This is a genomic window from Paenarthrobacter sp. TAF1, assembly GCF_052113825.1.
Lineage (GTDB): Bacteria > Actinomycetota > Actinomycetes > Actinomycetales > Micrococcaceae > Arthrobacter > Arthrobacter nicotinovorans.
In genome coordinates this window covers 1-55,517 of record NZ_JBFRDO010000014.1, presented here as the reverse complement: position 1 = coordinate 55,517, position 55,517 = coordinate 1, and the positions used below count along the sequence as shown (strand labels likewise).

At 63.6% G+C, this 55,517-nt stretch carries 60 protein-coding genes and 1 pseudogene (1 of these 61 running past the window's edge); 30 read left to right on the top strand and 31 right to left on the bottom strand.

All coding sequences use genetic code 11. The features are described from left to right. The 4 genes from AB4Y81_RS16525 to AB4Y81_RS16510 form a co-directional block, all read right to left on the bottom strand. Positions 1-1,083: the 5' portion of a CoA-acylating methylmalonate-semialdehyde dehydrogenase gene (locus AB4Y81_RS16525; protein WP_441996285.1), read on the bottom strand. The gene continues 417 nt to the left of window position 1, outside the view; the window shows 1,083 of its 1,500 coding nt (coding positions 1-1,083); the start codon lies at positions 1,081-1,083; its stop codon lies off the left edge, out of view. Positions 1,084-1,205: 122 nt separating this feature from the next. After that, on the bottom strand, positions 1,206-1,784 hold the full coding sequence (locus tag AB4Y81_RS16520; protein WP_441996284.1) for a hypothetical protein: 579 nt from the start codon (positions 1,782-1,784) through the stop codon (positions 1,206-1,208). Between the two features lie 42 nt (positions 1,785-1,826). Then, entirely contained in the window at positions 1,827-3,218 is a 1,392-nt protein-coding gene (locus AB4Y81_RS16515; protein ID WP_441996283.1) for a cryptochrome/photolyase family protein, read from the bottom strand. Positions 3,219-3,307: 89 nt separating this feature from the next. After that, positions 3,308-3,649, bottom strand: coding sequence for a hypothetical protein (locus tag AB4Y81_RS16510; protein ID WP_055973819.1), 342 nt, complete (start codon positions 3,647-3,649; stop codon positions 3,308-3,310). A gap of 283 nt (positions 3,650-3,932) precedes the next feature. On the opposite strand from AB4Y81_RS16510, the gene AB4Y81_RS16505 reads away from it, so the two are divergent. After that, positions 3,933-6,089 (top strand): amylo-alpha-1,6-glucosidase, encoded by a 2,157-nt coding sequence (locus AB4Y81_RS16505; protein WP_018779488.1) that lies wholly within the window; start codon positions 3,933-3,935, stop codon positions 6,087-6,089. Positions 6,090-6,101: 12 nt separating this feature from the next. Here the strand turns inward: AB4Y81_RS16505 and hxlA are convergent, their stop codons facing one another. Further along, positions 6,102-6,725: a 3-hexulose-6-phosphate synthase gene (gene hxlA, locus AB4Y81_RS16500; protein ID WP_441996282.1), complete on the bottom strand. Its 624-nt coding sequence runs from the start codon at positions 6,723-6,725 to the stop codon at positions 6,102-6,104. Positions 6,726-6,776: 51 nt separating this feature from the next. Continuing rightward, a complete protein-coding gene (gene hxlB, locus AB4Y81_RS16495; protein WP_281444785.1) occupies positions 6,777-7,367 on the bottom strand; it encodes a 6-phospho-3-hexuloisomerase in 591 nt (196 codons plus the stop codon). 150 nt (positions 7,368-7,517) lie between these two features. Between hxlB and AB4Y81_RS16490 the strand changes: the two genes are divergently transcribed. Next, positions 7,518-8,783, top strand: coding sequence for a helix-turn-helix domain-containing protein (locus AB4Y81_RS16490; protein WP_055973826.1), 1,266 nt, complete (start codon positions 7,518-7,520; stop codon positions 8,781-8,783). Between the two features lie 3 nt (positions 8,784-8,786). On the opposite strand, the gene AB4Y81_RS16485 is transcribed toward AB4Y81_RS16490, so the two are convergent. Continuing rightward, complete coding sequence (locus AB4Y81_RS16485) at positions 8,787-10,202, bottom strand: ferredoxin reductase (RefSeq protein WP_441996281.1); 1,416 nt, start codon at positions 10,200-10,202, stop codon at positions 8,787-8,789. Continuing rightward, positions 10,199-11,503, bottom strand: a complete 1,305-nt coding sequence (locus AB4Y81_RS16480) for an aromatic ring-hydroxylating oxygenase subunit alpha (protein ID WP_441996280.1) — start codon at positions 11,501-11,503, stop codon at positions 10,199-10,201. The genes AB4Y81_RS16485 and AB4Y81_RS16480 overlap by 4 nt, the downstream gene beginning before the upstream one ends. Before the next feature lie 169 nt (positions 11,504-11,672). Between AB4Y81_RS16480 and AB4Y81_RS16475 the strand changes: the two genes are divergently transcribed. Next, positions 11,673-12,605 carry a LysR family transcriptional regulator gene (locus AB4Y81_RS16475; RefSeq protein WP_441996279.1) on the top strand — a complete coding sequence of 311 codons (933 nt, stop codon included), beginning with the start codon at positions 11,673-11,675 and terminating at the stop codon, positions 12,603-12,605. 44 nt (positions 12,606-12,649) lie between these two features. Here the strand turns inward: AB4Y81_RS16475 and AB4Y81_RS16470 are convergent, their stop codons facing one another. The 3 genes from AB4Y81_RS16470 to AB4Y81_RS16460 form a co-directional block, all read right to left on the bottom strand. Continuing rightward, positions 12,650-12,865: a hypothetical protein gene (locus AB4Y81_RS16470; protein ID WP_229778699.1), complete on the bottom strand. Its 216-nt coding sequence runs from the start codon at positions 12,863-12,865 to the stop codon at positions 12,650-12,652. 15 nt (positions 12,866-12,880) lie between these two features. Further along, positions 12,881-13,795 carry a pyridoxal 5'-phosphate synthase lyase subunit PdxS gene (gene pdxS / locus AB4Y81_RS16465; RefSeq protein ID WP_441996278.1) on the bottom strand — a complete coding sequence of 305 codons (915 nt, stop codon included), beginning with the start codon at positions 13,793-13,795 and terminating at the stop codon, positions 12,881-12,883. Between the two features lie 158 nt (positions 13,796-13,953). After that, on the bottom strand, positions 13,954-14,634 hold the full coding sequence (locus tag AB4Y81_RS16460) for a GntR family transcriptional regulator (protein ID WP_441996277.1): 681 nt from the start codon (positions 14,632-14,634) through the stop codon (positions 13,954-13,956). 131 nt (positions 14,635-14,765) lie between these two features. On the opposite strand from AB4Y81_RS16460, the gene purU reads away from it, so the two are divergent. From purU to AB4Y81_RS16405, 11 genes are all read left to right on the top strand, one after another. After that, complete coding sequence (purU, locus tag AB4Y81_RS16455) at positions 14,766-15,683, top strand: formyltetrahydrofolate deformylase (protein ID WP_018779498.1); 918 nt, start codon at positions 14,766-14,768, stop codon at positions 15,681-15,683. A gap of 48 nt (positions 15,684-15,731) precedes the next feature. Beyond that, a complete protein-coding gene (locus tag AB4Y81_RS16450) occupies positions 15,732-18,224 on the top strand; it encodes a GcvT family protein (protein ID WP_441996276.1) in 2,493 nt (830 codons plus the stop codon). Between the two features lie 168 nt (positions 18,225-18,392). Beyond that, the gene (locus tag AB4Y81_RS16445) at positions 18,393-19,019 is read left to right on the top strand and encodes a cyclodeaminase/cyclohydrolase family protein (protein ID WP_055973839.1); all 627 of its coding nucleotides are present in this window, start codon (positions 18,393-18,395) and stop codon (positions 19,017-19,019) included. Beyond that, positions 19,016-19,903 carry a bifunctional 5,10-methylenetetrahydrofolate dehydrogenase/5,10-methenyltetrahydrofolate cyclohydrolase gene (locus AB4Y81_RS16440; protein WP_441996275.1) on the top strand — a complete coding sequence of 296 codons (888 nt, stop codon included), beginning with the start codon at positions 19,016-19,018 and terminating at the stop codon, positions 19,901-19,903. The genes AB4Y81_RS16445 and AB4Y81_RS16440 overlap by 4 nt, the downstream gene beginning before the upstream one ends. Before the next feature lie 11 nt (positions 19,904-19,914). Next, on the top strand, positions 19,915-22,233 hold the full coding sequence (locus tag AB4Y81_RS16435) for an FdhF/YdeP family oxidoreductase (protein WP_441996274.1): 2,319 nt from the start codon (positions 19,915-19,917) through the stop codon (positions 22,231-22,233). Between the two features lie 159 nt (positions 22,234-22,392). Beyond that, positions 22,393-23,610, top strand: coding sequence for a formaldehyde dehydrogenase, glutathione-independent (fdhA, locus tag AB4Y81_RS16430; protein WP_018779503.1), 1,218 nt, complete (start codon positions 22,393-22,395; stop codon positions 23,608-23,610). Positions 23,611-23,707: 97 nt separating this feature from the next. Then, a complete protein-coding gene (locus tag AB4Y81_RS16425; RefSeq protein WP_441996273.1) occupies positions 23,708-24,973 on the top strand; it encodes a molybdopterin molybdotransferase MoeA in 1,266 nt (421 codons plus the stop codon). Further along, a complete protein-coding gene (fdhD, locus tag AB4Y81_RS16420) occupies positions 24,961-25,839 on the top strand; it encodes a formate dehydrogenase accessory sulfurtransferase FdhD (protein ID WP_275777619.1) in 879 nt (292 codons plus the stop codon). Before AB4Y81_RS16425 ends, fdhD begins: the two co-directional genes overlap by 13 nt. A 128-nt stretch (positions 25,840-25,967) precedes the next feature. Continuing rightward, on the top strand, positions 25,968-26,774 hold the full coding sequence (locus AB4Y81_RS16415) for an IclR family transcriptional regulator (protein WP_441996272.1): 807 nt from the start codon (positions 25,968-25,970) through the stop codon (positions 26,772-26,774). A gap of 267 nt (positions 26,775-27,041) precedes the next feature. Continuing rightward, positions 27,042-29,060 (top strand): BCCT family transporter, encoded by a 2,019-nt coding sequence (locus AB4Y81_RS16410; RefSeq protein ID WP_441996271.1) that lies wholly within the window; start codon positions 27,042-27,044, stop codon positions 29,058-29,060. A gap of 73 nt (positions 29,061-29,133) precedes the next feature. Continuing rightward, positions 29,134-29,310 (top strand): hypothetical protein, encoded by a 177-nt coding sequence (locus AB4Y81_RS16405; protein ID WP_018779508.1) that lies wholly within the window; start codon positions 29,134-29,136, stop codon positions 29,308-29,310. 97 nt (positions 29,311-29,407) lie between these two features. On the opposite strand, the gene AB4Y81_RS16400 is transcribed toward AB4Y81_RS16405, so the two are convergent. Together AB4Y81_RS16400 and AB4Y81_RS16395 are read right to left on the bottom strand one after the other, a co-directional pair. After that, positions 29,408-30,100 carry a fasciclin domain-containing protein gene (locus AB4Y81_RS16400; protein ID WP_026267414.1) on the bottom strand — a complete coding sequence of 231 codons (693 nt, stop codon included), beginning with the start codon at positions 30,098-30,100 and terminating at the stop codon, positions 29,408-29,410. 224 nt (positions 30,101-30,324) lie between these two features. Beyond that, positions 30,325-30,699, bottom strand: coding sequence for a VOC family protein (locus tag AB4Y81_RS16395; protein ID WP_039239413.1), 375 nt, complete (start codon positions 30,697-30,699; stop codon positions 30,325-30,327). Positions 30,700-30,951: 252 nt separating this feature from the next. On the opposite strand from AB4Y81_RS16395, the gene AB4Y81_RS16390 reads away from it, so the two are divergent. Then, positions 30,952-31,524: a GNAT family N-acetyltransferase gene (locus AB4Y81_RS16390; protein WP_018779512.1), complete on the top strand. Its 573-nt coding sequence runs from the start codon at positions 30,952-30,954 to the stop codon at positions 31,522-31,524. Positions 31,525-31,535: 11 nt separating this feature from the next. Here AB4Y81_RS16390 and AB4Y81_RS16385 read toward each other — a convergent pair whose 3' ends face one another. Beyond that, positions 31,536-32,300 (bottom strand): IclR family transcriptional regulator, encoded by a 765-nt coding sequence (locus AB4Y81_RS16385; RefSeq protein ID WP_441996270.1) that lies wholly within the window; start codon positions 32,298-32,300, stop codon positions 31,536-31,538. A 187-nt stretch (positions 32,301-32,487) separates the two neighbouring features. Here AB4Y81_RS16385 and AB4Y81_RS16380 point away from each other — a divergent pair, with 187 nt between their 5' ends. Genes AB4Y81_RS16380 through AB4Y81_RS16370 form a run of 3 tightly spaced genes read left to right on the top strand, consistent with a single transcriptional unit; the run spans position 32,488 to position 35,131 of the window. Further along, positions 32,488-33,219: a CoA transferase subunit A gene (locus AB4Y81_RS16380; protein ID WP_306879205.1), complete on the top strand. Its 732-nt coding sequence runs from the start codon at positions 32,488-32,490 to the stop codon at positions 33,217-33,219. A 17-nt stretch (positions 33,220-33,236) separates the two neighbouring features. Continuing rightward, a complete protein-coding gene (locus AB4Y81_RS16375; RefSeq protein WP_441996269.1) occupies positions 33,237-33,923 on the top strand; it encodes a CoA transferase subunit B in 687 nt (228 codons plus the stop codon). Next, positions 33,920-35,131 carry an acetyl-CoA acetyltransferase gene (locus tag AB4Y81_RS16370; protein WP_441996268.1) on the top strand — a complete coding sequence of 404 codons (1,212 nt, stop codon included), beginning with the start codon at positions 33,920-33,922 and terminating at the stop codon, positions 35,129-35,131. Before AB4Y81_RS16375 ends, AB4Y81_RS16370 begins: the two co-directional genes overlap by 4 nt. Before the next feature lie 10 nt (positions 35,132-35,141). Here the strand turns inward: AB4Y81_RS16370 and AB4Y81_RS16365 are convergent, their stop codons facing one another. Together AB4Y81_RS16365 and AB4Y81_RS16360 are read right to left on the bottom strand one after the other, a co-directional pair. Further along, entirely contained in the window at positions 35,142-35,921 is a 780-nt protein-coding gene (locus tag AB4Y81_RS16365) for an ankyrin repeat domain-containing protein (RefSeq protein WP_441996294.1), read from the bottom strand. Between the two features lie 42 nt (positions 35,922-35,963). After that, positions 35,964-36,539: a GlcG/HbpS family heme-binding protein gene (locus tag AB4Y81_RS16360; protein ID WP_179128474.1), complete on the bottom strand. Its 576-nt coding sequence runs from the start codon at positions 36,537-36,539 to the stop codon at positions 35,964-35,966. A gap of 223 nt (positions 36,540-36,762) precedes the next feature. On the opposite strand from AB4Y81_RS16360, the gene AB4Y81_RS16355 reads away from it, so the two are divergent. The 5 genes from AB4Y81_RS16355 (at position 36,763) to AB4Y81_RS16335 (ending at position 40,937) form a co-directional block, all read left to right on the top strand. Next, a complete protein-coding gene (locus AB4Y81_RS16355) occupies positions 36,763-37,923 on the top strand; it encodes a sensor histidine kinase (protein ID WP_434327933.1) in 1,161 nt (386 codons plus the stop codon). Next, positions 37,920-38,546, top strand: coding sequence for a response regulator (locus tag AB4Y81_RS16350; RefSeq protein WP_018779520.1), 627 nt, complete (start codon positions 37,920-37,922; stop codon positions 38,544-38,546). Before AB4Y81_RS16355 ends, AB4Y81_RS16350 begins: the two co-directional genes overlap by 4 nt. A 27-nt stretch (positions 38,547-38,573) precedes the next feature. After that, the gene (locus tag AB4Y81_RS16345) at positions 38,574-39,140 is read left to right on the top strand and encodes an HdeD family acid-resistance protein (protein ID WP_026267417.1); all 567 of its coding nucleotides are present in this window, start codon (positions 38,574-38,576) and stop codon (positions 39,138-39,140) included. Between the two features lie 63 nt (positions 39,141-39,203). Beyond that, positions 39,204-40,010, top strand: a complete 807-nt coding sequence (locus AB4Y81_RS16340; RefSeq protein ID WP_026267418.1) for an exodeoxyribonuclease III — start codon at positions 39,204-39,206, stop codon at positions 40,008-40,010. A 42-nt stretch (positions 40,011-40,052) separates the two neighbouring features. Next, the gene (locus tag AB4Y81_RS16335; RefSeq protein ID WP_018779523.1) at positions 40,053-40,937 is read left to right on the top strand and encodes a hypothetical protein; all 885 of its coding nucleotides are present in this window, start codon (positions 40,053-40,055) and stop codon (positions 40,935-40,937) included. A gap of 43 nt (positions 40,938-40,980) precedes the next feature. Here AB4Y81_RS16335 and AB4Y81_RS16330 read toward each other — a convergent pair whose 3' ends face one another. From AB4Y81_RS16330 to AB4Y81_RS16310, 5 genes are all read right to left on the bottom strand, one after another. After that, positions 40,981-42,054, bottom strand: a complete 1,074-nt coding sequence (locus AB4Y81_RS16330; protein WP_441996267.1) for a LacI family DNA-binding transcriptional regulator — start codon at positions 42,052-42,054, stop codon at positions 40,981-40,983. 146 nt (positions 42,055-42,200) lie between these two features. After that, the gene (locus AB4Y81_RS16325; protein ID WP_018779525.1) at positions 42,201-42,473 is read right to left on the bottom strand and encodes a hypothetical protein; all 273 of its coding nucleotides are present in this window, start codon (positions 42,471-42,473) and stop codon (positions 42,201-42,203) included. Beyond that, positions 42,470-43,354: a carbohydrate ABC transporter permease gene (locus tag AB4Y81_RS16320; protein ID WP_018779526.1), complete on the bottom strand. Its 885-nt coding sequence runs from the start codon at positions 43,352-43,354 to the stop codon at positions 42,470-42,472. The genes AB4Y81_RS16325 and AB4Y81_RS16320 overlap by 4 nt, the downstream gene beginning before the upstream one ends. Position 43,355: 1 nt before the next feature. Then, the gene (locus tag AB4Y81_RS16315) at positions 43,356-44,375 is read right to left on the bottom strand and encodes a carbohydrate ABC transporter permease (protein ID WP_431230029.1); all 1,020 of its coding nucleotides are present in this window, start codon (positions 44,373-44,375) and stop codon (positions 43,356-43,358) included. 88 nt (positions 44,376-44,463) lie between these two features. Next, positions 44,464-45,756 (bottom strand): ABC transporter substrate-binding protein, encoded by a 1,293-nt coding sequence (locus AB4Y81_RS16310; protein ID WP_018779528.1) that lies wholly within the window; start codon positions 45,754-45,756, stop codon positions 44,464-44,466. A 254-nt stretch (positions 45,757-46,010) separates the two neighbouring features. On the opposite strand from AB4Y81_RS16310, the gene AB4Y81_RS16305 reads away from it, so the two are divergent. Then, entirely contained in the window at positions 46,011-46,412 is a 402-nt protein-coding gene (locus AB4Y81_RS16305) for a helix-turn-helix domain-containing protein (protein ID WP_026267420.1), read from the top strand. A gap of 26 nt (positions 46,413-46,438) precedes the next feature. On the opposite strand, the gene AB4Y81_RS16300 is transcribed toward AB4Y81_RS16305, so the two are convergent. Both AB4Y81_RS16300 and AB4Y81_RS16295 read right to left on the bottom strand, forming a co-directional pair. Continuing rightward, entirely contained in the window at positions 46,439-47,407 is a 969-nt protein-coding gene (locus AB4Y81_RS16300; RefSeq protein WP_441996266.1) for a cytochrome c oxidase assembly protein, read from the bottom strand. A 45-nt stretch (positions 47,408-47,452) separates the two neighbouring features. After that, positions 47,453-47,878 (bottom strand): ArsR/SmtB family transcription factor, encoded by a 426-nt coding sequence (locus AB4Y81_RS16295; protein ID WP_035734213.1) that lies wholly within the window; start codon positions 47,876-47,878, stop codon positions 47,453-47,455. A 217-nt stretch (positions 47,879-48,095) separates the two neighbouring features. Here AB4Y81_RS16295 and AB4Y81_RS16290 point away from each other — a divergent pair, with 217 nt between their 5' ends. From AB4Y81_RS16290 to AB4Y81_RS16275, 4 genes are all read left to right on the top strand, one after another. Beyond that, complete coding sequence (locus AB4Y81_RS16290; RefSeq protein WP_441996265.1) at positions 48,096-48,233, top strand: hypothetical protein; 138 nt, start codon at positions 48,096-48,098, stop codon at positions 48,231-48,233. Further along, positions 48,230-49,147: a cation diffusion facilitator family transporter gene (locus AB4Y81_RS16285; protein WP_441996264.1), complete on the top strand. Its 918-nt coding sequence runs from the start codon at positions 48,230-48,232 to the stop codon at positions 49,145-49,147. Before AB4Y81_RS16290 ends, AB4Y81_RS16285 begins: the two co-directional genes overlap by 4 nt. After that, entirely contained in the window at positions 49,147-49,836 is a 690-nt protein-coding gene (locus AB4Y81_RS16280) for a DsbA family protein (protein WP_441996263.1), read from the top strand. The genes AB4Y81_RS16285 and AB4Y81_RS16280 overlap by 1 nt, the downstream gene beginning before the upstream one ends. A gap of 117 nt (positions 49,837-49,953) precedes the next feature. Further along, entirely contained in the window at positions 49,954-50,316 is a 363-nt protein-coding gene (locus AB4Y81_RS16275) for a hypothetical protein (RefSeq protein ID WP_441996262.1), read from the top strand. Positions 50,317-50,337: 21 nt separating this feature from the next. Here AB4Y81_RS16275 and AB4Y81_RS16270 read toward each other — a convergent pair whose 3' ends face one another. The 8 genes from AB4Y81_RS16270 to AB4Y81_RS16235 form a co-directional block, all read right to left on the bottom strand. Further along, on the bottom strand, positions 50,338-51,012 hold the full coding sequence (locus AB4Y81_RS16270; protein ID WP_441996293.1) for a DNA alkylation repair protein: 675 nt from the start codon (positions 51,010-51,012) through the stop codon (positions 50,338-50,340). A gap of 41 nt (positions 51,013-51,053) precedes the next feature. After that, a complete protein-coding gene (locus tag AB4Y81_RS16265) occupies positions 51,054-51,362 on the bottom strand; it encodes a hypothetical protein (protein ID WP_441996261.1) in 309 nt (102 codons plus the stop codon). Positions 51,363-51,453: 91 nt separating this feature from the next. Then, the gene (locus AB4Y81_RS16260; RefSeq protein ID WP_018779538.1) at positions 51,454-52,065 is read right to left on the bottom strand and encodes a hypothetical protein; all 612 of its coding nucleotides are present in this window, start codon (positions 52,063-52,065) and stop codon (positions 51,454-51,456) included. After that, positions 52,062-52,709 (bottom strand): DUF6286 domain-containing protein, encoded by a 648-nt coding sequence (locus AB4Y81_RS16255; protein WP_018779539.1) that lies wholly within the window; start codon positions 52,707-52,709, stop codon positions 52,062-52,064. The genes AB4Y81_RS16260 and AB4Y81_RS16255 overlap by 4 nt, the downstream gene beginning before the upstream one ends. Next, positions 52,706-53,089 (bottom strand): hypothetical protein, encoded by a 384-nt coding sequence (locus tag AB4Y81_RS16250; RefSeq protein WP_018779540.1) that lies wholly within the window; start codon positions 53,087-53,089, stop codon positions 52,706-52,708. Before AB4Y81_RS16250 ends, AB4Y81_RS16255 begins: the two co-directional genes overlap by 4 nt. Next, positions 53,086-53,277, bottom strand: coding sequence for a DUF2273 domain-containing protein (locus AB4Y81_RS16245; protein WP_018779541.1), 192 nt, complete (start codon positions 53,275-53,277; stop codon positions 53,086-53,088). The genes AB4Y81_RS16250 and AB4Y81_RS16245 overlap by 4 nt, the downstream gene beginning before the upstream one ends. Beyond that, positions 53,274-53,720: an Asp23/Gls24 family envelope stress response protein gene (locus AB4Y81_RS16240; protein WP_018779542.1), complete on the bottom strand. Its 447-nt coding sequence runs from the start codon at positions 53,718-53,720 to the stop codon at positions 53,274-53,276. The genes AB4Y81_RS16245 and AB4Y81_RS16240 overlap by 4 nt, the downstream gene beginning before the upstream one ends. Before the next feature lie 80 nt (positions 53,721-53,800). After that, positions 53,801-54,370, bottom strand: a complete 570-nt coding sequence (locus AB4Y81_RS16235; RefSeq protein ID WP_039239388.1) for a hypothetical protein — start codon at positions 54,368-54,370, stop codon at positions 53,801-53,803. A gap of 116 nt (positions 54,371-54,486) precedes the next feature. Between AB4Y81_RS16235 and AB4Y81_RS16230 the strand changes: the two genes are divergently transcribed. Together AB4Y81_RS16230 and AB4Y81_RS16225 are read left to right on the top strand one after the other, a co-directional pair. Further along, a complete protein-coding gene (locus tag AB4Y81_RS16230; protein WP_039239387.1) occupies positions 54,487-55,155 on the top strand; it encodes a DUF6318 family protein in 669 nt (222 codons plus the stop codon). Beyond that, positions 55,155-55,517, top strand: a pseudogene (locus AB4Y81_RS16225) (hypothetical protein); the annotation flags it as partial. The gene AB4Y81_RS16230 and the pseudogene AB4Y81_RS16225, both read left to right, overlap by 1 nt.

The following is a 55,517-nucleotide window of genomic DNA, read 5'->3' as shown; positions in this document are numbered from 1 at the left end:
GTCGTAGCCTTCCACGGTGAGGCCGCGACCATCCGTGACCAACGTTGCGCCTTCATCCACGCCGGACTGGATGTAGCCCTCGATCCGTTCCTTCGCGGAGGCTGCCACCACGGGCCCGAAGTCGGAGTCCTTGTCCAGGCTGTGGCCCACCTTCAGGTCCTTCACGCGCTCGGTCAGCTTGGCCACCAACGCGTCGGCGGTTTCCTGGCCAACGGGCACCGCCACGGAGATGGCCATGCAGCGTTCGCCCGCGGAACCGTACCCGGCACCAATCAGGGCGTCGGCAGCCATGTCGAGGTCGGCGTCGGGCATGATCACCATGTGGTTCTTCGCCCCGCCGAAGCACTGCGCACGCTTGCCGTGGGCGGCGGCCGTGGCATAGATGTACTGGGCAATCGGCGTGGAGCCAACAAAGCCGATCGCCTTCACCCGAGGGTCCTCCAGCAGTGCGTCCACGGCTTCCTTGTCACCGTTGATGACGTTGAAGACGCCGTTCGGCACGCCGGCTTCGCTGTACAGCTCGGCGAGACGCAGCGGAACCGAAGGGTCCCGCTCGGAAGGCTTCAGGATGAACGCGTTGCCTGCTGCGAGCGCCGGGCCGGACTTCCACAACGGGATCATGGCCGGGAAGTTGAACGGCGTGATCCCTGCAACGACGCCCAGCGGCTGGCGCAGCGAATGGACGTCGATGCCCTGTCCGGCGTTGTCCGAGAACTCGCCCTTGAGCAGATGCGGGGCACCCGCGGAGAATTCAACGACTTCGATGCCGCGCTGGATGTCTCCTTTGGCATCGGCAAAGGTTTTGCCGTGTTCGGAGGACAGGAGTTTGGCGAGTTCGTCCATGTTCTCGTTGACGAGGTCCACGAACTTGAGCAGGATGCGTCCCCGGCGCTGCGGGTTCATGGCTGCCCATTCGAGCTGGCCCTTTTCGGCATTTGCGACGGCGTTGCGAACCTCGTCGGCGCTGGCCAGCGGCAGCCTGGCCTGGACTTCGCCCGTGCAGGGATCGTAGACGTCGCTGAACCGGCCCGATGTGCCGTCAACCCTCTGGCCGTCTACGTAGTGTGAAAGCTCGCGCACCATTGTGGAATGCTCCTTTGCATCGTGAATGACTACCGTGCCGCTCAGTGTTGGGAACACGGCGGGAACACGTGACCAACTGTGATCCAGGTCATCTCTGAATCCGAATATACTCGGACTTCCTACTAATTTCCAGAGGGCTGTTTTTCGGGCCCGGCAGCGCCACCCACCGCCTCCGTCCGGGCGGGCCAGTGCCCGGTGACCTGATGAAAGTCGATGGCGCGCAAGAGCGGTGTCATGTCGTAGGCCCTGATATTCAGGCTGAGCTTGACGCCGTTTACCGACTTGACCGTCAGGTACGGCTGCCCCTTCAAGGTCTGGAAGCTGTAGTGCGTAATGTCGCTGTAGTGAAGAATGTGCTCTTTGCCGAGAACACTGCGGAAAGCCACCTCAAAGTCGCGGGGTGCCACATAGAAGTTGCGGTACATGAGTACGAATACCACTCCACCCACCACGATCGCCACCGAAGCGATACGGAAGGCCAGAGGGTCCCGTGCATGGTCGGAAGTGAAGGCGACGAGCCCCATCAGGAGGCCCACAACAAGGAAAAGCCAACCAACTCCCGGCACAACCTTTGGCATGCGAACCCGCTCCGGGTACTCCTTGGACCGGTTGGGATGCTTACGGGCCCACCAGGCAACCGCAGCGATGAACATGGCCGCGAACGCCATGATGAGGACCTTCAGGATGGACTCCGTCGACATGGACCCAGCCTATCGCCGGGCCTGCGGGACCTGCGGGACCCCTTAGTGGACTTCCCTCATCTCCTTGTAAGCCTCCAGCGCTTCGGCGCGGGTGGTCTTCAGATCAACGATCTCCTCCGGATATTCGGGAGTGCCGAACTCGGGAATCCAATGGGCAATGTACTTCCCCTGGGGATCGAACTTCACGCGTTGGGCCTCCGGGTTGAAAATCCTGAAGAACGGCGAGGCGTCAGCCCCGGACCCTGCCACCCACTGCCAGTTGGCGGGGTTCGACGCCGGATCGGCGTCCACCAGGGTGTCCCAGAACCACTGCTCACCGAGCTGCCAATGGATGCCAAGGTTCTTCACCAGGAAGCTGGCAGCGACCATGCGGACACGGTTGTGCATCCAGCCTGAGTGCCACAGCTGGCGCTGGCCCGCGTCCACCATGGGGAAGCCGGTGCGGCCCTGCTGCCAGGCGCGGAACTCCTCGGGTGCCGACTCATGGCCGGGATGTTTGCCATTGCCGTTATTGCTGCCCGGCCACGCCCAGGGGAAACGGTCAAACTCGGGACGAAGGTTGGCTGTGGCCAAGTTCGGATTGTGAAAGTACTGGTGCCAGCAAAACTCCCGCCACCCCAGCTCCGAGGCGAAAATGCCCGCACTTTCGGAGCGCTTGGACCCCAGCGCGTGCCACACCTCGAACGGGCTGAGCTCACCCCAGCGCAGGTAGGGCGAGAGGCAGCTGCTGCCATCGGTGTCCGGACGGTTTCGGCCCTCGCTGTAGTTGGAGAGACCGTCAGCCACGAAAGCGGCCAACCGCTTGTGCCCCGCGGCAGCACCAGGAATCCACATCTCCGCCAGCCCGCCCGACCAGTCAGGCTTAACGGGCATGAGTTTCCAGGAATCCAGCTCGTCATAGGCCGGGAGCTTGCCGGTGAATCCGTGGCCTTTTTCCGGTACGGCCAACGGCTCCCGGAAGTCCTGCGCGGACACCGTCCGCCAGAAAGGAGTGAAGACCTTGTACTGGCCACCGGTCTTGGTGGTGACCTCCCAGGGTTCATGAAGGAGGGAGGCCTGGAAGCTGGCAACATGCAGGCCGGCCTCACCCGCCCAGGCCTTGATCCCGGCGTCGACGGTGCGCTCGGCCGCACCATAGCGCCGGTTCCAGTACAAACCGCCGGCACCGAGCGCCGTCGTGGTTTTTTGGACAACGGAGGCAGCGTCGCCGCGCCGCAGAAGCAGGGGGATGCCAAGTGCCGCGAGGTCCTCGCGAAGGGACACCAGCGAATGATGCAGCCACCAGCGGGAAGCGCCACCGTGAGGTCTGAGGCCTTCCGATTCCTCGTCAAGGACGTACAGGGCCACCGCAGCACCGTCGTCGACGGCGGCCCGCAAGGCCGGGTTGTCGGCAACCCTGAGGTCATCCCGGAACCACACGATGGAAGGCTTCACGTATTTCCCTTCAGAAGACAGCCCGGACATGGAAACAGCCCATGCCCCTATCAAATCCTAGGTGCATGGGCTGTAGAAGCGACGTGATATCAGGCGATGGACGGAACCGCATCCTCCACAGCCTCGGAAAGTGCATAGGCGCTGGCTGCGGAGTCGTTCCACATGGGAACGCTGTTGACTACGTAGTCCCTTGCCGCCGGGCCGACCATGCTCATGCCAGGGTAGATCCGCTGGCCATTCAGCTTGATGGTTTTGAGGCCCTCCCGCTCAAGGGCGGTCTTGAAGGCGGAGTCGGGGATGGGGATTTTTCGTCCGAGAACGCACCAGCTGATGTACAGGCCGTAGAAAGTGTCAAATTCCAAGCCGTTCTCAGTGTCGTCCTCAAACACCACACAGTCGCGGATAAAGCTACCAATTTGGGTGTCGGTCATTACGGGGCCTCCGGCGTCGGAAGAAAAAGCGGGCCGCCGGGCTGCATCAGCGAATGTCCTGTTCTCTCACTATAGACCCCTTCTGGTTTCCCGGACGATGAAATGAGATTAACTCTGGATGACGGGCCGGCACTTCCTTGCGCCGGGAAGTCATATAGAGGTTGTGGAGAGCGGCCGGGATCTGGCGCCGATCCTTCCGTCGGCGTAGCGTCGACTTCATCTCCACAAGCGGCCGGACAGGCGGCAGCGGCTGCAGCTCAAGCGGATCGATAAGGAGCGTCTCGTGGCTGGATGGAACGCTGATACAGCAGCCGGACCCCTTGGTGCCGGGACAGTGACCCTGGTGGAAGGCTCATCCTTCTGCATCTCCTCCGCCAACGGAGACATCCACCCCGAATTGCCCCAGGGCGTCTTCCATCTGGACACCCGGATCCTCTCCAAATGGGAGCTCACTGTCAACGGACAAGTCATCGAACCCTTGGCAGCAGAAACCAGGGAACCGTACCGGGCGTCGTTCGTCGGCAGGGTTCCCCGCCCGGATGGGTACGCCGACAGCCCCTTGTTGGTGGAGCGGCTTCGGGAGGTAGGAAACGGAATCCGCGAAGAAATCACCGTTCGGAATTATTCAAACCAGGCAACACAATGCCGCATCCTGCTTTCTGCCGAATCGGATTTCGCTGATCTTTTCGAAGTCAAGGAAGCACGGATCACGCGGCAATGGACCGAAACCCACCTGCCGGATGGTGATTCCCTGGAAATCCGCGGAAAATGGGAGGACATTCGGAAAAGCGTCCTGATACGGGCCGACGGCGCCGGTGCAGGTGCCAGGGCATTGGGTTTCACGGCCAAAATTCCCGCGTTTGGGAGCTGGAGTACGCGGGCCAGCGTGGTGCCAAAGCAACCAAGTGCCGGGGCCGCTTTCACCCACCAGGATCCGGTCGGGCTCTCACCCAGCGATCAGCGCAGGCAGGATTGGGTAGCCCGGATCCCCGTTGTGCAGCTCAGCAACCGGTCAATCGAAGACACCCTCCGCCGCAGCTACGAGGACCTTGGCGCGCTCCGCATCCAGGATCCGGACCACCCCGAAAGGGTGGTGGTGGCCGCCGGCGCCCCGTGGTTCATGACGCTGTTCGGCCGGGATTCCCTGTGGGCGTCCGAAATGGCCCTTCCCGTGGACCCCTCCCTGGCCTTGGGCACCCTGCGAACGCTGGCCGACCGCCAGGGCACGGTGGTTGATCCCGCCACCGAAGAAGAACCCGGGAAGATCCTGCACGAGGTCCGGCTGGGGGTCTCCGGGGGCCTGGCGTTGGGCGGCAAATCCGCTTATTACGGAAGCGTGGACGCCACCCCGCTGTTTGTGGTGGTCCTTGGCTCGGTGAGCCGCTGGGGTTTCGGCAAAGACGCGATCTCGGGCCTGCTCCCCCACGCGGACCGCGCCTTGGAATGGATCCGGACCTACGGCGACCGTGACGGCGACGGTTTCGTGGAGTACGGGCGGCCCAACGAGCACGGACTCATCAACCAGGGCTGGAAAGACTCCTGGGACGGCATCAATTTTGCGGACGGCACCCTCGCTGAACCGCCCCTGGCGCTGTGTGAGGTCCAGGCGTACGTGCACGGCGCCTATGTGGCGCGCGCCTGGATGGCCTACGACGACGGCGACCTCACCTTGGCGGAAAGCCTGCGGGAACGTGCCGAGGACCTGAAGAAGCGGTTCAACGAACAGTTCTGGATGCCGGACAAGGGCTACTACGCTGTGGCGCTGGACCGCAACAAGCGGCCCGTGGACGCTTGTGCTTCCAACATGGGCCATTGCCTGTGGTTTGGTCTGATTGACGAAGACAAGGCCCCTGCGGTGGTGGAGCGGCTGATGTCCCCCGAAATGTTCAGTGGATGGGGTGTCCGGACGCTGGCCAGGAACATGGGCGCCTACAACCCGGCCAGCTATCACAACGGCTCCGTGTGGCCCCATGACAATGCGCTGATCGTGTCCGGACTCCTCCGCTATGGCTTCGTGGAGGAAGCCCAACGGATAGCAACCGCAATGCTTGAAGCCGCCGAGATCTCTGGCGACCGATTGCCCGAACTCTTCTGCGGATTCGACCGCACGCAATTCCGGGAACCCGTCCCTTATCCCACGGCTTGCTCACCCCAGGCGTGGGCCGCCACGACGCCCATCCACCTGGTCATGAGCCTGTTGCGCTACGACACGCACATCTCCTTGGGCGGCATCTGGCTGGATCCGGTGCTGCCGCCGTCGTTCGGGGACCTGCACATCCGCAATGCGCCCATGGGCGGCGGGCGGATCACCATTGACGCTTCCGGCACGGAAGCGACGGTTCAGGGCATCCCCGACGGCCTCACGGTCCATCACGGGCAACGGCCGTGGATGTCGGAACTTGTTGAGCGGGCGCACCACCGGACTCCCGACAAAACCTAGGCACGGAGCCTGTTACTGGATGGCTGCTTTGAGTTCCTTCGCAGCCAGTTCAGGATCAGCGGCACTGTAGATGGCGCTTCCGGCCACTGCTACGTCGGCACCTGCCAACTGCACGGCCGCAATGGTGGATGCGTTGACGCCGCCGGCCACGGAGAACGGCACGCGGGCTTCTTCTCCGGCATTGAGGAGTCCGCGCAGGTCATAGCCCGGCTGTGCCTGCTCGTCGAGGCCCGCGTGGAATTCGATGAACCTGGCTCCGAGGGAACGGGCTTGCTTGGCGCGGGAGACCTTGTCGGCCACGCCAATGAGGTCCACCACGATGCCCTTGTTGTGGGACTGAGCGGCCTTGACGGCACCGGCGATGGTGGAGTCATCCGCAGTTCCCAGGACGGACACAAGATCGGCACCCGCCTTGAAAGCGATGTCCGCTTCGAGTTCACCGGCGTCCATGGTCTTCATGTCGGCAAACACGATCTTGTTGGGGTGGGCTTCCTTGATGGCCGTCACGGCGGCGAGACCCTCAGCCTTGATCAGCGGAGTACCGAGCTCGATGATGTCCACGTGCTCGGCAACTTTGCCGGCGAGTTCCAGGGCATCTTCGATGGTGAGGAGGTCAATGGCGACTTGCAGTTTCATGGTGTATCGCTTTCTTTTGTTTGGGGTGGCTTTGGAGGACGGTTTTGCGGTCTATTCGAGGTTTGCGTGACGCAGCCAGAGCTTCTCGGCGGGCTCTGCAGTGGCTTCCCACAGAGTTTGGAAAACCGACTCCGTCACCAGGAAAAGGGATTGTTCAAAGAGGCTGCCCGAGTATTGCCGGGACAGGTCGGAGCCGTGGTCAGTCTTCCGCGCGGCGGGAATGACCACCAGCGCGTCGGCGAAGCCCGCAACAGCGGACGAGGGGTTGGTGGTTACTGCTGCCACTCGCGCCCCCGCGGCCAGTGCTGTCTGGGCTGCTTTGACCACGCCGGAGGTGGTCCCGGAACCGGATGCCACCAGCAACAAATCGCCGGCAGTGATGGCCGGTGTTGTGGTGTCGCCGGCTACGTGGACCGTCAGGCCCAGATGCATCAAGCGCATCGCGGCCATGCGGAGCACCAGCCCGCTCCGGCCGGCTCCGGCCAGGAAGACGCGCTCCGCTGCGCCAACTTCCTCTGCAAGGCGGGCAACCTGGCCGTAGTCCAGTTCGGAAGCAATGCCCCCAAGCTCTGCGAGGATCAGGGAGGCGTTGCCGGCTACGTCTTCAGCTGTGGCTGTCGCGGTGTCCGCAAAGACGTTCACGGTTCACTCCGTTCGTGGGTGGTTGATAGCGGCCTTCCGACCTTGTAACTATTCTTCCGGCTGGCAGGGGTGGCTGAAACGCCGTAAAAGGACAGTCTTGGCCACCCTTTCGGGTAGGCAAGAAGGTAGCTGCTCGTCTACGCTTGGGATATGCCCCAGCAACCGTCCGTGCCCTGGCAGCTCCTCAAAACCATTGAAGACATCGCCCAAGCGCCCCTCGCGCGTATCGCGGAGAGCCTGCGGACGGCCCTCTCGCCGTTGGTCCCCTCCAGCGCCTTGGTGATTTTCACGGAAGACTGCACGGGCCGGCCCCAGAAAAAGGCGGGTGCCGAGGGCATTGTCAGCCGCGTGTCCATCCCCGAGCTTGATGGGATCCGGGCATCAATGGAGGGGAAAGGGCCGTGGCGGACGCGAGCGTGGATTGCGGGGCAGGAACGCGACATTCTGGCCTTCACCTATCCGCCCAGCAACGCCCTCCTGGTCCTCACCGACCCGGAGTTGCCGGAAGACGATGAACCACTGCGCCTCGCCTCCTACCTTTGGGGACTCACAGCGGCCCGTATCCAGGAGAAGGTCAGTGACGCGCCGCCGTCGTATCTTTTGGAGTCCCGGGCAGCATCAGCTGAACGGATCCGCGTAACCGCGGAGCTGGTGGACCAGCACTCCACTACCCTCGAAACCCTGCTGGCCGCACTGCGGTCCAACTCCTTGGACGATCACGCGGCCCGGGTCTCCGTGACCGACCTCGCCGTCAAGGCACTGATCGGCCTCAGGACCCTGAACGACCGCACCAGCGATCTCGTGGAAGAACCTGTGAGCACCGCCTTCCAAAGGCTCCGGGAGGACCTCCGTCCATTGATGCACTTCAGCAACATCGACATCCAGTTCATCGAGCCACCCGCCAACGGACGTGCCCTGCCCGGAGAGGTAGCCCACGCTGCCAGGGCCGTCGTCCGGGGCCTGGTCCTGGCGATCGCCGAGCAACCGGATGTGCACCGCGTACGCGCCCAATGGGACTGCGACGGGGAAAACCTGCTGATCAATGTCAGGGATGACGGACGCGGGGAACTGTCCCCGGATGCCCCGAACATGGAACGGCTTCGACAGAAGGTGCAGGCCCTTGACGGCAAAATGAGCGTCGACGTCATGCACGGGTGGGGAGCAGACATCTCAGTGGCGCTTCCCTTGGACCCGCCGGCAGCGCCCGTGGGGGATGTCGCGGCGTGGGGCCTGGCCACCAGGGAATTGGAAGTTCTTCAGGCATTGGCCGCCGGGCAACGCAACCGGGCCATCGCCGCAGAGCTGAACATCAGTGAAAACACGGTCAAATTCCATCTGCGGAACCTGTTCCGGAAGCTGGACGTCCGGTCCCGCACTGAGGCCATTGCGCTGGCCCACAGTGCGGGACTCCGGTAACAGCTAGGCGTCGATCACCATATCGGTGCGCGCCGTGGAGCAGCAGGGCAGGAACTTGCCGGCGTCGATTTCCCGCGAGCGGATTCCGCCCTGGTGGTTCATTTCCACCTCGCCGGAAAGCTTGACCACCTTGCAGGAACCGCACATGCCCTCTTTGCAGTTGGCACCGATCCTGACACCGGCCCGCTGGGCCACGCCCAGGATGTGCTCATCGGGGTCAATGCGGACATTGACGCCGGTGCGCAGGAAGGACAGGGTGAGGCTTCCCGTTCCGACGGTCTCGAAGCTCGAGGCATCAGGCGTTGCAGCCTCGGGCGCTTGGCTTGGACCGCCGTCGGAAGCTTGCTGACCTGAGGCGTCCGGGTCGGAGGTTTCCAGCGGGAGTCCCGTGGCTTCCAACGTCCCGTCGGCGTCGTAACCCGGCTCGTAGAGCCCGAACGCTGCCGGTTGGCTTTCGTAGTAGTCCTCGGCGGAATCGGCGATTTCCTCGGCGATTTCCTCCGCAATATCTGCCGCGAGCGCGAGCTCTGCCTGGTATTCGAGGAGGGTCTGGCGGTCACCGGTGAAGAACTCCATGTAGATGGAGGTGTCGTCAACGCCTACCTTTTTCAGCAGCTCAGTGGCCGTGTTCAGGTAGCCTTCCGGGCCGCAGGCATAGACCTGCCTGCCGTTGGCGTCAGGGGCCACCTCTTCGAGCATGGCCGCTGTGAGCCGTCCTCTGAACCCTTCCCATCCTTCCGGTTTGCTGCGGTCGCCCAGGGAGTAGAAGACCTTGACGCGTGAGTCCACGGAGGCGATGTATGCCAGCTCCCGGTGGAACGCGAAGCCGCCGGCCTCCGCTCCGTGGTACAGCACCACGACGTCGGCATGGCCGGGCAGGGAGTGGATGGTCCGCACCATCGACATGATGGGGGTGATGCCGGCACCGGCGGCCAACAGGAGGTACCTGGCGCGCCGGTCGGCGTCGGGCAGGTGGAAAGCCCCCACCGGTCCGAGCATGTCCAGCACAGTGCCGGGCTTGACGTTCTCATGAACCCATGGCGACACAAGGCCCGTGGGATCGCTCTTGACAGTGATGTTGAAGGTCCAGGGCTCCGTGGGCGAACTGGACAGCGAGTAGCTGCGGTCCACCGGGTCCTGGTCCTCGCCGTTTACCGGAAAAGCGATGTTGACATACTGGCCGGCACGGAACGCCAGGGGCGCCCCGTCGCAACGGCGGAAGACGAAGGTCATCATTCCGCCGGCCTCGGGAACAGTCTCGACACATTCGGCCATGAACTCCTGCGGATGCCAGGGACCCAGGGCACGTGCGGCACGCGCGGGTGCTTCGCTGCTGCCCATCACCCGGTTCCACGGCATCTCAAGACCCCGGATGCGCTGCGGCTCCCGGATTGCCGTTTCAGTGAGGAGTTCAATCATGCCAAGTGCTCCTGCACGCGCTGGACGTACCAGTTGATGAATGCCTCCACCTGGTATTCGCTCTTCATGTAGGGGCCGGGCTCGTAGGCGGGGCTGCCGGCACCCGTCTGGCACAGCTCAACGAACGCCTTGTCCTGCAGGTTCGTCTGCTTCCAGGTGTAGGTGAGTTTTTCCAGGTCGTAGTCGACGCCTTCCACGGCGTCGTCAGCCACCAGCCAGGTGGTGCGGACCAGCGACTGGTGTTCGTTGATGGGGAAGACGCCGAACGTGATGACGTGGTCGCTCTGGAAGTGGAACCAGCTGTTGGGCTGCAGGTGCATGGAGCAGCGGCCGAGGCGGAAGTCGCGCAGATCGCCCAGGAGCTTCTTGGAAAGCCTGCGCCCGTCGGGCGAGAACGATTCGCCTTCACCGTCCAGGGATTCGCGGGAGATGCGGATGCCGGCGATGCGCGTGTCGAGTTCCTCCACTACCTCGTAGGGGAGGCCATAGCGGCGGCAGCGCTCCTCGAGGGAGGACTGGGCTTCCTTGTTGCGGTCCCAGACTTCCTCAAGGTGGGCCGGAATCAGGCCCTCGGTGAGTCCCCACGTGGGGAAGAGGGAGCAGGCGAGTTCCGGGTGCCCATCGCAGTGGTAGCACTCACGGTTGTTGTCCATGACGAGCTTCCAGTTGCCCTCTTCGATGATGTTCTGCTGGTAGGCGATTTTTGTCTTCGCCAGATCGTGGGGCGCGAGGTAGGGCTCGAAGATCTTGGAGGTTTCATCGAAGTCGGCCGGCGGCTCGCTCGCGATGCAGACGAAAATGAGCCCCGCGACGACACGGCTGTGGGCGCGCTTGAGGGCGAAGCAGTTCTTGTCGAACTTCGTCTCCCCCGGTGCCGAGGCGTGGATCAGGTTGCCCTCGGGCGAGTAGGTCCAGGAGTGGTAGCCGCACACCAGGTTTCCGGTGGAGCCTGCGGCTTCGGTCAGCACCCGGGCACCGCGGTGGCGGCAGACGTTGTGCAGGACGTTGACGTCGCCGTCGTCGTTGCGCAGGACGATCAGGGAGTACGGGCCGTAGTCCACCGTGATGTAGTCACCCGGTTCCGGCAGTTCGGCGACGCTTCCGGCAAAGATCCAGTGCGCACCGAAGATGGCTTCCATGTCGATCTTGAAGATCGTGGGATCGGTGTAGAAGGGGGCGTCCAAGGAGTAGCCGGTGCGCCGGAACTCGAACAGGGCACTGATCTCGGCCAGCTGCTCGGCAGGCAATGTTGAGGCGAGTTTTCCGCGTGAATTCAGGGGCACGTTCACTTGAGCAGTCATGGGTTTCCTCCCGGGAGGCTGGGTAAGTTGGGGGATCTTGGGGGCCGCGGGTGCATCGTCGCAAGCGGCGTTATCGAAGTCTTCGTAGTACGAGATTAGGGACGAATGCACTGCAACAAAAGCGCAATATTTAGGAGATAACCATGCGCAATGGGTGCATGATTGGTCCATGATCGATCAGAGGCTGATAACACTTCGGGTGTTTGCCCGATGTGGCACCGTGGGGGCGACGGCCGAGCTCACGGGATATTCCCCTTCCGCCGTCTCGGCGCAGCTGCGCGAGCTCCAGCGTGTCCTCGGCATGCAACTTCTGACCAAGGACGGCCGGGGCGTGCGGCTGACCGCCACAGGACGCTTCCTCGTGGCGGGTTCGGACAGCCTTATCGCCGAATGGGAGAGCCTGAGAGCCGCGGCAATGGAGGCCGGCGACCAGGTGCAGTCACATTTCGGCCTGGGCGGATTCTCGACGGCGGCCGCGCAGCTTCTCGCGCCACTGGCCGCAACGCTGCGCTCCACGCGGCCCCTGCTGGAGGTGCAGGTGCTGGAGGCAAATCCATCACGTTGCTTCGACCTGCTTGTGGCTGAACGCATCGACCTCGCCGTCATTGTGGCGATGCAGTCCGACACCTACGGCGAGGACGATCCCCGCTTCGAGCAGACGGTCCTGCTGGACGATCCACTGGACGTCATCATTCCCGCGGACCATCCCCTGGCTTCACGGCAGACGGTGACGCTCGAGGAACTGGCGTCGGAGCCGTGGATCACGGAGGCAGCGGGGTCCACCTACCATTCCTTGTTCACCGCAGCATTTACGGCAGTGGGAGTGACGCCGCGGATCGCGCATGAGGCAGTTGAATGGGAGACCCAGATCGCGTTCGTAGGGGCCGGGCTTGGCGTAGGCCTGCTGCCCCGGCTGGCGCCACTGCACAGCGCGGAGAACGTGGTGCGGCTGCGCATTACGGGCAAGGGGAAACCTGCGCGCCGCATTGTCGCAGCGGTCCGCAGGGGCAGCATCGCCTCGCCCCTGGTCCAGGAGTCACTGGGCATCCTGCAGGCCAGCGCCAAACGGATTCTGGCGGCGCGGCCCGAAGACGATCTCTGAGCCCCACGGCAACAAAACCGGCCCGGCCGGCAACAGCGCTCCGGCTAAGCCCAGACCTGGTAGCCGGTGGACTTGTCAAAGAGCCGCCGGGTGTCGGCTCCCGCGGCGGCGATCCACAAGACGGAGTCGTCATCCGCCGCCTGCTCCACCACGCCCGTCATGACGTGGTCGTCGAAAAGCCAAACCTCCACGGTGTGGCCGGTCAGCTTGGCCCAATCCATCCGCAGTCCCCGGCCGTCCGCCGTCCTCACCGGCCTCACGTCCAGCACCCCGGCCTACCAGCCGCGTTCTGCGAGGCGGTGGGGCTGCGGGATTTCGTCGACGTTGATGCCGACCATCGCTTCGCCCAGGCCGCGGGAGACTTTGGCAATAACGTCAGGATCGTCGTAGTAGGCAGTAGCGTTCACGACGGCGGCGGCACGCTCTGCGGGGTTGCCGGACTTGAAGATACCGGAACCGACGAACACGCCATCGGCGCCGAGCTGCATCATCATCGCAGCATCAGCCGGGGTCGCTATGCCACCGGCAGTGAACAACACCACCGGAAGCTTGCCCGTAGCAGCGATCTCCTTGACCAGCTCATACGGGGCCTGCAGCTCCTTGGCCGCAACATACAGCTCGTCCTCGGGCAGGGCAGCGAGCTTGGCGATCTCGGCACGGATCTTGCGCATGTGACCGGTGGCGTTGGAAACATCGCCGGTACCGGCTTCACCCTTGGACCGGATCATCGCCGCGCCCTCGTTGATGCGGCGCAAAGCCTCACCGAGGTTGGTGGCACCACAGACGAACGGAACAGTGAAGTTCCACTTGTCGATGTGGTTGATGTAGTCCGCGGGGGTCAGGACCTCGGACTCATCGATGTAGTCAACACCGAGGGACTGCAGGACCTGCGCTTCGACGAAGTGGCCGATACGGGCCTTGGCCATCACCGGGATGGACACGGCAGCGATAATCGCATCGATCATGTCCGGATCGGACATGCGGGACACGCCACCCTGGGCGCGGATATCAGCCGGGACACGCTCAAGCGCCATGACAGCCACGGCACCGGCATCCTCGGCGATGCGGGCCTGCTCGACGTTAACGACGTCCATGATGACGCCGCCCTTGAGCATCTCAGCCATGCCCCGCTTAACGCGGCTGCTGCCCGTGAGCGGAATGTGTTCGAAAAGAGGGTGTCGTGTAGTCACGTGGTACTCCAGGGACGTGGGGGCCGTGATTGCATCACGAGCACAGGACCAGGATGGGCCAGGTGTAGGCCGCGCCTAATATCCAAGTGATATATTAGTAAGAAGTCCAGTATGCAAGTGACCCGTCGCCGAGTCAACCACTTTGGCGGCGGACGCCCTTAGGCGGCGAACAGCGCCTGACGAACAGCTTGCTCAAATCCGCTGACATGGACGCGGGCGAGTTCGGCGGCCTCTTCTTCGTTGCCGTCAATTACAGCCCGCAGAAGATCCAGGTGCTCGCGGACGTGGTGCTCGAGGTCCGGAAGCCTGTCAAGCACCATGCACCAGATCCGCGTGGCCAGATTGTCATAGCGGATCAGCACGTCCTCCAGGTGCGGATTCGCTGCAGCCGAATAGATGCCCTGATGAACGCTCGCGTCAAGACGCAAAGTTTCCACCACGGACGCCGCGCTGACATCGAAGTCCTCCACGGCCCGCATCACGTTCCGCAGATGCTCCCTGGTTGCAGCTGAAGCCACCCGCGCTGCGCGGGCCGCGGCAAGCGGTTCAAGCTGGGCGCGGATTTCGGAGATGAAGGCGAGGTCGGTTACCTCCACACGGGTGGCGAACGTTCCGCGCCGGGGGTAGGTAATCACCAGCCGATCCAGCTCCAGCCGTTTCATAGCTTCACGGACGGGAGTCCGCCCCACTTCCAGCTCCCTGGCGAGCTGTTCGTCATTAAGGATGTCCCCTGGCTTGATTTCAAGCATCAACAAGCGGTCGCGCAGCCGTTCGTAGGCCACGTCGGCCAGTGATTTCCTGGTGGCGTCGCCAATGCTTGCGAGAGTTCCAGTAGCCACAGCGTGAGCTCCTTCTTCAAAACCGGGAAATCTATTGACCTGCCCCGGACACCAGTATACGCTGATTTCCAATCCTAATATATCAGTTCGTATTTCAGGAATATATCTAGGCAAACACCTAAGGAGGACACATGACCCTCGTGGCTTCAGACTCACACCTCAGCACCCTTCCGGCAGAACGCGGCCAGCTCAAGGACGAGCAGGCGCAGAAGTTCGTACTCACACTGTCGTGCGTCGAACAGCCGGGCATCGTGCAGGCAGTCACCACTTTCCTCTTCGAACGCGGCTTCAACATCGAAGAGCACCAGCAGTTTGACGACAGCCTGCGCCAGACATTGCACTTGCGCACTGCCTTCTCCGGCGGCCAGAGCTACTCCCCGGATCAGCTGGAGGATGAGTTCCGTTCCATCGCGGACCGCTTCGATATGAAATTCAGCTTCCACGACCAGACCAAGCAACGCGTCCTGGTGATGGTCTCCAAGTTTGGCCACTGCCTCAACGACCTCATCTTCCGCTGGCGCGGAGGCAGCCTCGGCGGCGAGCTCGTCGCCGTCGTCTCCAATCATGAGACCCACCGCGCCATGGCCGAGGCAGCCGGGCTGCCCTTCATCCACATCCCCGTAACTCCGGACACCAAGGCCGAGGCGGAGCAAAAGCTCCTGGAACTTGTGGACGAATACAAGGCCGACCTCGTGGTCCTGGCCCGCTACATGCAGGTCCTTTCGAACGACCTGTGCCGCAAGCTGGAAGGACGCGCGATCAACATCCACCATTCCTTCCTCCCCGGCTTCAAGGGTGCCCGCCCCTACCACCAGGCCTACGACCGCGGCGTGAAGCAGGTGGGTGCTACCGCCCACTACGTCACCGCCGACCTGGACGAGGGCCCGATCATCGAGCAGGAAGTCATCCGCGTGGACCACAGCTACGGCCCCAACGCGCTTTCCACTGTGGGCCAGGACGCAGAAGCACTGGCACTTTCCCGCGCCGTCCGCTGGCACTGCGAACACCGTGTCCTCCTGGACCGGACCAGCACGGTCGTCTTCCGCTAACCAGCCCGTCCAAGCCCGCCCCACACGAACTTCCGCAGGAGAATTTTCATGGCATCCACGCCCCGCATTGTCATCATCGGAGCCGGGATCGTCGGCACCAATCTCGCCGACGAACTGGTCACCCGTGGCTGGAACAACATCACCGTCCTGGACCAGGGCCCCCTGAACATGCCCGGCGGTTCCACCTCGCATGCACCGGGACTGGTGTTCCAGACCAACCCTTCAAAGTCCATGGCGTTGTTCGCCAAGTACACGGTGGAAAAGCTCCTCTCGCTGACCGAGGACGGCCAAAGCTGCTTCAACCAGGTGGGCGGCCTTGAAGTAGCCACCACGGAAACCCGCTTGGCGGACCTCAAGCGCAAGCTGGGTTACGCGCAGTCGTGGGGCATCGACGGCAAGATCCTCTCCCGCGAAGAGTGCAAGGCACTGTACCCCCTCATCAACGAGGAAGACATCCTCGGAGGCCTGCATGTTCCCACGGATGGTCTGGCCCTGGCCGCCCGCGCGGTCCAGCTGCTCATCAAGCGCACCGAGGCCGCCGGCGTCAAGTACATCGGCAACACCGAGGTGACCGGGATCGAGCAGTCCAACCGCGGCGTCACCGGCGTCGAGACCGCCGACGGCGTGATCCCCGCGGACATCGTGGTTTCCTGCGCCGGCTTCTGGGGCGCCAAGGTAGGCGAGCTGATCGGGATGTCCGTCCCGCTCCTGCCCCTGGCCCACCAGTACGTCAAGACCACACCGGTCCCTGCACAGAAGGGCAAGAACGAACTGCCCAACGGCGCACAGCTGCCCATCCTGCGCCACCAGGACCAGGACCTTTACTACCGCGAGCACGGCGAACGCTACGGCATCGGCTCCTACGCGCACCGCCCCATGCCCGTGGACCTGGACGAACTGGGCAGCTACGAGCCCAGCAGCATCAGCGAACACAACATGCCTTCCCGCCTGGACTTCACTCTGGAAGACTTCCTTCCCGCGTGGGAAGCTACCAAGCAGATCCTCCCGGCACTGCGTGAAAGCGAGATCGAGGACGGCTTCAACGGCATCTTCTCCTTCACCCCGGACGGCGGCTCCCTGGTGGGCGAGTCCAAGGAAGTGGATGGCTTCTTCGTAGCCGAGGCCGTGTGGGTTACCCACTCCGCCGGCATCGCCCGCGCCGTGGCAGAGCTGCTGGTGGACGGAAAGTCGAAGATCGACCTTGGCGACTGCGACATCCACCGCTTCGAAGAGGTCCAGCTGACCCCGGAATACGTCAGCGAAACGTCCCAGCAGAACTTCGTGGAGATCTACGACGTCCTGCACCCGCTCCAGCCCAAGCTGTCCCCGCGCAACCTTCGCGTCAGCCCCTTCCACGCCCGCCACAAGCAGCTGGGCGGCTACTTCCTGGAAGGTGCCGGTTGGGAACGCCCCTACTGGTTCGAAGCGAACGCCGAGTTGCTCAAGGAAATGCCGGACGAATGGCAGCCGCCGGCCCGCGACGCCTGGTCCGGGATGTTCAGCTCCCCCATCGCTGCGGCGGAGGCGTGGAAGACCCGCACGGCAGTTGCCATGTACGACATGACGCCGCTGAAGCGCCTGGAAGTTTCCGGCCCCGGCGCCTTGAAGCTCCTGCAGGAACTGACCACCGGCGATCTCGCCAAGAAGCCCGGCGCCGTTACCTACACCCTGCTCCTGGACGAAGCCGGCGGAATCCGAAGCGACATCACGGTGGCACGCCTGAGCGAAGACACCTTCCAGCTGGGCGCCAACGGCAACATCGACACCGCCTACTTTGAGCGCGCGGCCCGCCACCAGACCGAAAACGGCAGCGCAGGCGACTGGGTCCAAGTCCGCGACACCACCGGCGGCACCTGCTGCATCGGCTTGTGGGGCCCTCTTGCCCGCGACCTCATCAGCACCGTCAGCAACGACGACTTCAGCAACGATGGCCTGAAGTACTTCCGCGCCAAGAAGGTCACCATCGGCGGGGTCACGGTGACCGCGATGCGCTTGTCCTACGTCGGCGAACTCGGTTGGGAGCTCTACACCAGCGCAGACAACGGCCAGCGCCTTTGGGATGCCCTGTGGAAGGCCGGCCAGCCGTTCGGCGTCATCGCAGCCGGTCGCGCTGCCTTCAGCTCGCTGCGCCTCGAAAAGGGCTACCGCTCCTGGGGCACGGACATGACCACCGAACACGACCCCTACGAAGCCGGCCTCGGTTTCGCCGTGAAGATGGCCAAGGAGAACTTCATTGGCAAGGCCGCCCTGGAAGGACGCACCGAGGAAGGTTCCGCCCGCCGCCTGCGCTGCTTGACCGTCGACGACGGCAGGAGCCTCGTGCTGGGCAAGGAACCGGTGTTCTACAAGGACCAGGCGGTGGGTTACGTCACCAGCGCAGCCTACGGCTACACCGTCCGCAAGCCGATCGCTTACGCCTACCTGCCGGCAGCCGTCTCGCTGGGAGACTCCGTAGAGATCGAGTACTTCGGCCGCCGCATCCAGGCAACGGTCACCGAGGATCCGCTGTACGACCCCACCATGAGCCGGCTCCGCGGCTGACCCCGCGCACTGCGGGTCCGTCAACGACCCGCAGCCAGGACATGCGGCCCGGGCCCTTCCCCTCTCCCGACAGACCAGGGTCCGGGCCGCTGTTTCCGGCCTTCACATCCAGTTCAGCCTTTTCTTACCCAGTTCAGCCTTTCTTACCCAGTTCAGCCAGGACGGCACATGATCAGCTCTGAAACCATCAATGACTACCTCTCCAGGCTGGCCTCCCGCCAGCCCACACCGGGCGGCGGTGCTGCCGCTGCGCTCCACGCGGCACAAGGAGCCGCGTTGGTTGCCATGGTGGCCCGGTACACCACAGGCGCGAAGTTTGAGCAGCATGCCGCGCTCGTAGCCCGGATCACCAGCGCCGCCGACCACCTTGTAGTGGAAGCCTTGCGCCTGGCCGACGCCGATGAGCACGCCTTCCAGACCGTCATTGACTCCTACAAACTCCCGTCGGACACGGACGAACTCAAGAGTGCCCGCAGCGCAGCCATCCAGGATGCCCTGGTCCAGGCAGCCCAAACTCCCGCGCAACTCATCCGGGTCGCCGGCGAGGTCGTCAGCCTCGCCACCGATCTCCTGGATGCGGCAAACCCCAACGTCATCAGCGATGTCGCCGCGGCTGCAGATGCCGCCCGCGCTGCCGCCACGACAGCGCGCGTGAACATCGACATCAATGTCGTGGCCATCAAGGACAGCGCCGCCCGCAGCCGCCTGGCGGGGCAGACGGACGGACTTGAGGACAAAGTGGTCCTCGCAGCCGATTCCCTGGTCAAGCGCGTCCGCGAAAGGATCCTCTCGTGAACACCCAAGTGCTTTCCGGCAAGCAACTGGCAACCCTCATTCAACAGCGCGCCGGGGAAGAAGTCCGCGCCCTGGAGAACAGCGGGCGCCATCCCGTCCTGGCCGTGGTGGTTGCCACCGATGACGAGTCGACGCTTTGGTACGTCCGCTCCATCGAACGTGCAGCCGAACGGCTGGGCATCGGTTGCAGGATCGTGGACCTGGGACCCGAGGCCACCGAGCAGGTACTGGCAAGCGTCCTCGGGGATCTCAGCACTGAACCTTCGGTCAACGGAATCATCCTGCAGACGCCGTTGCCGGTGGGCGTAAAGGCTGATTCGCTGGTGGGCCTCATCGCCCCGGAAAAGGACATCGACGGCGCCAATCCCCTCAGCCTCGGCCGCTTGGCTGTAGGCCAACCCGCCTTCGCCCCCGCAACAGCGCAAGCCGTGGTGGAACTGCTGGACCACTTCGACGTGCCCGTCGCGGGACGCAACGTGGCCGTCGTCGGACGTTCCGCAGTAGTGGGCAAGCCGCTGGCCTTGCTCCTCCTGGAGCGGGACGCGACTGTCACCATCTGCCATTCCAGGTCGGGGCCGCTGGAGCGCTATACCCGGCCGGCCAACGTCGTGGTTGTTGCCGCCGGAAGGACGGGCCTGCTTAAAGGCAGCCACATCTCACCGGAGACGGTAGTGGTCGACGTCGGAACCAACGTCCTGCCCGACGGCTCACTGGTGGGGGACGTTGACGAGGCGAGCGTCACCGGTATCGCGGCCGGGTTGACCCCGGTGCCCGGCGGCGTAGGCTCAGTCACCACAGCCCTGTTGCTCCTGCACACGGTTGAAGCCGCACGGCAGCAGGAGCCGGCCCAATTGGCCACCGCCACCTCCTCCGCCCGGATCTGAAGGGAAACCTCATGGCTACCAAAGCCCCCGACGGAAACATTGATGAGTCAAAGCTGACCGTCACCAAACCCAAAACCAAGGCGGTGGGCATCCCGGCCGTCGCCAACGCGTTGAAAATCTCGCTGGAACAGATGGGTCCGGTGCGCAGCGTCCAGACCCTGCTCGCCGTAAACCAGCTGGACGGTTTCGACTGCATGGGCTGTGCCTGGCCCGAACATGAAAAGCGGAACGCGGCGGAGTTCTGCGAGAACGGCGCCAAAGCCGTTGCTGAGGAAGCCACCCGCCGGCGCGTCACTCCCGAATTCTTCGCCAAGTACTCAGTGGAAGAACTGAAGACCCGCGACGACTACTGGCTGGGCCAACAGGGGCGCCTGACGCATCCCATGGTCCTTGAAGAAGGAGCCACCCACTACACCCCGATCGAGTGGGACGACGCTTACGAGCTGATGGCGCGGGAACTCAGGGAGCTGGAAAACCCGGACCAAGCGGTGTTCTACACCTCGGGCCGGACGTCCAACGAAGCAGCTTTCGTGTATCAGCTCCTGGTCCGCGGAATCGGCACGAACAACCTGCCCGACTGTTCCAACATGTGCCACGAATCCTCCGGTTCCGCCTTGGTGGAAACGATCGGTATCGGTAAAGGCTCCGTCAGCCTCACCGACCTGGAAACGGCGTCCCTGATCTTCGTCGCCGGGCAAAATCCCGGAACCAACCACCCTCGCATGCTCAGTGCGCTGGAGAAGGCCAAGAAGAACGGTGCGGTCATCGTGTCCGTCAATCCACTTCCCGAAGCCGGACTCCTGCACTTCGAAAACCCGCAGCATGTGGCAGGAATGATCCAAGGAACGCAGCTGACGGACGATTTCCTGCAGATCCGTGCCGGTGGCGACCAGGCTCTCTTCCAGGGCCTGGGTAAATACCTCCTGGAAGCCGAAGCCGAGGGCCGCAAGACCCCGGGCCTGGAAACCGTTCTTGACCACGCGTTCATCAATGACCACACCGTGGGCATCGACGACTATCTCCGTTTCCTGGAGAAGGTGGAATGGGATGACATCGTGGAGGCAACGGGGCTCACCCTGGAACAGATCCACGCCACCGGTGAACGGCTTCTGGCTTCCAGCGCCACCATTGTCTGCTGGGCCATGGGCCTGACGCAGCACAAGCACTCCGTGCCCACGCTCCGCGACGTGGTGAACGTCCTGCTGCTCCAAGGAAACATCGGCAAGCCCGGCGCCGGCGTCTGCCCTGTGCGTGGCCACTCGAATGTCCAGGGCGACCGCACCATGGGCATCTTTGAGAAGATGCCGGAAGCATTCCACGACCGGCTGGACCAGGAATTCGAATTCCGTTCGCCCCGGGACCACGGCTATGACACTGTTGCGGCCATCCGTGCCATGCGGGACGGGAAAGTCCGTTTCTTCATGGGAATGGGCGGCAATTTCGTGCGGGCCGCCCCCGACTCGGAGGTCACCGAGCACGCCTTGGCCAACACCCGGTTGACCGTCCAGATCTCCACCAAGCTGAACCACTCGCACCTGTCCACCGGCCAGCGGGCACTGATCCTGCCGACCCTCGGCCGCACCGAAAAGGACACCCAGCGAACCGGTGACCAGCGGGTCACCGTGGAAGATTCCATGAGTGCCGTCCACGCCTCACGTGGCCGCCTGAAGCCTGCAAGCGAGCACCTCCACTCCGAAGTCGCGATCGTCTGCAACCTCGCGGACAAGCTTTTCACCGACGGGTACCAACGATTGCCCAACACCCCCAGGGCTTCCTGGCTCGCCATGAGGGACGACTACACTCTGATCAGGAAACACATCGAGGCGGTCTTCGACGGATTCGAAGACTTCGAAGCCCGGATCCAGCATCCCGGCGGCTTCGTGCTGCCCCACCCGCCCCGCGACGCCAGGAAGTTCGACACGGCCTCCGGGAAAGCGCACTTCACGGGCAATGAACTGGAGTTCATCAAAGTCCCGCCGGGCAAGCTGGTCCTCCAAACCCTGCGCTCCCACGACCAGTACAACACCACCATTTACGGCAAGGACGACCGGTACCGCGGCATCCACGGCGGCCGTCGGGTGGTGCTGATCAATGCAGGGGACATCAGCGAGCTCGGCTTTGCCGATGGGGACATGGTCCACCTGGTCTCGGAGTTCCACGGGACAGAGCGACGGGCCGAAAACTTCCGCATCGTTTCCTATTCGACGCCGAAAGGCTGCGCCGCCGCGTACTACCCCGAAACCAACGTCCTGGTGCCGCTGGATTCCGTCGCCGACACCAGCGGCACCCCGACCTCGAAGTCCGTGATCATCCGGCTGGAAAAGGCCTAGCCGCACCACAACTGTCCATTTGTCCGTTTATCGATATGTCCAACTGTCCGTGAATGGTGCTTCGGTGGCCTGAAACCTGGGGAGGTATTCCTCATCGAAGCACCGCTTTCGGACCGTTGGACAGCTCAGTTCAACAACAGCAAGGAACAGGGAGTAACCATGTCAGGAAACAGAGCAGTCGCCTACAAGGAACCCGGTGTCGTCGAAATCATCGACACCGACTACCCAACGTTTGAACTCAAGGACGGACCGGGCGTCAACCCGGCCAACGTCGGCAGGAAGGTCCCGCACGGGGCCATCCTGCGGACAGTGACTACCAACATCTGCGGTTCGGACCAGCACATGGTCCGCGGACGCACCACCGCACCGCAGAACCTTGTCCTTGGCCACGAAATCACCGGTGAAGTGGTGGAGGTGGGACCCGACGTCGAATTCATCAAGGTAGGTGACATCGTCTCGGTACCGTTCAACATCTCCTGTGGCCGCTGCCGGAACTGCAAGGAACAGAAGACCGGCATCTGCCTCAACGTCAACCCCGACCGCCCCGGCAGCGCCTACGGCTACGTGGACATGGGAGGCTGGGTCGGCGGACAGGCGGAGTATGTCCTGGTCCCGTACGCGGACTGGAACCTCCTGCGCTTCCCGGACCGGGACCAGGCTCTGGAGAAGATCATGGACCTGACCATGCTCTCGGACATTTTCCCCACCGGCTTCCACGGCGCAGTCACAGCCGGTGTCGGCGTCGGTTCCACCGTGTACGTTGCCGGTGCCGGTCCCGTGGGCATCGCTGCCGCGGTCGGCGCCCAACTGCTGGGGGCCGCCGTCGTGATTGTGGGCGACATGAACGAGGACCGCCTGGCCCAGGCCCGATCCTTCGGCTGCGAAACCGTCAACGTCTCCCAAGGCGATCCCAAGGACCAGATCGAGCAGATCCTGGGCGTTCCGGAAGTGGACTGCGGCGTTGACGCTGTGGGCTTCGAAGCCCGGGGACACGGAAAGGACGCCTCGCACGAAGCCCCGGCCACCGTGCTGAACTCACTCATGGACATCACCGCGGCCGGCGGCGCCCTGGGCATCCCGGGCCTCTACGTGACCGGCGATCCGGGCGGAATCGACGACGCCGCCAAGCACGGTTCGCTCTCCCTGTCGTTGGGGACGGGCTGGGCCAAGTCCTTGTCCTTCACCACCGGTCAATGCCCCGTGATGAAGTACAACCGCCAGTTGATGATGGCCATCCTCCACGACAAGGTCCAGATCGCCAAGGCGGTCAACGCCCAGGCCATCCCGCTCGAAGACGCGCCCCGCGGCTACGCCGAATTCGACGCCGGAGCCGCAACCAAGTTCGTACTGAACCCCAACGGCTACGTGAAGGCCTGACAAAAGCTACCGGGGACTGCGCGGCAGTAATTACGGGAAGGCCGTGCAGTCCCCGGTGCCTTCCACACCGGAAGCACCACCCAGGAAACGGACATCCATGCTTGCACAAGAGGAGTTAACAGCCGGCCTCCAGCGGAACCATGCCATGACGTGGGCCGAAGCCCGGCAACTGGCGTACCACTGCGCAGCTCCCCTCCCCTCCGCACCAACAGGCCTCGACGCGGCGATCGGCTGCACTTTGGCCCGCGATGTTGTTGCCCGGCAGGACCTTCCCCATTACGCGTCATCAGCCATGGACGGCTGGGCCATCAGCGGTGAAGGACCCTGGGCACTCACCGGGCCCGGGCGGCGCCTTTCTGCCGGAGAAGCCGGTGTCATTGCCACCGGAGGCCTCATTCCTGCCGGAGCCACCACCGTGCTCCGCAAGGAAAGCGGACAGCTGTCCGACGACGGGCACCTCACCTTGGGGCCGGAGGTGAAACCGGGCGAAACACTTCCCGGCCGCCACATCCGCCCGGCCGGCGAAGAAGCCACCGCAGGCGACGTCCTCATACCCGCCGGCACCCTCCTCAATCCGGCACACCTTGCCCTGGCCGCGGTGGCCGGCCACGATCAGCTGCAGGTACAGCGCAAGCCGAGGGTCGCCGTCGTCATGACCGGTTCTGAAGTGGTCACCTCAGGTGACCCCGCGCCCGGACAGGTGCGCGATGCTTTTGGTCCGCAGCTCAATGCCGTCATCCCGCAATTGGGCGGAGTGCCGGATGGGCAGCTACGGATCGGCGACTCGTACGGAGAGTGGCTGGCGGCACTGGACGGCGCCGGTGACGGGCGGCGTCCCGAGGTGACGATCACCACCGGAGGCACCGGAAAATCCGGTACAGACCACTTCCGTGCCGCCGTTGCGGCGCTCGGCGGGCGGCTCCTGCTGGACGGGGTAGCCATGCGCCCCGGACATCCCGCCGTCATGGCCGAACTGCCGGACGGTCACTTCATCATCGGGCTGCCGGGCAATCCGCTGGCAGCCATGCTGGCCCTCATGACCCTGGGCGAACCCCTGCTCGCCGCCCTGGGAAACCGCCCCTTCCAGGAGGCCACTCCGCTGCTTTCCGGCGCCGACATCGAACCCGTCCAGGGAAAGACGCGCCTCATACCCTGCCGGCTCATCCACGGGCTGGTGTTCCCGGCCGCCCACGCTGGTCCCGGGATGATGCGCGGGCTCGCGTGGGCCGACGCGTATATGGCGGTGCCTCCGGAAGGAGCAGTGGCCGGCGAGCCGGTTCCCGTGCTGCCCCTGCCGTGGACAGCGCCCATCGGTAACCCGGGCCAGAACCAGCCAGGAAGGCCCACCGTATGGCCCGCATGACGCAGCGCAGGAAAATCCACCGCTTCCAACTCGATGGGACGGGCGGCGAGCACCCTGTTCGTCACAAAGAGGACGTCCTGGCTGCCGAGGAGCCACTGGAAATCAGGATCGGTGGGACCTCCTTCGCAGTGACAATGCGGACACCCGGGGACGACTTCGATCTTGTGGCCGGGTTCCTGGTGTCCGAGGGCATCATCCGGAACCCATCGGAACTGCTCTCCCTGCGGTTCTGTGCCGGCGAAAAGGACGGGACACAGACCTTCAATGTCGTCGACGCCCAGCTGCGCCCGGACGTGCCCCTGCCGGACACCAAACGCCACGTCTACACGTCCAGCTCGTGCGGCATCTGCGGAACCGACTCGATCGACGCCGTGCGCAAGACCATCCACTACGACGCGTCCCTGGATGGGCTGCGGGTTCCCGTCGATCTCCTGGCCGGGCTGCCGGACCGCCTCCGTGAGGCCCAGGCCGTTTTCGACAGGACCGGCGGTGTCCACGCTGCGGGACTCTTCAGGGTGGATGGTTCCGAGCCGGAGCTCCTGTGCCTTCGCGAGGACGTGGGGCGCCACAACGCCGTCGACAAGGTGGTGGGGTGGGCACTCCGCCAGGACCTGTTGCCGCTGACGGGCCTGGTCCTGCAGGTCTCTGGCAGGGCATCGTTCGAACTCGTCCAGAAGGCCGCGCTGGCCGGAATACCGGTCTTGTCAGCGGTCAGCGCACCCTCGAGCCTGGCGGCCGATCTTGCAGTGGGGACCGGCCTGACCCTGGTGGGCTTCAGCCGTGGCCACAGCCTGAACGTCTATGCAGGAAGGGAACGACTCATCGATTCACGGGCCAACGTCCCGGAGGTGGCCGTCAGCGCATAAGTTACGAGTGCCCCATGATGTGAAAGAGTCCGTGTAAAACTCCGTCTAGGATGAGGAAAGACGAGGGTGCAGGCCGTGCAGGGCTACCAGGCCCAGGGCCGCCTGCCTGGACAACGACACGAGGCAGCATGGCCGCACGCAACAACCCGGACTTCGACAAGGACGCGGACGCCCAGGGCGGAGGCGTCCAGTCAGTGGACCGCGCCCTCCAGATCCTGGAAATCCTGGCCCGGGAAGGCGACGCCGGAGTGAGCGAAATCGCCGAGGAGATGGGCGTCCACAAATCCACCGTGTCCCGGCTTGTGGGCTCCCTGGTTGGCCGCGACCTCGTCCGGCAAAACAGCGAACGTGGCAAGTACCAGCTGGGCTTCGGCATCCTCCGCCTGGCGTCATCCATTCCCGGCAGGCTGAGTGTTGTCCACGAGGCACGGGAAGTGCTGGAGGCCCTGGCTCACGAGTACAAGGAGACGGTCAATCTGGCTGTCCTGAGGTCCAACTATGCGGTCAACGTGGACCAGGCGATGGGACCGTCGACGTTGGCCACCTATGACTGGGTGGGGAGCCTGACGCCGTTGCATGCCACGTCGAGCGGCAAGGTTCTCCTGGCAGCACTGACGGCAGACGAAAGAACCCAGGTTTTCAAGGTGGTTGGGCTGCCTGCACGAACGCCCCGCACGGTGACGAACCGCGGAGAGCTGGAGAAGCAACTGCTGGACGTGGCCCGCAACGGATACGCCACGGTCCACGAAGAGTTTGAGATCGGCCTCACCGCCGTCGCTGTGCCCATTTTCAACCACACCGGCAGTGTCATTGCCGCCGTGAGCATCTCCGGTCCGGCGTTCCGTTTTTCGCCAGAAGAGCAGCCGGGCCTCATCGATGGACTGCGCGAGGCCGGGCTGAGTATCAGCGCCAGGATGGGCTACAGGCCCCGTTAGCCCGGACCCGTAACCAGCTCTTCCCCCGCGGCGCTCTTGGCGCAACGGTCATCATGATAGGCAACACCCCACGTCAAGGCCAATTGATATATCAAGTGGCCGTCAAAGACGGGAAAAGCCTTGACTTTGATGTGTGACGGGGCGCACTCTGTTGCTTAGCGCGAATGTTGTTGATTCATGCGGAACGTTCTTAACCTTCTCCGAACGCACAGCCCAAGGCCGTGCATCAACGCAAAACCCATGACTCGCCGAGCAAAGGACCCGCTCATGGCTACAAACAGTGACATAAAACCGTTAACACCTGAGGAGTTGCCTGCCGACGATCGTCCGGCAGGCAGTCCAGCAACCCGACCCGCCCACGTGGAGCTCCCTGAAGAAGTCATCAGCAGCTCCCCCGATGCAACAAATCCGGCAGCCCTCAACGACGAGGATGGAGGCGCAGAGACTCTCCCCGATTCTGAAGAATACGATCAGATCCTGGTGGAACTGCGCAACGCCAAGACCGAGCAGGCCGTCTCCGCCCGCCGGAACCAGAAACTTACCCTCGACAAAGTCACCTTCGGGATCACGGGCGCCATCGCCGTCGCCTTCGTGGTCTGGGGCTTTGTCGGACGCGACAGCCTTTCGGAAACATCCAAAGGGGCCCTGAACTGGGTCATGGAATACACAGGCTGGCTCTTCATGGTCCTCGCCTCCTTGTTCGTCGTCTTTGTCCTGTGGCTGGCCCTGGGCAAATTCGGCAACATCCCGCTGGGCAAGGACGGCGAGAAGCCCGAATTCCGCACCGTCTCCTGGGTGGCCATGATGTTCGCCGCGGGCATGGGCATCGGCCTCATGTTCTACGGCGTGGCTGAGCCTCTCTACCACTACATCTCGCCCCCGCCAGGAACCGTGGACGGCCGCACGCCCGCCGCCATCCAGACCGCCATGGCCACCTCGATCTTCCACTGGACTCTCCACCCGTGGGCCATGTACGCAGTGGTTGGCATCGCAATGGCCTACGGGACCTACCGCCTCGGCCGCAAACAGCTGGTCTCCGCAGCGTTCACTTCGCTGTTCGGCATCCGGATGGTCGAAGGGCCGATCGGAAAGTTCATCAACATCCTTGCCATCTTTGCCACCCTCTTCGGAACCGCTGCTTCCCTGGGCCTCGGCGCCCTGCAAATCGGCAGCGGCATGACGTCCAACGGCTGGGTGGGTGAGATCGGCACTCCCGTGCTGGTGGTCATCGTGGCCGTCCTGACGTTCTGCTTCGTAGCATCAGCGGTTTCCGGCATCAGCCGCGGAATCCAGTGGCTGTCCAACATCAACATGGTCCTGGCCGTGGTGCTTGCACTCATCGTCTTCGTTGCCGGCCCCACCCTGTTCATCCTCAACCTGATCCCCTCGGCCATCGGCGACTACGCCCGCGACCTCGCGGAGATGTCGTCCAGGACAGAAGCCGTGGGCGATGACGCGTTGCGCAGCTGGATGACCAGCTGGACCATCTTCTACTGGGCCTGGTGGATCTCCTGGACGCCCTTCGTTGGCCTCTTTATCGCGCGCATCAGCCGCGGCCGCACCATCCGCCAATTCGTTACCGGCGTGCTTCTGGTCCCCAGCGTTGTCAGCGTGATCTGGTTCGGCATCTTCGGCGGAGCCRCATTCCACGTCCAGCAGGAAGCGGACAAGGCCGGTACGCCCGGCCTGGTGACCACGACCAACGGGGTCCCTTCAGTCAACTTCGACGGCGCACTCTTCGACCTCGTCAAGAACCTTGGAATGCCCGGCTGGGCCACGGCCGCTGTCATTGTCCTGGCCATGGTGCTCGTGGCGATCTTCTTCATCACCGGTGCCGACGCGGCCTCCATCGTCATGGGCTCACTCAGCTCCAACGGTGCTGAGCACCCCCGCCGTGCCGTGGTCATCTTCTGGGGAAGCCTCACCGGTGCTGTTGCAGCGGTCATGCTGCTGGCTGGTGGTGATGAACCATCCGAAGCCCTGGCCGGATTGCAAAGAGTCACCATCGTGGCGGCGCTGCCGTTCGTGATCGTCATGCTGCTGCTCTGTTTCGCCCTGACCAAGGACCTGCGGCGCGATCCCCTGTCTCTGCATAAGCGACTTGCCACCTCGGTGGTTGAACGAGCCATCCGGACCGGTGTCGAGCAACACGGCGGCGTCCAGTTCGACCTCGTCACCAAGCATGAGTGCGCCGGGAAATGTAACGAGTCCGATTGCCCCGGAGGAACGGCCACAGGGACCATACCGCTCGTCGGCAAACCCCAGCTGAACTCCGAAGACAAGTGACCGGCTCCGCCCCAAGCACTTCACCTGCACAGCTCTTTACCTGCACAGTTCATCCCACATAGTTAGGGCCCGCATGTCTTACATCTCAACCACCGACGGAACCCTCCGGCTCAGCCACCAGGCAAACGACGTGACCCTCACCCTGGACGCCTCCAAGCCCATGACGCTGCGCATCGAGGTTGACCGTTGTCCCTGCGGCTCGGAACACAGCCGCCCCGGTTCCTACGTCGACAGCGACTTGAACAACTAGCACCGCAACTTAACAGCAAAGCAGGCGCCGGATTCTTCCGGCGCCTGCTTTTGTTTGTACTGCTGTGGAGCTGTTTGTACCGCTGTGGGGCCTGGGCCTACTTGGGCATCAGCACCGAGTCAACCAGGTACACCGTCGCGTTGGCGGTCTGGACGCCACCGCAGATGACGTTGGCGCCATTCACGGTGAGGGCGTCCTTGGTGCCTGCAACAGTCACTTCGCCACCCTCTACAGTCTTGTGGGTGCCTACGATCTTGTCCGGGGACAGCTGGCCGGGGACTACGTGGTAGGTGAGGATCTTGCTCAGCAGGGCGTCATCGGTCTTGAGCGTTTCGATGGTGGCCGGGTCGATCTTGGCGAAAGCGTCATCAACCGGTGCGAAGACCGTGAATTCGCTGCCGTTCAGGGTGGAGACCAGGTCAACCTTGGGGTTGAGCTTGCCCGAGACGGCGGCGGTGAGGGTCTTGAGCAGCGGGTTGTTGGAAGCAGCGGTTGCTACCGGGTCCTTGGCCATTCCTGAGACCGAACCGGCACCGTCCGGAACCTGTGCGGCGTAGCCGGCGCAGCCGGGGCCTACAAGGTTGGCGGCGGGATCCATGGCGGCGCTGCTCATGGGGGACGACGACGGCGACGGTGCCATCGACGACGGAGCCGCGGAGGAACTCATCGGGGCGGGTGACGAAGAAGAGGGCGAGCTGGAGGTGCTGGATCCACCACAGGCAGTGAGCCCGAGAAGGGTGGCTGCAGTGAGGCCAACGAAGGCGAGGGCGGGGCGCTTTGTGGACAACATGTCATTCTCCTTGTTTTTGGAACCAGGGCGTTGGGTCCATTGGGTGGTGGGACACGGGCTGCAGGTACCGCTTTTGCTGTACCTCCGGTTTGTGTCTCACCAACTATTCGGAGGATGGGGCAGGGTGGATGGGTGCGGATTGAAAAAGTTTTTCGAACCCTTTGAAACGGGGTTCACTTATGGCCCGCGGTGAGGCCATGCCGGGCCATAAGTGAACCCCGTTTTTACAAGTACGGCCGCGTGATGAGTTCGAGCGCGTGGCCCGAAGGGTCTTTGAAGTAGACGCCCCGGCCGCCGTGCTCGGTGTTCGTCTCACCCGGGCGGGTCATCTGCGGATCGGCCCAATGTTCGACGCCGGCACTCAGCAACCGCTGATAGGCGCGGTCGAAGTGTGCGTCGTCCACGAGGAACGCATAGTGCTGCATCTGGATCTCCACCGGCGGCTCAGCGAACTGGAGCATCACTCCTCCAGCCAAAGTGAGGTTGCTGAATGGCCCCCAGCCGGGAGCTTCGTCGGCTTCGAGGATGGACCGGTAGAACCTGGCAGAAATTTCGCGGTCAAGGGACGCGATGATGGTGTGGTTGAAAAGCGCTGGCATTCATGACTCCTTTTATGTGGGTTCGTTTCGATGGGTTGCTGGGTCATCGATCCACAAGGCGGAGCACGCTGGCGCGTCAGAGGTCGGCCGGGTAGCCGATCCGTGCAGGGCAGAAGCCCGATCCGGTCATCACGACCGCAAGCCTACCTGAGCCTCGCGGCAGCCCTGGCATATTTCCCGCCGTCGCCCCAAAACCCGTCCACCCGCCGTCGTCCGTTGCCCACCACCGGCCCGGGTGACAGGATGGGCGGCATGGCTATCGAGGTGAGACCGGCGACGGTGTTCGATGACGTGAAGACCATGGTCGGTCCCAAGCGCCCCGATTCCAACGTGTGCTGGTGCCTGAGTTACAGGATCCCGTCCAGGCTGAACCAAAGCCTCCAAAGACAGGAGCGCGGAAAGTACGTCGAGAAGCTGGTCGCCGAAGACCCGCCTCCCGGGGTGTTGGCGTACGACGGCGACGAAGTAGTTGGGTGGGCAGCGGTGCACCCGCGCGCGGACACCAGTTTCGCGACGAACCGAAAGATCCCGCAGGTGGACGATGCCAAGGTGTGGTCCGTGTGGTGCATCCGTGTGCGGCCCGGGCATCGCGGCAAGGGCATCTCCCACGAGTTGCTGCGCGGAGCCATCGAATTCGCCAAGAGCCATGGCGCCCCGTTCATTGAGGGCTATCCCGTGGACAACCAGGGCGGCAAAGTGGACCTGACCATGGCTTATGTGGGTACGCGAAAGCTCTTCGAGAAGGCCGGCTTCAAGAAGGTGGCCGAGACGACGTCCGTGCTCAACGGTTTCCCCCGGGTGCTCATGCGCCTGGACCTGCGCTGAAAACCATCCAACTAGGCGCCCTGTAACCGCGCCGTCATCCGGTGCGCTTCCTCGAGCAGCAGCTTGCCCAGGAACTCCTGCCGGTCAGGGCGGAACCGTGGCTCGATCCCCGTCAGGGACAAAGCCCACGCCGGCCGGCCCTGCGGGTCAAACACCGCAGCCCCCATGCCCCAGCTGCCTTCAAGAATCAGTCCGGGATTCACGGAGTAGCCGGTCAAACGGGTCTGCTCCAGGTTGTCCCGCACCATGTCCGCGGGGTGTCCGGAAGCGAAGTCGCCCGCATGTGCCGGCCAATCCGCCAGGAGGGACTCTTGCTCCTCAAGAGGCAGGAAAGCCATGATCGCCGTTCCTGCCGAAGCGATGCCCAGCGGAAAGCGGACGCCCTCGTGCAGCACGAACGACCTCACAGGGAACGAACCTTCTTCACGCAGCACGCACACTGTTTCATTGCCCCGGCGGATGGAGAAGAACGCGCTCTCCCCGGTTTCGGCTGCCAAGCGGCGCAATGACGGGCGGGCAATGTCTTCCATGGGAAAACGGGCCGCCGCCACCGACCCCAACAGGAAGACTTCCGGCCCCAACACCCACTTACCGGAGCTTGAATCGTGTTCCAGCAGGCCCTCCGCAGCCAGCGAGGTCAGTAGCCGGTGCACAGTTGGCCGGGTCAGCCCGGATTCACGAACCAAACCCGCCAACGAGGTGCCCTCGGGCTTCCGTCCCACCAGCCGAAGCAGCAGCGCTACGCGCCCCACCACTTGCGCTCCCTGTACCGCCATAGTGGCCTCCCGAAGATTTCATCCACAATATGGACACCATCCACCATAGCGTCCATAGGGTGAGTAGCCAATGGGAGGGAGCGTTGACCCGCCCCCCCAAGAAACCTAGGCTCCAAGGAAAGACCACAATGTCCACAAAGTGGATGCCACTCAACAACACTCAATATCACTCAACGAGGAGTCCACCATGTCCAAGATCCACGCGAGCGCAGCCCAAGCGCTCCATGACCTGATGGCAGACGGCTTGACCATCGCCGTCGGAGGTTTTGGCCTCAGCGGCATCCCCGCCGACCTGATCGACGCCGTTCGCGCGTCGGGCGCCAAGGATCTGACCATTGTTTCCAACAACATGGGCGTGGACGGCAAGGGACTGGGCGTGCTGATCGAGGCGGGCCAGGTCCGGAAGGTCATCGCATCCTACGTGGGCGAGAACAAGCTCTTCGCCGAGCAGTATTTGGCCGGCCAGCTGGAGGTCGAGTTCACCCCGCAAGGCACCCTGGCCGAACGCCTTCGTGCCGGCGGCGCCGGCATTCCCGCTTTCTACACGCGGACGGGCGTGGGCACCCTGGTTGCCGAAGGCAAGCCGCTGGAAGAGTTCGACGGCGTCACGTACGTCCGCGAGCGCGCCATCACCGCCGACGTCGCACTGGTCCACGCCCACACCGCTGACACGGACGGCAACCTGATTTACCGCTACACCGCACGGAACTTCAACCCGGTGGTGGCCACGGCAGGCACCGTAACTATTGCCGAGGCCGAGGTCATCGTGGAACCGGGCGAGCTGGACCCCAACCACATTGTCACCCCGGGCGTCTACGTCCAACGGCTTGTCCAGGCAAGCAACAGGGTCAAGGACATCGAACAGCGCACAGTCCGCCAGCGTGCTGAAGCGCACCACACCGAACCCCTCACGGTCTGAAGCAGAAGGAGCAAACCATGGCTTGGACACGAGACCAGATGGCCGCGATTGCGGCAGAAGAACTGAACGACGGCGACTACGTCAACCTCGGCATCGGCATTCCCACGCTGGTGGCCAACAACCTGCCCGATGGCGTGCGGGTAGTCCTCCAGAGCGAGAACGGGCTGCTCGGCATGGGTCCGTTCCCTTATGAGGGCGAGGAAGACGCCGACCTTATCAACGCAGGCAAGCAAACAGTCACCATCACCCCCGGCGGGAGCATCTTCGACTCTGCAACGTCATTCGGCATGATCCGTGGCGGGCACGTGAAGGTAGCCATCCTTGGCGCCATGCAGGTGTCCGGCAGCGGCGACCTCGCCAACTGGACCATCCCCGGCAAGATGGTGAAGGGCATGGGCGGTGCCATGGACCTGGTGGCCGGGACCCCACGCGTCGTGGTCCTGACCGAGCACAACGCCAAGGACGGTTCGGCCAAGATCGTCACCGAATGCACCCTCCCCCTCACGGGACTGCGCTGCGTGGACCGGATCATCACGGACCTCGCCGTTTTCGACATCGAAGAGACGCACGACGGCGGCACCCGCCTGCTGCTGACCCGACTCGCCCCGGGCGCCACCGTGGAAGAGCTCCGCGAAAAGACCGGGGCCGGGTTCGCGGTAGCGCTCGCCTCTGTTGAACACACCCTCGAAGGAGCCAACGCATGAGCCTCAAAGACCAGTTCGGCAAAGACATCCTGCTCACGGGATGGGGCCACAGCAAGTTCGGGAAGCTGACCGATGAGACTCTGGAATCCCTGATCGTCCAGGTGGCCGGGGAGGCCATCAGCAACTCCGGGCTGGACCCCAAGGACATCGACGAGATCTACCTCGGCCAGTTCAACTCCGGCATGCAGCCGCTGGGTTTCACGTCATCCCTGGCGCTCCAGCTCTCCGCGGACCTGGCCAACGTCCCCGCGACCCGGACGGAGAACGCCTGCGCTTCCGGTTCCGCCGCCTTCCAGCAAGGCGTCAAAGCCGTGCTGGCCGGAACTGCCCGGAACGTGCTGGTGATCGGTGCGGAGAAAATGACCGACGCCGGAGCCGACGTCGTGGGAGCAGCGCTGCTCGGCGCTTCCTACGAAATGGCTGGTAAAGCCTCCAGCACCGGATTCACGGGCCTCTTCGCGGAGGTCGCCAAGCATTATGACAAGCGCTACGGCGCGGGCATCACCGGTCCCGGTGTCCAAGGCCTCGGCGATGTCCTGGGTTCCATCGCCGCCAAGAACCACCGCAACGGCATGGACAACCCTTACGCCCAGATGCACCGCGACTTCGGCGAGGAATTCTGCCGGACCATTTCGGACAAGAACCCCATGGTGGCCGAACCCTTGCGCCGCACCGACTGTTCGCCGGTCTCGGACGGAGCTGCCGCCGTCGTGCTTTCAACGTCGTCGACCGGGGGCGTAACTGTTCCCGTGCGCCTGGCCGGTTTCGGCCACGCCAACGATTTCTTCCCCGCAGAACGCCGCGATCCCACCGAATTCGCTGCCACCCGGGCGTCGTGGGAGCGCGCCTTCGCCATGGCCGGGGTCGGCATTGAGGGGCTGGACTTCGCCGAGGTTCACGACTGCTTCACCATCGCCGAGCTCATCATGTACGAGGCCATGGGCCTGGCTCCCCGCGGTGAAGGATCCCGGGCCGTCACGGAGGGTTGGGTCTACAAGGACGGCAAGCTCCCCATCAACGTCTCCGGCGGCCTGAAAGCGAAGGGCCATCCGGTTGGCGCCACCGGTGTGTCGCAGCATGTCATCGCCGCTATGCAGCTCAGCGGAACCGCCGGCGACATGCAGTTGCCCAACGCCCGTCGCGGAGCCGTCCAGAACATGGGCGGCGTGGGCATCGCCAACTATGTGAGCGTGCTGGAAGCCGTCTAGCCCATCTACGTCAGCGGGACCTGATCATTGCCGCGATCTCCGTAAACCCGAGCCGCTCTGCATTTTGCAGGGCGGTTCGGCCTTGTGGATCGCGGATGTCCGGGTTGGCTCCGGCCGCGAGGAGTTGCCGGACCACGTCCTGCTGCTTGGGGCCGCCGTTGTTGAGCAGGATGGCTTCCTGGATAGCGGTCCAGCCCAGGTTGTTGACGTGGTCCACGGGCACACCGGCGGCGATGAGGATCCTCACTGTCTCCGTGTGTCCGTGTTCGCTCGCGGGGATCAGGGCGGTGCCGCCGTAGCGGTTGGTGCTGCGCACGTCCGCCCCTGCAGCCAAGGTCAGCTCCAGGACTTCGTTGAAGCCCTCCGCGCCGGCATACAGGAACGCGGAGTCTTGGATGTCGTCCTTGGCGTTCACGTTTCCGCCGGCCGCGATCAGCTCCCTCACCTTCGCAACGTCGTTGGCCTTCGCGGCGAGGATCAGGAGTCGGTCGGTTTCCATTTGGGCCTCCGGTGTCAGTGTGGGCGGCACGGCAGCCGACGACGCCGGGCCGGGAACGGCGCCTGATGGTTCGGCTGAGGTGGGGGTTGCCTGGGTCGGCGCTTGGTCGGAAGGTGAGGCGCCGGAAGGTGAGGCGCCGGAAGGTGAGGCGGCCGCCGTCGAGCTCTGTGTGGTTGACGGCCCGGGCGACGACGGCGCGCACCCGGCCACGAGCCCGACCAGCACCAACCCCGCCCCCACCACCCGAGTTTTTGTCCAGATATCGCCCTTAAGACGCTCCCATAAGGGCATCACGTGTACAAAAAAGCGGGCGCGGGTGGTCATGGGTCGAGGCTACTTCGCCGCTGCGGCCAGGGCTTCTGCACCGGCGGTGGCGCAGGCCTCGTCGAGGGCACCGTCGGGAGCGCCGCCAACACCGATGCCGGCAACAGAAACGCCGTTGACCTTCAGCGGAACTCCACCGGCCAGGAACAGTGTGCCGGGGAGGTCGGCGATCGAGGGACCGTTGCCGTTGATGCGCTTGGCCAGCTCGCTCGTGGGAGCACCGAACGCGGCAGCCGTGTAGGCCTTCTGCTTGGCAGCTTCGATGGTGTGCTCGGCGGCGTTGTCACCGCGGAGGACCGCCTGGACGGTGCCGAAGCGGTCCACCAAGGCGACGGTAACGAATGGCAGCTTGTCCGCCTGGCACTTGGCCAGTGCGGCATTCACGGCTTTGCTGGAAGCGCCCACGGTGATGCGGTTCTGCGCCACGACGTTCTCGGGGGCAGGCTGCACATCCGCGGCAACCTTTGCAGGCGCGGCCTCAGGTGCCGCGACAGGTGCCACGGCGTTGGCCACAGCCGTGATTCCGCCGGTGAGCAACAGCGCTCCGGCAGCAGCGGCGGCAATCATCTTGTTGGACTTCTTCACGGGGGTTCTCCTTCGGGACTGCATGGACATTCCGGGTACACATCCATGCTTCCCGGACGGCCCCGTTGCCACATCGGCCCGAAGCAGGCCCCGGGCTCATCCTTTCCGCACGCTGTATCAGCCAAAAGGTGGAGAGACCAATAACCGCCCGGGACCTAGCATGGAAAGATCGCCCACCACAGCAAGAAGCCGCCACAGCCAGGAACGGAACCGGGAACAATCCATGCCAACTGCTCCTCCACAGCCAGGGCCCAGCAGCCGCTTCGACGGCCGCATCGATGCCGTGGTGCACGTGGGCTTCGCCGTGCTGATGGTGGCCTCCGGGGTCCGGTACGTCATGCGGCACTCCCCCGCGGACAACCTGTGGACGGTGGCTTTGGCGGCGGCAGTGTGCGGGCTCTACACCGTCACCGCCCTCCTGGCACATCGACGCCCGGCCCGGGGCAGCCACTGGATCCCGTGGATGATCGCCCTTGTGGCAGCATGGGCCGCCCTGGTGATCGTGGCTCCGAGCTTTGCGTGGTGCTCGTTCGCCATCTTCTTCCTGGCTCGCAGGGCTTTTCGCGGCTGGGCCGGATACGCAGCCAGCAGCGTGACCGCAGCGGCCACCGCCGTCGGGCTCTTCCGGATGAGCGGCTGGACGGACGTTGCCATGCTGCTTGGCCCGCTCGCCGCAGGGGCCCTCCTGACCTTGATCTACGACAAGATCGAACGCGACCAGGAGCAGTTGGCCGCCACCGAACGGCAGGCCGGGATCGCCACCGAACGCGAGCGCGTCTCCCGGGAAATCCACGACACCGTGACCCAGGGCCTGGCAAGCAGCCTGCTTCTGCTGGAGGCGGCGCAGCGCTCCTGGCCGGATGGTTCGGCCCAGCGGGACGTTGCCAAGGCGTCCGGCCTGTTGAGGCGGAACCTCGCCGACACCCGCAGCCTGGTGCACGAACTTTCCGCGCCGGGCCTCGAATCAGGCCCGCTTCCGGAAGCCCTGCAACACGCCGCGAGCCAATATGTGGATACCATCCAGGTCCACGTCACCGGCGATGAACGGCCGCTCCCCGCAGAGGTCCGCCATGCCCTGATCCGGGTGACCCAAAGCGCAGCGGCCAACATCAAGCTCCACGCGCACGCGGACCACTCCAGCGTGACGCTCGGGTACCTCCCGGAGTCGGTCACCTTGGACGTGTACGACGACGGACGCGGCTTTGATCCCGCAGCGGTACCTGCGCCGTCGGAAACCGGAGGGTACGGCCTGCGGGCCATGCGGCAACGGGTTGAGCAGCTGGGTGGAGAATTGTCAGTGGAGAGCTCGCCGGGTGAAGGCACCATCATCGCGGCGCAGCTGCCGCTCAGCCAGCCTGCCCGGTCGTCCAAGGAGGGCCTGTGACCGCCATTTCCGTTCTGCTCGTTGACGACCACACCGTGGTCCGGAGCGGACTCAAGGCGCTGTTGGGCACCCAGGCGGATATCGCCGTCGTCGGTGAAGCCTCCTCCGGCGAAGACGCTCTGGAAGCGGCCCGGGTGCACTCGCCGGCGGTTGTGCTGATGGATCTGGCCATGGGAGCCGGGATGGACGGCATCGAAGCCATCAAGCAGCTCCGGCAACGCAACCCGCAGCAAGCGGTGATCGTGTTCACCACCTACGACTCCGACGCCGACATCGTCCGCGCCGTGGACGCCGGAGCCATGGGGTACCTGCTCAAGGATGCCGCGCCGGAGGAAATCTTCGCAGCCGTCCGTGGTGCTGTGCAGGGCAAGAGCGTGATGAGTGCACCGGTCGCCTCACGGCTGTTCCAGCAAATGCGGAATCCGGATGACATCCTTACTCCGAGGGAAGCTGAGCTGCTCAGCCTGCTGACCGAGGGACTCAGCAACCGGGACCTCGGAAAACGCCTCTTCATCTCCGAGGCCACGGTCAAAACACACCTGGCACACATCTACGCCAAACTAGGTGTCGAGACGCGTGCAGCAGCCATCGCAACAGCCATCCGGCGCGAGGGGATGCGGTAAAGGCACACGGTTGGTTACGCTGACCATATGTCGGACACAACGGGTCGCAGAATGTTCACAACTCCAGGGACAGCTTTGTTGGTCCGGGGAGCCCTCGCCATCGTTTTCGGACTGCTGGTCCTGGTCTTGCCCAGCGCCACGGCGTTTGCAGTGGTGGTGGTGTTCGGCTTCTTCGCCATCATCGACGGCATCACCAGCGTGGCCCACTACTTCTACGACCCCGCCGGCCGCTCACGCTGGAGCGTTGTGGGTGGATTCATCTCCATCGCCGCCGGCATCCTGGCCATCGCCTGGCCCGGCATTACCGCTGCCGTCATTGGCGTGATCATCGGCTTGTGGGCCCTGGTACTGGGGATCTCGCAGATCATCCTGGCCCTTGCCGCCCGCAGTTTCATCCGCAGCTGGGGACTATGGCTGCTCACCGGCCTCATCACCACGGTGTTCGGAATTGTGGTCCTGGTCAATCCGGGCATCGGGCTCCTCGGCCTGATGGGAATGCTCGCAGCTTTCGCCATTGTGACCGGCCTGCTCCTGATCGCTTCGGGCATCGGTCTCCGCAAGCTGGCCAACACCCAGCCGCTGTATGGCCACTAGCTTCGGCGCGGTAAAAAGCCGTAGGGGGATGCGCTCAGCCCCAAGTTCGGTAAGTTAGTGGCTGTGAAGATAGCTACCTGGAATGTGAACTCCCTCCGTGCCCGAGCCGACCGTGTTGAAGCGTGGCTTGAGCGCAGCGACTGCGATGTCCTGGCCATCCAGGAGACCAAGTGCAAGGACGAGAACTTCCCTTGGGAACTCTTTGAACGCATGGGATACGAGGTAGCGCACTTCGGCGTGAACCAGTGGAACGGCGTGGCCATTGCCTCCCGTGTGGGCCTGGAAGACGTTGAGCGCACCTTCGTGGACCAGCCTGCCTTCGGCAAAGCCGGCAAGGACCCCGCCCAGGAAGCCCGCGCGATCGCTGCCACCTGCGGCGGAATCCGCGTCTGGAGCCTCTACGTTCCGAACGGCCGCTCCCTGGACGACGAACACATGCCCTACAAGATCAAGTGGCTCGAAGTCCTGCGGGACCAGGCCGCCGAATGGGTCAAGGCCGACCCCAACGCGCAGATCGCCCTCATGGGTGACTGGAACATCGCCCCGTTCGACGACGACGTCTGGGACATCCAGCTTTTCCGCGACAACAACTACACGCACGTCAGCGAACCCGAGCGCGCAGCGTTCCACGCGTTCGAAACCGCCGGATTTACCGACGTCGCACGTCCCTATACGCCGGGGCCGGGGGTCTACACGTACTGGGACTACACGCAGCTGCGGTTCCCCAAGAAGGAGGGCATGCGGATCGACTTCTGCCTGGCCTCCCCGGCACTGGCTTCCCGCGTCACGGGTGCGTCCATTGACCGCGAGGAACGCAAGGGGAAGGGCGCCTCGGATCACGCTCCCGTGATCGTGGAGCTCGCCGACTGAGCACTGCACCTGATGACTCATTGACGAAAGGGGTGGCTGGACATGGCGGGTAGTCTGTACCGGGGCCAGGCGGGACTGCCGTTCTCTTCGTCGCTGCGCATTTACGAGCCGCTTGAGGCGTTCCCTCCCGAGCAGCAGCGCCAGCTTGTGGCGGAGGGCAGCAAGGCAGGTTCCCGGGCCGCCGTCGAAAATGCGGAGCTCCAGGCCTCGCTGGGACGCATCACCCGCTCCGGCGGCGATCCGTTCCCCACCGGCCGCACCGATCTGGTCCGCATGACGCGGGTCCCCATGGGACGGCACGCCGCTCCCGGCAATGATGAGGACGACGCCGGACGGCTGCTTTACTGCCCCAGCCAACTGGTGATTCGGGCCGGCTTGGCGGCCAACGCGCTCATGGACGGAGTCCACAGTCCGCTGGCCGACCTGCTCATTCCGGTTTCGCAAAGGGACAAACACCAGATGCGGATCGACCGGATCAACGCCCGCGAAGACGCCAAACGCGTCCACACCCGGGCCTCAACCTGGGGTATCCCGTTCAGCTGGTTCTCGCTGTTTGCCGAATCGGACCGCAAAGACGTCGTCGAATCCGACGGCCGCATCCTGACGGTGCGGGTATGGACCCCACTGACTGAAGCCTTGGAAAGGGCCCGGTTTTCCGTGGCCCATCTGGCGCTGGCCGCTCCGGACCTGGACATGCTGGATGACCTGACGCAGCTCACTGAGTGGCTTGAGCTGTTCCACGTCCAGTCGATGGTGGAGCTCGATTACGGCGCCGTTGCAGACAAGGTGTACCCGGACGACTCCCCCATGGATGTCCGCTTGGGCATCGAGTGCCTGGCCGAAGGCGACATGACAGGCGCCGCGGCCGCGTACCGGCGCCTGGCTTCCCGCTGGATTCCCATCCGGCAGTTGGCGCGCGCTTCATAGCTTCACGGTTTCCAGGCTCCCGCTTGTGCGGGCTCCTGCGTCCTTAGTTGGGGCTGTTGGTGAATTTCCCGTTCGGCGGCGCTGTAGTCTCGCGGACAATCAACTGGTGGGGAGCCACGGCGGAGTGCACCGCTCCGACGTTGCCGTCGAGTTCGTCCAACAGCATCTTGGTCGCAAGTTCGGCTTGGTTGTCCGGGCGCTGGCCGACTGTGGTCAGGCCCAGCGAGGACGAGAAATCGTGGTCATCGATGCCGATCACGGAGAGGTCCTCCGGGACCCTCACCCCGTGGCGGCCGGCTTCAAAAATCACGCCCATCGCCATCTCATCGGAGGAACAGAAGATCGCGGTCGGTTTCCGGCCGGGCTGGCTCCACAGCCGGTTGAAGGCCTGCTGCCCGCTGGCGACGGTGAAGTCACCCCACTGGTCCCACTCAGGGCGGACTTCCAGCCCGGCGTCGGACATGACTTCCTGGAACGCCTGGATCCGCACCCGGGGGACGTCGAAGTTCAGATCCGTTTCGTCATCGCCGTGCAGCAGGGCAATGTCCTTGTGTCCCAGATCCAGCAGGTGCTTCACGGCGGTGGATGCGGCGTCGTAGTCATTGATGCCGATGTAAGGGCAGTCCTCGACGTGGCCACCCACCACCACCAACGGAATGTCGATCTTGTGGAGGTGCTCCAGTTCGTCCTCAGTCAAGGACATGCAGAGCACCAGCAGGGCGTCGATCTGCTTGTACACCATGGTGGAACTGAAGAGGCGTTCACAGTTGCTGCCGTGGCCACCGAGATTGAACAAGGAGAGGTTGTATTTCCTTGAGTGCAGCTCACGGTCGGCGCCTTCGATGGCTTTGGAGAAGAACCACCGGCTGACGAAGGGCGCCAGGACGCCTATGGTCCGGGTGCGGCCCGTCGCCAGCCCGGAGGCCGACGACGACGCCACATATCCCAATGAACTTGCTACTTCGAGGATCTTCTCGCGGGTTGCGGGAGATACCCGCGGCAGTCCCCGCACTGCACGGGAGACGGTCGCCGTCGAGACTCCCGCTGCTGCGGCAACGTCCTCGATGCTGACGCCGGTGTGGCCGCCGCGTTGGGACCGCTCGTTCGTCTTTGCCACTCAAGCCCCCTTTTTTGGTGCATGCCGAAAGCCGAGGGCTCGTTCCCGGACGGCACCTTCCAGCCTATTCCGCCTGCCTGCTGTTCGCCGATTTCGCACAAGTTATTGCGACGCCGGTCAGGTACTGGTGTTCTCCATGGGCCGCCTCAACCAATCCGCCGTGTCGTACGGCGCGGTAGCTTGCGCCGCAAGCGGAGCATTCCCCAGAGGGCGAGGACAACGGCCAGGAGCCCCAACGCCCAGCCGAGGGCGGGCTGGCCGGTGACCTCCATCGAGATGGTGGCCACCAGGAGCACCAGGCCCCAGAAGGCGAGGAACCCGATGATGATGTCGAAGTCCTCTGCGGACCGTACCCGTTTGGTGCCCGGGTCGGGCTTCGCTGCGGGGGACTCCCGACGTCGATTTCCGTAACTTGTCACTTGACAGCGCCTGCCGTAAGGCCGGCCACGATCTTGCGCTGGAAGATCAGCACAAGGACAACCAGCGGAATGGTCACCACGGTACCTGCGGCCATAACGGCTGTGTACGGTTCCTGGTGCGGCTGCGCACCGGCAAAGTACGCGATGGCTACCGTGACGGTCTTGGTGGCGTCATTCGACAACTGGCTAGCGATGAGGAATTCGTTCCAGGAGGCAATGAACGCCAGGATCGCCGTGGTGAACGTTGCCGGGGCTGCCAGCGGAAGGATCACTTTCCGGAACGCCTGTCCCTGCGTGCAGCCATCGATCCTTGCGGCTTCTTCGAGCTCCCACGGCATCTCGCGGAAGAAGGAGGTCAGCGTGTAGACCGTGAGCGGGAGAACGAAGGAAATGTTCGGAATGATCAGCGCCTGGTAGGTGCCGAACCAGCCGATGTTGGTGAACAACTGGAACAGCGGGGTAACCAAGGCAACGCCGGGGAACATCGATGCGCCCAGGATGAAGCCGAGGACCACGAACTTGAACCGGAAATTCAACCGGGCCAGGGCGTAGGCCGCAAACACACCGACCAGCAACGCTACGACTGTCGTCACGGCGCCAACGATCAGGCTGTTCAACAGGTTGCGGCCGAAGTGGTTGCCAAGGCTCTCATCGAACACCGTCGCGAAGTTGTCCCACGTGAAGTGGGTGAAGAACGGCGTGGTGTCGAACGTGTATCCGACGTCGCGGAAAGCGGTGACCAACATCCAGTAGAAGGGTGCCATGCACCAGACGAGGATGATGGCAGCGCTGATGTAGGTGCGCAGCGACCCCCAGTTGAAGGGCCGTTTGGGCCGTTCCACGGAGTCGGCGGAGGTCTTCGAAGCTGTGGCTGTGCTCATCTCACTTGGCCTTTCCGGAAGATGTGGCCGCGTCCACGGCATTCGCCCCGAGGAAGCGGACGAAGATAAACGCCACGAGGAAGATCACCAGGAATGTAATGGTCGATAGCGCCGCCGCTGTATTGAACCCTTGCCTGATTTGTTGGACAACAAGGATGGACAGCGTGGTGGTGCCGTTCGCGCCCTGGGTCATGATGGCGGGGAGATCGTACATGCGCAGTGCGTCGAGGACACGGAACAGGATGGCCACCATCAGCGCCGGCTTCACCAGCGGCAGGGTGATCAGGCGGAACCGCTGCCAGGTGGACGCGCCGTCAACCTTGGCGGCTTCGTAGACTTCGTCCGGAATCAGCTGCAGGCCCGCCAGGATCAGGAGGGCCATGAACGGCGTGGTCTTCCAGACGTCGGCAATGATGATGGCCCACTTGGCCGGCCATTCCGAGCCGGTCCACAGGATCTGGGTACCGAACAGCTTGTTGGCGATGCCTTCGAAGGCGAAGATGAAGAACCAGAGCTTGGCGGTAACGGCCGTCGGGATGGCCCACGGAACCAGGACGGCTGCGCGGATCAGGCTGCGTCCGCGGAAGGCGCGGGCCATGATGATTGCCATCCAGAAGCCAAGAACGGTCTCGAAGGCCACGGTAACCACCGTGAAGAAGAAGGTAGTGCCCATGGAGTCCCAGAACTGGGCTCCGAGTGTGCCCGGAGGGCAGGCCAGCGAGCCGCCGCCGGGGGCCGTGCATTGCTGCAGCAGCCAGTGCGTGTAGTTTTCAAAGCCGGCCGGGCCGCCCTCGGAGAAGAACCCCGTGGCCGGGTCGAGGCCGGAGTCCTTCTGGAAGGACATGATGATGGCGTTGAGCACCGGGTAGATGATGACGATCGCCAGCAGGATGAGCGACGGCGCCAGGAGGGTGTATGCCCAACGGCCCTGCGTAAGCTGCTTCCGGTCGGCGCTTTCGCGACTGGGCATCGTGTGTCCGGAAGTCGCCGTCGCGTCTGGTTTTTGTAGTTCTGTTGACATGTCAAGACTCCTGTCAGGGAGAAGGCCGTGGCCGGCAGTCCGGCTGCCCGCCCCTCAGGGACAGGCAGCCGGACTGTAGCCCGGGTGGTTACTTAGCTCCGGCCGACTCAATAGCCGCTTGCATGTCGGAGATTGCCGCATCCACGGTCTTCTCTCCCTTGAGGGCAGCGTAGGCGTTGTCCTGCACAGCCTTGGTGACGGCGGGGTAGAACGGCGTCACGGGACGCGGAACCGCGTTCTCGATGGACGTCTTCAGCACCGGGAGGTACGGCAGCTTGGTCACGAGTTCCTGATCGTCATACAGCTTGGTCAGGACCGGGGCCAGCGAACCCTGGGTAGCGTAGAAGCGCTGGGTTTCCTCGCTGGTGATGTACTTGATGAAGTCCGCAACAGTTGCCTTGTTCTTGGAGTAGACGCTCATGGCGATGTTGTGGCCACCAAGCGAGGAGGCACCGGGGCCGTCCTTGCCCGGGAGGGGTGCCATCTTGAACGTGTCCTTCACAGTGGAGGAACCGTCGGTCTTGGCCAGGTTGTACACGTACGGCCAGTTGCGGTGGAACAGCAGCTTGCCGGCTTCGAAGGCCTGGCGTCCCTGCTCTTCCTGGAAGGTGATTGCTTCGGTGGGGATGTTGCCATCCTTGTAGGCGTTCACCAGGTTGGTGAGGCCGGCCTTGGCTTCGCTGGAGTTCACGGCAGCCTTGCCGGAATCATCAACGATCTTGCCGCCTGCCGAGTTGATGGCTTCAGCAGCGTTGACCGTCAGGCCCTCATACTTCTGGAACTGGCCTGCGTAGCAGCCGATGTTGTTCTGCTTGGCGATCTCGCACATTCCCATCATCTCGTCCCAGGTCTTGGGCGGGTTGGGAACAAGGTCACCACGGTAGTAGAGGATGCCGCCATCCGAACTCTGGGGGGCTGCATAGAGGGTGTTGTTGTAGGTGGCGCTCTTGACGGTGGACTCGAGCATCCCGTCCGTGGAGATTGCGGTCTTGTCCTTGAGCGGCTGCAGCCAGCCCTTGGCAGCGAACTCAGCAACCCAGATGAGGTCGACGCTCATGACGTCGTAGTTGGCGTTCTTGGCCTGGAAGTTCTGGACCAGGTCATCGTGCTGCTGGTCGGCCTGGTCCGACTGCTCCTTGAACGTTACTTTCTCGTCCGGATGGGCGGCGTTCCACTTTTCGATGAGGGGCCGGACAACGTTGCTGTTGTCCTTGCCCTGGACGTAGGTGATCGGCCCGCGGCCGTCAAGGTTGTTGGCTGCGTCGCCGCTGGCACCTCCGGAACTGGTGCCGCCGCCACCCCCGCCGCCACCACAGGCGGTCAGGGACAGAGCCAGGACTCCGGCTACAGCTGCCGGAAGCAGGAACTTTTTGGATTTCATGCTGGGAACTCCTCGGTGAGTGGACCAGGTTTTTCCGCGGTGCGGTTGATGTGGTGAGGCTCACAATAGTCACGGGATGAAGCAAAATGCAAGCGCTTACACGCGTCGTGACCACAACGATACAAAGTAGCCTGATTATTCACGCTCACCACCCTGGTAACGGGGGTCTTTCCGCCGACATGGATGCGTTTTGGGATGGCCGCGGCCTGGAGTCGATTTGATTGCCCACTATTGCCTATGGAACAGTGGGAAGCGTGGATGAACTCGAAGCACTGCAGACCATTGGACGGCTCATCAAGGAAGAGCGTCTCGCGCAAGGTCTCAGTCAGGTGCAGCTGGCCAAACAAGCAGGAACCGCCATCAAGACAGTGCGGACACTGGAGTCGGGCACGCGACGCACGCAGGAAATCAACCAACGCAAACTCGAGCACGCCCTGGGGTGGCGTGCAGGATCGGTGTCCGAAGTCCTCAAGGGCAAATCGAACTTCGCACCGGACATGATCACGCCGGACGACATGCGCTCCGGGGACGACTCAAGGCAAGGACCACCCCGCATTGCCGTTCCCGCGGCACCCGTCGCCCGGGCCTCACATCTTTCCGACGAGGAACTCCTCGCAGAGCTCACCTACCGGATGATGCACCGCAACAGGGGCTGAATGCCCTGTTCTTCGCCGGCGCTCCTTCAGTTCCGGCGGATCGGACGGTTGGCCAGTTGCTGCAGATATTCGTTGTAGGCGTCCAGCTCAGGGTCCCCGGCCACGGCGGACTTACGGGCAGCCGTAACCCACCCTCGGGCCTCGTCCCGCTGCCAGCGCACCAGAATGAACATGAGCAGCAGCACTCCCGGCAGTTCCCCGTATGACCAGGCCAAGCCTCCGGCCATGCCCTGGTCCGCCATGGGGTCGAGGCACCAACTTGCCGGTGGGGTGGCGAAGAATTTAACCATCGGAGCCGTTGCCATCATGATGACCACGCCGAAAAAGGCGTGCAGCGGCATCTCGGCAAAGATGTCGAGCATGCGCCCGAAGTGCGTCTGCCGCGTGGGCAGCGGGTCTGCCGAGATCAGCGGCACCGTGAACAGGACGCCCGCAGCGAGGAACAGCAGTTCCAGCCCCACATGCCCGTACCAATTCGGCAGCAGCAGGTCCGCGAGGCCGGAAAAATAGACGCCGTAGAAGCTCAGCAGGAACAGGGGCACCATGAAAGCCGGGTGGATGGCCAATCTGCCCCAGCGTGAACGCAGCCCCCACATGGCCATCCTCAAGACGGGCCGGCCGAAGCGGCCATGAGGGGTTGCCCGCAACAGCAAGGTGCCCGGAGAGCCGATGACCAGCAGCGGAGGCACGGCCATCATCAGGGTCAGCTGTTGGAACATGAAGACGGAGAACATCCGCAGTCCGTAGCCCTCGATCCCGGCGCCCATCACAACGATAATGGCCAAGCAGCCGAGCAGGAACGACGCCGTCCTGACCGGCGACCAGTGCCGGCCCTTGCGCCAGAGGCTGATGGCACCGGCGAGGTAGAACACCGCCGCCAGCAGTGTCATGGCTGGAATCAGCGGAACCGGCTGAAGGTTCGGCGCGAGGTACTCACCCAGCGAGGGTGGCAGCGAGGGAAGCCAGACGGGGCCCTCGATTCCAGGCTCGCCCATCTCAGCACGCCCACTTGGTGAACGCGCCGTGTACCGGGTTGGTGTTTAGCCGTTGCTGACCGCTTGAAGCCTGTCCTGGCCCGCGTGTCCGACGTGCGTGAGCCCGAGGTCGAGCAACATCCGCACATGCGAATCCGCCAGGGAGTAATACGCCATCCGGCCGGCCCGACGGACCTGCACTACACGCGGTCCGCGCAGCAGCCGCAGCGCATGGGAGACTCCTGATTCGCTCAGCCCGGTGGTGGCAGCAAGATCGCACACGCACATTTCCCCATCGAGGAGGGCAATGAGGATCCGCACCCGGCCCGGGTCCGAAAGCAGCCCGAAGATCACGGCCAGATCGTTCACGTCCGACTCGGCAGGCATCCGTGCCCTGACCTCCTCGACCCGGTCGGCGTCGACCACACGGACTGCGCAATCGCTGCCGGCCCGACGGGGCGTCGCCTGCCGTGCCCGTGCTGTTCCAGTCATCCATCAAGACTACCCCTACCTGCGAATGCGTCGCATTTGTCTTGCCTTAAGCGGCCGTCGAAAGGATGACGGACACAGGAGTCCGGCCGTGCTTGGCATGGCCACGAATTAACGTCTGAACAACTCTACATATATTCTGGAGTGGTGCCGGAATGCCTGGCACCTCCCGGCCCCGGGCTGAGGGAGCCGGGCCGGGGATCAGCACCTAGGAGCCATCGTGACTTTGAAAGCCGCACTTGCAGGAGGCAGCCCGGCCATTTCCCCGGGACTGCCGTTCCTGATCGCCACTGGTGTGGCGGGTTTGATAGTGGATGGTGCTGCTGTCCTGCCCGCCGTCCGGCAGGCCCGGGCATGAGCGGCCACGGGCACGATCACGCTTCCGAAGCATCGGTTCGGCGCAGCAAACTCATCACGGTCTTCGCCATCACCTTCACCGTGATGATTGCCGAAATCATCGGCTCCGCACTTACCGGGAGCCTGGCGCTCCTGGCGGATGCCGGGCACATGTTCACCGATTCCGCCGGGCTGCTGATAGCCCTCGTCGCCGCGTCGCTGGCCATGAAGCCCGCCACGCTGAAACGGACCTGGGGCTATAAGCGCGCCGAGATCATCGCCGCGGCCGGACAGGCGGCATTGCTGCTCGCCGTCGGCGGCTTCGTCATCGTCGAGGGCATCCGCAGGCTCTTCGAACCACCCGAAATCGGCGGGTCCACGATGCTCTGGTTCGGCGTCATTGGCCTGGCCGGCAACGCCGTAGGCCTGGTAATTCTGGCCTCCGGCCGGAACCACAACTTCAACATGAAGGCCGCCTTTCTTGAGGTCCTCAACGACGCCCTCGGATCGGTAGCGGTCATCACGGCGGCCATCGTCATAGCCGTCACCGGCTGGCTTCAGGCCGACGCCGTCGTGTCCTTGATCATCGGCGTCCTGATCATCCCGCGGACCCTGAAGCTGCTCCGCGACACCGTGAACGTGCTGATGGAATCCACTCCCGAAGGACTGGACCTGGCCAAGGTGCGCGACCACATCCTGGCTCTCCCGCACGTCATCGATGTTCACGACCTTCATGCTTCGCTTGTGGCCTCCGGAACTCCGGTGCTCTCGGCGCACGTTGCAGTGGAAGACAGCTGTATGACCGACGGCCACGCGGCCGGCATCCTCGCTCAGCTGCAGGCATGCCTCGCCCAGGACTTCGACATCAGCGTCGAACATTCCACCTTCCAGATCGAACCAGCATCCCACCGCGACCAGGAAAGCATCCACCACTGATGACGCACAGCAAAACACTGCCCCAGCCCATGGACAAGGGAAAGAAGGTCCGGGTATTCATCTGGGTCCTGCTGGCTGTCCTCGTCGCCGTTGGAGTGATCTGGTACACCGTATTTACGCTGAACAAACCCGCTCCGACAGAACCTACGCCTGCTGCTGAAGCCCAAGTGGTCCGTGACGACAGCCATCGAGTCACCTCACCGGCTGTCGAAAAGGCACAACTGGTGGAGTTCCTGGACTTCGAGTGCGAAGCCTGCCTCGCCGCGCAGCCGGTGGTCGAGGAACTGAAGAAGGAATTCGGAGACCGCGTCACCTTCGTCCACCGCTACTTCCCATTGCCGGCACACCGCAATTCGGCCACGGCAGCCCTCGCTGTAGAAGCAGCCGCCCAGCAGGGCAAATATGAGCAAATGTACGCAAGATTGTTCGAAACCCAGGCGCAGTGGGGCGAGAAGACGGAGTCCCAAGCACCCCTGTTCCGCACTTTCGCCGGGGAACTGGGCCTCGATCTGAGCGCGTACGACGCTGCTGTGGCGGACGACAAGACCAAGGAACGGATCAAGAAGGACATCGCTGACGGTACAACCCTGGGAGTGAAAGGAACACCGACGTTCTTCCTCAACGGTGAGATGCTCACCCTGGACACCGAGGCACAATTTCGTCAGCTCGTGGCCGATGCCGTGAAATAGCTGACCACCCGCCAAGCGGCCCGTTGCCATTGCCCCGGAGTGCCCCGGGCCGACGCCCGGGAGCGGCTTAGGCGCCTACCTGTCCCTGGCCGACCAGCAGAATTGCAGAACACTTCGATGAAACTCTTTACAACGCGACTCCTGCGCATCCGCTTGGTGATTGCCGCCGTCGTCCTTTCCCCTGCGGTCGCCGCAGCTCCGGCGCAGGCACACGTCGCCGCGGAAGCGGTGTTTCCGGCCAGGGAGACCATCACCGTCCAAAACCCTGCCCAAGCCCGCACCGCGACACCATCGCCGACGCCCGAAGCGACTTCGCCGTCCAGCACCCCTGCCCCGGCGACTGAAACCACACCGGAACAGGTCAAACCCAACGATGACAACGCTCCCCTGGCCGTAGGCATTGCTGCCGCGATCCTGGTTGTCGCCGCCCTTGTCCTCTACATCGCCCAGAAGCGCAGGGACAAGACATCCGCGGCATAGGCACCCGAAGCTGCCCGGGCATTAGTTTCCGGCTTGGCGCCTGACCATTTCATTGATCCAGGCCAGGGCGAACGGAGAAGTGCAGTTGGGTGGCGTTGGATAGTCCTTCAGCACTTCCAACCGCTCGCCGATGTCCAGAGCACGCGGACGGTACTCCGGGTGTTCAATCCCAATTTGCGCCAGACAGTTATTCATTGACCACTGCAGGCGGTCCGGGGCGTCCTTCATTTCCGCTTCGATAATGTCCAGCAGTTTTCCGAGGTCCAGGCCTTCGGGGCGTTTGACCACACGTTCGGCGGTCAGTGCCCAGCCAGCACTGGACACCACAGGATCAGGGTCGGCAAACCATGCCACCCTCAAATCCTCAGCAAACGGGCTTTTCTTGATGACGTAATTGACGAACCAGTCATGTACTTTGGGTCGCTTGGCTTCCCGGAGCATGGCGTCGAGTTCGTTCTTTCCGAAGTCCTTGGGACGGCAGATCAGAAGTGACAGAAGACGCGCAGCGGTGTCGCCCGTGGACCACAGTTCGCGGGACAGATCCTGCTGGATTTTGAGCCTCTTGGCTACAGCACGAAGCTTGCTGAGATTCACCCCGTGATCGTCGCCGTGCTTCTCATTGACCTCGCGGGCGCGGGGATCCTCCAAGGCAGCAAGCTCCGCGAGAATCGCTTCCACGGAAATTTCCGGCGCCATTGATCCTGCCACTGCTGTCTCCTGTCCTCCGATGGCAAAAACTACTGCTGCTTGCCGTCCTTGAACAGTCCGGCAATCTTAGCGCCGAGGTCCTTCACGTTTTCGGCTACGTCACCGGCAATTTCCTTTGACTTCTCCGCGACGTCACCGGCCAATTCCTTGGCATTCTCTCCAACGTCACCGGAGAAGAACTCCTTCACGTTCTCTGCGGCTTCACCAGCGAATTCCTTGGCATTCTCCACAGCGTCACCAGCGAATTCCTTGGCATTTTCGAGTGCGTCGCCTGCGGCGTTCTTCGCGTTCGACACTCCATCATTCACGGCGTCGGCTCCGGTGTTTTCCTCAGTCATGTCGATCTCCTCTGTCAGGTTGTGGCTTTGCGCATCAAAGGAGGTTTCCCCTCTGGCTTCAAACTATTTGCAGCAGCGGAATTCCGCAACGTCAGCGCACCCGTTCGGCTTTCGTGAATCTTGAGCGCGCCCCCGAGACCATGTGCACCAGCACCGGCGTCTTCTGTCCGATGACGAGGTCCAGTGCTTCGACCAGTTGTGAGACCTCCGCAGCCAGGAGGTGGGGTGCCACGCCCTGGCGCGGTTGGATGCGTATCCGCAGACCCGGTTGACCCTTGAACTCATAGGTTGCCACTGACACCCCGGCAAGGTCGGTTCTTTCCGTCAACGCAGCCCTCAGTGCCTGTTCGGCGACGCCACCGCCAATCCTGACTTCGCCGTCGACATTGCTGTCATCATCACTGGCGACCAGGAGGTTGGCCCGTCCTTTGCCCTGCTGTGACAGCCACGCAATCATGGCGACGATGAGGGCCACCAGGACCACACCCGCCACAATCCACAGCCAGCTCTCTTCGCGTCCGGGAAACCGCGTCTGCCGGAAGGCATTCTCAGCTCCGGCCCAGACGCCGGCAGCCCATCCATGCCACCAGGCGGCCACTGCAGGGACAGTCGCCAGCAGCAGGAGCAGAAGACCCACCGCCAAGAGTTTGATCCCGATGATGAAGAGCAAGACGCGGTTGAGTGCCCGGGGTGTTCCGTTCACGCCCCAATCACCCCCGACGACGCCAGGTTGACCCGGACCGTGGGCATGGGAACCGGCGACATCTCCTCAAGTTCAGCCTGCACAGCCGCGAGTACGGCGTCGTGGCTCACGCGGCTCCCGGATGTTGGCCGCACATTGACCACCACTGTCTGTCGGGAAACCACCACCATCACCTGCTCCTGGGTAACGTTCGCTGCCATCCGGGCACGACGGGCAAGTGCGGAGGCCAGGACTTCGTCGTCAACCACGACGGCGGTCCGCGGGTCCCGGAGCAGATGGCGGGCCCGCCTGCCAGGCAGCACTGCGTGGAGCAGGAAGAACAGCCCCACCATGGCGACCACGGCACCGCTCGCTCCCAGCAGGAGGGGTGAAATGCCCTCAGGTAGGGCGATGATGCGTTCGGCAGCAGTGGTGGGATCAACCAACCAAGGAGGCTGGCCGACCGCACGGACTCCGGCTTCCAGCAACGCGTATACGCAGAGAATAATGACGAGCACCGCAGCAATGACGGCGGCGCCGGCCCGTGATGAATGGGTCTCGCGACGGAGGATACGGCTCATCGCCGGGTCCTCCCCCGCCACCGGCGCGGCGTCGTTGTCCAGGCCCACGGCCATGAACTTCCCGGTTTCCTGGTCCTGTGTCATTGAACGCGGCCTCCCTCCCTGACCTGGGCCCCACTGATCCTGATATCCACCCTGCTCAGCTGGGAACCACTGAGCCGGGTCACCGTCTCGAGGACTCTGGATTTGGCAGCTACGGTGCGATCCCAGATGGAGCCCCCGAAACCTTGGACACGCCTGGGATCCCGGAGCACTTCCGTCAAAGCCGGGACGCTGATGGGTGCGACAATCGACAAAGCCAGCAGGCCGTCGTCGTCCGCCCAATCCGCGCGGATGTCGCTGGCCTCAACGCCGAGCGCCTCGGCGGCAGCGGCGCGGGCCAGGGAAGTCAAAGCCTGGGTACTGATCCGGTTATGGCCGGCCAGGCTGGTGGTGGTGTACTCCACAGCCTCAGCCACGCTCATGACGAAGAGCGCCGGCCCGTAATGGCGTCAAGGACACTTCTAAGATCCAGTTTCCCTTCGGCGGCCCGCCCCAACAACGCTCCGATTCCCATGAAAAGCAGTGAGATGAGGAAACCCCACAGCCCGAACGAGAACGACATGAACGCCACGAAGGCTCCGATCGCGATTCCCACTACGGTCATGCTCACTGGAGTGCCTCCCTTTCCACCACGACGGTCTTGGCCCCGGGCTGTTTTGCCGGCGGCGCGATGAAAACGTCGGTAATCTCTATGTTCACTTCGATCACCTGAAGGCCAACCAGTTCTTCGACAGCGCGGTACACCGCCGCCCGGACCTGATTGGCGACGCCATGCAAAGGATGGCCGTAGAGGGCAACCAAGGTGATGTCCACTGCCACTTGGGTTTCGCCCACCTCGGCGCGGACGCCCGCTGCGTGGTCTGAACTGCCGACAGCGTCACGGATCGCGCCAAGAGCGCGGGAAGGACCTGAACCAAGAGAGTAGACACCGGGCACTGTGCGGGCGGCGATACCTGCCACCTTCGCCACCGCGGCCTCGGAGATGATGGTGCGTCCGGTACCGGGAATCTCGCCCCCAGGCACAGGATCCGGCTGCACGTTCTGGACTTCCATGGAGCACTCCCCTTCTCTTGAGTACCACCCTAGCGTCTAGCTACGACGCTTTGGAGACAAGGGGTGCGCGCGGCGGTGCCCTAGGAGCAGTTCTTCTCTGTCCACGTCTGGATGGGCTTCATGAGTTCCTCGAACTGGCCATCGCCGTACTTGCTGAAATCCGACCCCGCGGACTCAGTGAAGGCCCGCAGTTTCTCGAACGACGGCTTCAGCTCTTCCGGCACCTTGCCCTGCATTTTCGACAACTCATCCTTGGCCTTCTGGATGTCCTCAGCATTTCCGCCGGTCATGGCTGCCAGGGGGAGAATGGTGACGCTCAGCATGGTGGCGCTGACAGACAGGCAAGCCTCTGACATTGAGGTGAATTGGCCGTATACACCGTCGGTTCCTGCCGAGCCGTCCGGGCTGGGCGCGCTGGCGGAAGCGGAGCTTGAACCCACTTCCGCGGCGGGGGTTTCGGACGCCGCCGGGGTGTTTTGAGCTGCCGGCGATGGTGAGGAGCAGGCGCTGAGCGTCAGCATTGCGACGAGACCGGCAGCTGCTGCCAGGCGGCCGGAAAAGGACAGGCGTGAACGTTCGATGGCGACCATGAATTCCCCCAAAAAGATGCGTGCGATGACAAGCTGGCAGGCCAAGAATACTTCGGCCATCGCCCCGAGGCCAGAGACGAGTTATCCACAAGGCCCGTTTCCAGGCTGGGAGGCGACTGGGAACCCTGCCTAGACTGGCCGACACATCACCTGAAACAGCAGCTGGGGAGCTCGCCATGCCACGCCTTACGTATGCCGCTTTGTTGCCTCTCCGTGCGCGAACGGCGGCAATCGTCGTTGTTGCAGCGGTGCTTCTCAGCGGCTGCCAGGGCGGGTCACCCACTGCGGGCAACTCGGAAACACACACGACGACGGCGTCGCCCACCTCAAGTGTTTCGTCGCCTGTTGCTTCGGCTGCTCCGCCTTCGTCGGGTGCGTACAAGCCGGCGGATGCGAAGGGGAAAGCGCAGAACGTGCCGGTGCCTGTGATGCCCGAGTTGGCGAAGGAGAACTCCAAGGCGGGGCTGGAGGCGTTTATTCGGTATTGGTACGCGACGTACTCTTATGCCACTGAGACCGGTGACCTGGGTCCATGGCTACAGACCACCGATACCTCCAACACGCTCGCAGCCGCTTATAAGAGAGCTCTTGAGGGCAACCACTCGGACGGAAGATGGATGGTTGGCGGGCAAATTTCCGTTCCAGCCGTCGACATCATCTGGACCGCAGGGGCAAGTACCCAAGAGGCCAGAGCCCAGGTCATTCAAGAAGAAATTCACTACCTCAACCCCGACGGCACTGAGGGCAGGGAATCTACACCGGCATCGAACATCGCCGAGGCGGTTTTTCTGGAATTCAGGAGTGGTACGTGGAGAGTCATTAACAACGGCTTGATTGTTGGTTGATGGTGAAGATCCTTCGCGTTGGGGTTCTTCTCCTGGTCCTCTCGGCTATCTGGGCAACCCCGGCTCCCGCGCATTCTTCAAACGACGACGGACGCCAACTAAGTGTCGGCCGTGGTGAGACGGCACTGACCGTCGGGGCCACATTTATCTTCAACCCCGAGACCGGCAAATCTGAGCCGAGGCCTGGAGCGTCCCCGGCCGCCGAGGACCCCAACCAGTACATGGCCGATACCCACTGCCGTGCCGACGGACCCGACACCAAAGACCCCGGCTGCGACGCCCTCGACTGCCCCGCCACCACACCCGGTGGCCCAGAAGGCACCCCCGTCATCTGGAAAGAAGCCCCCTGGAAAGAAGCCCCC

Bases quoted from the DNA above. Each gene is read 5' to 3' on its own strand.
- AB4Y81_RS16520 (WP_441996284.1), bottom strand. From the start codon at position 1,784: ATGTCGACGGAGTCCATCCTGAAGGTCCTCATCATGGCGTTCGCGGCC.
- AB4Y81_RS16510 (WP_055973819.1), bottom strand. From the start codon at position 3,649: ATGACCGACACCCAAATTGGTAGCTTTATCCGCGACTGTGTGGTGTTT.
- hxlA (WP_441996282.1), bottom strand. From the start codon at position 6,725: ATGAAACTGCAAGTCGCCATTGACCTCCTCACCATCGAAGATGCCCTG.
- AB4Y81_RS16490 (WP_055973826.1), top strand. From the start codon at position 7,518: ATGCCCCAGCAACCGTCCGTGCCCTGGCAGCTCCTCAAAACCATTGAA.
- AB4Y81_RS16485 (WP_441996281.1), bottom strand. From the start codon at position 10,202: ATGATTGAACTCCTCACTGAAACGGCAATCCGGGAGCCGCAGCGCATC.
- AB4Y81_RS16480 (WP_441996280.1), bottom strand. From the start codon at position 11,503: ATGACTGCTCAAGTGAACGTGCCCCTGAATTCACGCGGAAAACTCGCC.
- AB4Y81_RS16475 (WP_441996279.1), top strand. From the start codon at position 11,673: ATGATCGATCAGAGGCTGATAACACTTCGGGTGTTTGCCCGATGTGGC.
- purU (WP_018779498.1), top strand. From the start codon at position 14,766: ATGACCCTCGTGGCTTCAGACTCACACCTCAGCACCCTTCCGGCAGAA.
- AB4Y81_RS16450 (WP_441996276.1), top strand. From the start codon at position 15,732: ATGGCATCCACGCCCCGCATTGTCATCATCGGAGCCGGGATCGTCGGC.
- AB4Y81_RS16445 (WP_055973839.1), top strand. From the start codon at position 18,393: ATGATCAGCTCTGAAACCATCAATGACTACCTCTCCAGGCTGGCCTCC.
- AB4Y81_RS16435 (WP_441996274.1), top strand. From the start codon at position 19,915: ATGGCTACCAAAGCCCCCGACGGAAACATTGATGAGTCAAAGCTGACC.
- fdhA (WP_018779503.1), top strand. From the start codon at position 22,393: ATGTCAGGAAACAGAGCAGTCGCCTACAAGGAACCCGGTGTCGTCGAA.
- AB4Y81_RS16425 (WP_441996273.1), top strand. From the start codon at position 23,708: ATGCTTGCACAAGAGGAGTTAACAGCCGGCCTCCAGCGGAACCATGCC.
- fdhD (WP_275777619.1), top strand. From the start codon at position 24,961: ATGGCCCGCATGACGCAGCGCAGGAAAATCCACCGCTTCCAACTCGAT.
- AB4Y81_RS16415 (WP_441996272.1), top strand. From the start codon at position 25,968: ATGGCCGCACGCAACAACCCGGACTTCGACAAGGACGCGGACGCCCAG.
- AB4Y81_RS16405 (WP_018779508.1), top strand. From the start codon at position 29,134: ATGTCTTACATCTCAACCACCGACGGAACCCTCCGGCTCAGCCACCAG.
- AB4Y81_RS16400 (WP_026267414.1), bottom strand. From the start codon at position 30,100: ATGTTGTCCACAAAGCGCCCCGCCCTCGCCTTCGTTGGCCTCACTGCA.
- AB4Y81_RS16395 (WP_039239413.1), bottom strand. From the start codon at position 30,699: ATGCCAGCGCTTTTCAACCACACCATCATCGCGTCCCTTGACCGCGAA.
- AB4Y81_RS16390 (WP_018779512.1), top strand. From the start codon at position 30,952: ATGGCTATCGAGGTGAGACCGGCGACGGTGTTCGATGACGTGAAGACC.
- AB4Y81_RS16385 (WP_441996270.1), bottom strand. From the start codon at position 32,300: ATGGCGGTACAGGGAGCGCAAGTGGTGGGGCGCGTAGCGCTGCTGCTT.
- AB4Y81_RS16380 (WP_306879205.1), top strand. From the start codon at position 32,488: ATGTCCAAGATCCACGCGAGCGCAGCCCAAGCGCTCCATGACCTGATG.
- AB4Y81_RS16375 (WP_441996269.1), top strand. From the start codon at position 33,237: ATGGCTTGGACACGAGACCAGATGGCCGCGATTGCGGCAGAAGAACTG.
- AB4Y81_RS16370 (WP_441996268.1), top strand. From the start codon at position 33,920: ATGAGCCTCAAAGACCAGTTCGGCAAAGACATCCTGCTCACGGGATGG.
- AB4Y81_RS16365 (WP_441996294.1), bottom strand. From the start codon at position 35,921: ATGCCCTTATGGGAGCGTCTTAAGGGCGATATCTGGACAAAAACTCGG.
- AB4Y81_RS16355 (WP_434327933.1), top strand. From the start codon at position 36,763: ATGCCAACTGCTCCTCCACAGCCAGGGCCCAGCAGCCGCTTCGACGGC.
- AB4Y81_RS16345 (WP_026267417.1), top strand. From the start codon at position 38,574: ATGTCGGACACAACGGGTCGCAGAATGTTCACAACTCCAGGGACAGCT.
- AB4Y81_RS16335 (WP_018779523.1), top strand. From the start codon at position 40,053: ATGGCGGGTAGTCTGTACCGGGGCCAGGCGGGACTGCCGTTCTCTTCG.
- AB4Y81_RS16320 (WP_018779526.1), bottom strand. From the start codon at position 43,354: ATGAGCACAGCCACAGCTTCGAAGACCTCCGCCGACTCCGTGGAACGG.
- AB4Y81_RS16315 (WP_431230029.1), bottom strand. From the start codon at position 44,375: ATGTCAACAGAACTACAAAAACCAGACGCGACGGCGACTTCCGGACAC.
- AB4Y81_RS16310 (WP_018779528.1), bottom strand. From the start codon at position 45,756: ATGAAATCCAAAAAGTTCCTGCTTCCGGCAGCTGTAGCCGGAGTCCTG.
- AB4Y81_RS16300 (WP_441996266.1), bottom strand. From the start codon at position 47,407: ATGGGCGAGCCTGGAATCGAGGGCCCCGTCTGGCTTCCCTCGCTGCCA.
- AB4Y81_RS16295 (WP_035734213.1), bottom strand. From the start codon at position 47,878: ATGACTGGAACAGCACGGGCACGGCAGGCGACGCCCCGTCGGGCCGGC.
- AB4Y81_RS16285 (WP_441996264.1), top strand. From the start codon at position 48,230: ATGAGCGGCCACGGGCACGATCACGCTTCCGAAGCATCGGTTCGGCGC.
- AB4Y81_RS16280 (WP_441996263.1), top strand. From the start codon at position 49,147: ATGACGCACAGCAAAACACTGCCCCAGCCCATGGACAAGGGAAAGAAG.
- AB4Y81_RS16275 (WP_441996262.1), top strand. From the start codon at position 49,954: ATGAAACTCTTTACAACGCGACTCCTGCGCATCCGCTTGGTGATTGCC.
- AB4Y81_RS16270 (WP_441996293.1), bottom strand. From the start codon at position 51,012: ATGGCGCCGGAAATTTCCGTGGAAGCGATTCTCGCGGAGCTTGCTGCC.
- AB4Y81_RS16265 (WP_441996261.1), bottom strand. From the start codon at position 51,362: ATGACTGAGGAAAACACCGGAGCCGACGCCGTGAATGATGGAGTGTCG.
- AB4Y81_RS16255 (WP_018779539.1), bottom strand. From the start codon at position 52,709: ATGACACAGGACCAGGAAACCGGGAAGTTCATGGCCGTGGGCCTGGAC.
- AB4Y81_RS16250 (WP_018779540.1), bottom strand. From the start codon at position 53,089: ATGAGCGTGGCTGAGGCTGTGGAGTACACCACCACCAGCCTGGCCGGC.
- AB4Y81_RS16240 (WP_018779542.1), bottom strand. From the start codon at position 53,720: ATGGAAGTCCAGAACGTGCAGCCGGATCCTGTGCCTGGGGGCGAGATT.
- AB4Y81_RS16235 (WP_039239388.1), bottom strand. From the start codon at position 54,370: ATGGCCGAAGTATTCTTGGCCTGCCAGCTTGTCATCGCACGCATCTTT.
- AB4Y81_RS16230 (WP_039239387.1), top strand. From the start codon at position 54,487: ATGCCACGCCTTACGTATGCCGCTTTGTTGCCTCTCCGTGCGCGAACG.